The sequence below is a fragment of the Streptomyces sp. NPDC001634 genome (assembly GCF_040298185.1).
Taxonomy (GTDB): domain Bacteria; phylum Actinomycetota; class Actinomycetes; order Streptomycetales; family Streptomycetaceae; genus Streptomyces.
Map to the genome: position 1 here is coordinate 1 of NZ_JBEOZU010000066.1, position 56366 is coordinate 56366.

Annotated in this window: 48 protein-coding genes, 3 tRNA genes and 3 pseudogenes (1 of these 54 running past the window's edge); 27 read left to right on the forward strand and 27 right to left on the reverse strand. The window is 69.2% G+C overall.

Translation table 11 applies throughout. The features are described 5' to 3' along the window. The first annotated feature begins 207 nt into the window (after window positions 1-207). From ABT186_RS33595 to ABT186_RS33610, 4 genes are all read left to right on the forward strand, one after another. On the forward strand, window positions 208-1530 hold the full coding sequence (locus tag ABT186_RS33595; protein ID WP_351928335.1) for an NsdA family TPR-like regulatory protein: 1323 nt from the start codon (window positions 208-210) through the stop codon (window positions 1528-1530). Between the two features lie 71 nt (window positions 1531-1601). Continuing rightward, the gene (locus tag ABT186_RS33600; protein ID WP_351928303.1) at window positions 1602-2774 is read left to right on the forward strand and encodes a serine hydrolase domain-containing protein; all 1173 of its coding nucleotides are present in this window, start codon (window positions 1602-1604) and stop codon (window positions 2772-2774) included. 331 nt (window positions 2775-3105) lie between these two features. Beyond that, complete coding sequence (locus ABT186_RS33605) at window positions 3106-4317, forward strand: GmrSD restriction endonuclease domain-containing protein (RefSeq protein WP_351226959.1); 1212 nt, start codon at window positions 3106-3108, stop codon at window positions 4315-4317. A gap of 9 nt (window positions 4318-4326) precedes the next feature. Further along, window positions 4327-4944 carry a HEPN domain-containing protein gene (locus ABT186_RS33610; protein ID WP_351928305.1) on the forward strand — a complete coding sequence of 206 codons (618 nt, stop codon included), beginning with the start codon at window positions 4327-4329 and terminating at the stop codon, window positions 4942-4944. A gap of 124 nt (window positions 4945-5068) precedes the next feature. Here the strand turns inward: ABT186_RS33610 and ABT186_RS33615 are convergent, their stop codons facing one another. Together ABT186_RS33615 and ABT186_RS33620 are read right to left on the reverse strand one after the other, a co-directional pair. After that, on the reverse strand, window positions 5069-5275 hold the full coding sequence (locus tag ABT186_RS33615; protein ID WP_351226963.1) for a DUF397 domain-containing protein: 207 nt from the start codon (window positions 5273-5275) through the stop codon (window positions 5069-5071). Next, window positions 5272-6120, reverse strand: a complete 849-nt coding sequence (locus tag ABT186_RS33620; protein WP_351226965.1) for a helix-turn-helix domain-containing protein — start codon at window positions 6118-6120, stop codon at window positions 5272-5274. Before ABT186_RS33620 ends, ABT186_RS33615 begins: the two co-directional genes overlap by 4 nt. A gap of 200 nt (window positions 6121-6320) precedes the next feature. On the opposite strand from ABT186_RS33620, the gene ABT186_RS33625 reads away from it, so the two are divergent. Beyond that, entirely contained in the window at window positions 6321-6983 is a 663-nt protein-coding gene (locus ABT186_RS33625; protein ID WP_351226967.1) for an ATP-binding protein, read from the forward strand. A 4-nt stretch (window positions 6984-6987) separates the two neighbouring features. On the opposite strand, the gene ABT186_RS33630 is transcribed toward ABT186_RS33625, so the two are convergent. After that, complete coding sequence (locus tag ABT186_RS33630; RefSeq protein ID WP_351928307.1) at window positions 6988-10173, reverse strand: DEAD/DEAH box helicase; 3186 nt, start codon at window positions 10171-10173, stop codon at window positions 6988-6990. Window positions 10174-10304: 131 nt separating this feature from the next. Between ABT186_RS33630 and ABT186_RS33635 the strand changes: the two genes are divergently transcribed. Then, a complete protein-coding gene (locus ABT186_RS33635; protein ID WP_351226971.1) occupies window positions 10305-10820 on the forward strand; it encodes a YDG/SRA domain-containing protein in 516 nt (171 codons plus the stop codon). 80 nt (window positions 10821-10900) lie between these two features. Here ABT186_RS33635 and ABT186_RS33640 read toward each other — a convergent pair whose 3' ends face one another. After that, window positions 10901-11914 carry a tetratricopeptide repeat protein gene (locus tag ABT186_RS33640; RefSeq protein ID WP_351928309.1) on the reverse strand — a complete coding sequence of 338 codons (1014 nt, stop codon included), beginning with the start codon at window positions 11912-11914 and terminating at the stop codon, window positions 10901-10903. Between the two features lie 85 nt (window positions 11915-11999). Further along, entirely contained in the window at window positions 12000-13472 is a 1473-nt protein-coding gene (locus ABT186_RS33645; protein ID WP_351226975.1) for a glycoside hydrolase, read from the reverse strand. A 247-nt stretch (window positions 13473-13719) separates the two neighbouring features. Between ABT186_RS33645 and ABT186_RS33650 the strand changes: the two genes are divergently transcribed. Further along, a complete protein-coding gene (locus ABT186_RS33650) occupies window positions 13720-14547 on the forward strand; it encodes a class E sortase (RefSeq protein WP_351226977.1) in 828 nt (275 codons plus the stop codon). A 33-nt stretch (window positions 14548-14580) separates the two neighbouring features. On the opposite strand, the gene ABT186_RS33655 is transcribed toward ABT186_RS33650, so the two are convergent. After that, window positions 14581-15978, reverse strand: coding sequence for an MFS transporter (locus ABT186_RS33655; protein WP_351226979.1), 1398 nt, complete (start codon window positions 15976-15978; stop codon window positions 14581-14583). A 206-nt stretch (window positions 15979-16184) separates the two neighbouring features. Here ABT186_RS33655 and ABT186_RS33660 point away from each other — a divergent pair, with 206 nt between their 5' ends. From ABT186_RS33660 to ABT186_RS33675, 4 genes are all read left to right on the forward strand, one after another. Then, window positions 16185-16727 (forward strand): winged helix-turn-helix transcriptional regulator, encoded by a 543-nt coding sequence (locus ABT186_RS33660; RefSeq protein ID WP_351928311.1) that lies wholly within the window; start codon window positions 16185-16187, stop codon window positions 16725-16727. Window positions 16728-16788: 61 nt separating this feature from the next. Further along, window positions 16789-17100, forward strand: coding sequence for a DUF6412 domain-containing protein (locus ABT186_RS33665; RefSeq protein WP_351928313.1), 312 nt, complete (start codon window positions 16789-16791; stop codon window positions 17098-17100). A gap of 161 nt (window positions 17101-17261) precedes the next feature. After that, window positions 17262-17972, forward strand: coding sequence for a YidC/Oxa1 family membrane protein insertase (locus tag ABT186_RS33670; RefSeq protein ID WP_351227029.1), 711 nt, complete (start codon window positions 17262-17264; stop codon window positions 17970-17972). A gap of 171 nt (window positions 17973-18143) precedes the next feature. Then, window positions 18144-19001, forward strand: coding sequence for a fumarylacetoacetate hydrolase family protein (locus ABT186_RS33675; RefSeq protein WP_351928315.1), 858 nt, complete (start codon window positions 18144-18146; stop codon window positions 18999-19001). 125 nt (window positions 19002-19126) lie between these two features. Here the strand turns inward: ABT186_RS33675 and ABT186_RS33680 are convergent. The 3 genes and pseudogenes from ABT186_RS33680 to ABT186_RS33690 all read right to left on the reverse strand — a co-directional run. Beyond that, a pseudogene (locus ABT186_RS33680) lies at window positions 19127-19354 on the reverse strand (SH3 domain-containing protein); the annotation flags it as partial. A 75-nt stretch (window positions 19355-19429) separates the two neighbouring features. Next, the gene (locus ABT186_RS33685) at window positions 19430-19903 is read right to left on the reverse strand and encodes a heme-degrading domain-containing protein (protein WP_351226987.1); all 474 of its coding nucleotides are present in this window, start codon (window positions 19901-19903) and stop codon (window positions 19430-19432) included. Continuing rightward, window positions 19900-20985, reverse strand: coding sequence for a Gfo/Idh/MocA family protein (locus ABT186_RS33690; RefSeq protein WP_351226989.1), 1086 nt, complete (start codon window positions 20983-20985; stop codon window positions 19900-19902). Before ABT186_RS33690 ends, ABT186_RS33685 begins: the two co-directional genes overlap by 4 nt. Window positions 20986-21160: 175 nt before the next feature. On the opposite strand from ABT186_RS33690, the gene ABT186_RS33695 reads away from it, so the two are divergent. The 6 genes from ABT186_RS33695 (at window position 21161) to ABT186_RS33720 (ending at window position 26863) form a co-directional block, all read left to right on the forward strand. Continuing rightward, complete coding sequence (locus ABT186_RS33695) at window positions 21161-22429, forward strand: ROK family transcriptional regulator (protein ID WP_351928317.1); 1269 nt, start codon at window positions 21161-21163, stop codon at window positions 22427-22429. Between the two features lie 218 nt (window positions 22430-22647). Next, the gene (locus ABT186_RS33700) at window positions 22648-23355 is read left to right on the forward strand and encodes a hypothetical protein (RefSeq protein ID WP_351226993.1); all 708 of its coding nucleotides are present in this window, start codon (window positions 22648-22650) and stop codon (window positions 23353-23355) included. Between the two features lie 124 nt (window positions 23356-23479). Continuing rightward, window positions 23480-24259, forward strand: coding sequence for an HAD-IIA family hydrolase (locus tag ABT186_RS33705; RefSeq protein WP_351226995.1), 780 nt, complete (start codon window positions 23480-23482; stop codon window positions 24257-24259). Window positions 24260-24406: 147 nt separating this feature from the next. Beyond that, window positions 24407-25021 carry a hypothetical protein gene (locus ABT186_RS33710; protein ID WP_351226997.1) on the forward strand — a complete coding sequence of 205 codons (615 nt, stop codon included), beginning with the start codon at window positions 24407-24409 and terminating at the stop codon, window positions 25019-25021. Window positions 25022-25060: 39 nt separating this feature from the next. After that, entirely contained in the window at window positions 25061-25690 is a 630-nt protein-coding gene (locus ABT186_RS33715) for a class F sortase (protein ID WP_502973401.1), read from the forward strand. A gap of 153 nt (window positions 25691-25843) precedes the next feature. Beyond that, window positions 25844-26863 (forward strand): glycoside hydrolase family 6 protein, encoded by a 1020-nt coding sequence (locus ABT186_RS33720; protein WP_351227001.1) that lies wholly within the window; start codon window positions 25844-25846, stop codon window positions 26861-26863. Between the two features lie 61 nt (window positions 26864-26924). Here ABT186_RS33720 and glxA read toward each other — a convergent pair whose 3' ends face one another. From glxA to ABT186_RS33735, 3 genes are all read right to left on the reverse strand, one after another. Beyond that, complete coding sequence (gene glxA / locus ABT186_RS33725) at window positions 26925-28859, reverse strand: radical copper oxidase GlxA (RefSeq protein WP_351928321.1); 1935 nt, start codon at window positions 28857-28859, stop codon at window positions 26925-26927. After that, a complete protein-coding gene (locus ABT186_RS33730) occupies window positions 28856-30799 on the reverse strand; it encodes a glycosyltransferase family 2 protein (RefSeq protein WP_351227005.1) in 1944 nt (647 codons plus the stop codon). The genes glxA and ABT186_RS33730 overlap by 4 nt, the downstream gene beginning before the upstream one ends. A gap of 547 nt (window positions 30800-31346) precedes the next feature. Further along, window positions 31347-31420: transfer RNA gene (locus ABT186_RS33735), tRNA-Lys, on the reverse strand. A 221-nt stretch (window positions 31421-31641) separates the two neighbouring features. Here ABT186_RS33735 and ABT186_RS33740 point away from each other — a divergent pair. The 5 genes and pseudogenes from ABT186_RS33740 (at window position 31642) to ABT186_RS33760 (ending at window position 37007) form a co-directional block, all read left to right on the forward strand. Continuing rightward, window positions 31642-33012 (forward strand): peptidoglycan-binding protein, encoded by a 1371-nt coding sequence (locus ABT186_RS33740; protein ID WP_351227007.1) that lies wholly within the window; start codon window positions 31642-31644, stop codon window positions 33010-33012. A 25-nt stretch (window positions 33013-33037) separates the two neighbouring features. Beyond that, window positions 33038-34177, forward strand: coding sequence for an SPFH domain-containing protein (locus ABT186_RS33745; RefSeq protein WP_351227009.1), 1140 nt, complete (start codon window positions 33038-33040; stop codon window positions 34175-34177). Between the two features lie 117 nt (window positions 34178-34294). Then, window positions 34295-34954 carry a lytic polysaccharide monooxygenase auxiliary activity family 9 protein gene (locus ABT186_RS33750; RefSeq protein WP_351928323.1) on the forward strand — a complete coding sequence of 220 codons (660 nt, stop codon included), beginning with the start codon at window positions 34295-34297 and terminating at the stop codon, window positions 34952-34954. Window positions 34955-35117: 163 nt separating this feature from the next. Beyond that, on the forward strand, window positions 35118-35582 hold the full coding sequence (locus tag ABT186_RS33755) for a DUF3592 domain-containing protein (protein WP_351928325.1): 465 nt from the start codon (window positions 35118-35120) through the stop codon (window positions 35580-35582). A gap of 77 nt (window positions 35583-35659) precedes the next feature. Beyond that, window positions 35660-37007, forward strand: a pseudogene (locus tag ABT186_RS33760) (AMP-binding protein). On the opposite strand, the gene ABT186_RS33765 reads toward ABT186_RS33760, so the two are convergent. The 7 genes from ABT186_RS33765 to ABT186_RS33795 all read right to left on the reverse strand — a co-directional run bounded on the left by ABT186_RS33765 (window position 36973) and on the right by ABT186_RS33795 (window position 42556). Beyond that, window positions 36973-37046: transfer RNA gene (locus tag ABT186_RS33765), tRNA-Lys, on the reverse strand. The pseudogene ABT186_RS33760 and the gene ABT186_RS33765 sit on opposite strands and share 35 nt — an antisense overlap. A gap of 78 nt (window positions 37047-37124) precedes the next feature. Further along, the gene (locus ABT186_RS33770; protein WP_351928327.1) at window positions 37125-37883 is read right to left on the reverse strand and encodes an IclR family transcriptional regulator; all 759 of its coding nucleotides are present in this window, start codon (window positions 37881-37883) and stop codon (window positions 37125-37127) included. 205 nt (window positions 37884-38088) lie between these two features. Beyond that, complete coding sequence (gene ehuA / locus ABT186_RS33775) at window positions 38089-38865, reverse strand: ectoine/hydroxyectoine ABC transporter ATP-binding protein EhuA (RefSeq protein ID WP_351227031.1); 777 nt, start codon at window positions 38863-38865, stop codon at window positions 38089-38091. A gap of 10 nt (window positions 38866-38875) precedes the next feature. Next, window positions 38876-39526, reverse strand: coding sequence for an ectoine/hydroxyectoine ABC transporter permease subunit EhuD (gene ehuD, locus ABT186_RS33780; protein ID WP_351227017.1), 651 nt, complete (start codon window positions 39524-39526; stop codon window positions 38876-38878). Beyond that, window positions 39523-40221: an ectoine/hydroxyectoine ABC transporter permease subunit EhuC gene (ehuC, locus tag ABT186_RS33785; protein WP_351227019.1), complete on the reverse strand. Its 699-nt coding sequence runs from the start codon at window positions 40219-40221 to the stop codon at window positions 39523-39525. Before ehuC ends, ehuD begins: the two co-directional genes overlap by 4 nt. Continuing rightward, a complete protein-coding gene (ehuB, locus tag ABT186_RS33790; protein ID WP_351227021.1) occupies window positions 40218-41102 on the reverse strand; it encodes an ectoine/hydroxyectoine ABC transporter substrate-binding protein EhuB in 885 nt (294 codons plus the stop codon). The genes ehuC and ehuB overlap by 4 nt, the downstream gene beginning before the upstream one ends. Before the next feature lie 491 nt (window positions 41103-41593). After that, the gene (locus tag ABT186_RS33795) at window positions 41594-42556 is read right to left on the reverse strand and encodes a D-2-hydroxyacid dehydrogenase (protein WP_351227023.1); all 963 of its coding nucleotides are present in this window, start codon (window positions 42554-42556) and stop codon (window positions 41594-41596) included. Between the two features lie 182 nt (window positions 42557-42738). On the opposite strand from ABT186_RS33795, the pseudogene ABT186_RS33800 reads away from it, so the two are divergent. The 3 genes and pseudogenes from ABT186_RS33800 to ABT186_RS33810 form a co-directional block, all read left to right on the forward strand. Beyond that, a pseudogene (locus ABT186_RS33800) lies at window positions 42739-42909 on the forward strand (maleate cis-trans isomerase family protein); the annotation flags it as partial. Beyond that, the gene (locus ABT186_RS33805; RefSeq protein ID WP_351227025.1) at window positions 42906-43637 is read left to right on the forward strand and encodes a maleate cis-trans isomerase family protein; all 732 of its coding nucleotides are present in this window, start codon (window positions 42906-42908) and stop codon (window positions 43635-43637) included. The pseudogene ABT186_RS33800 and the gene ABT186_RS33805, both read left to right, overlap by 4 nt. Before the next feature lie 81 nt (window positions 43638-43718). Further along, window positions 43719-44807 (forward strand): LLM class flavin-dependent oxidoreductase, encoded by a 1089-nt coding sequence (locus ABT186_RS33810; RefSeq protein ID WP_351227033.1) that lies wholly within the window; start codon window positions 43719-43721, stop codon window positions 44805-44807. Between the two features lie 42 nt (window positions 44808-44849). Here the strand turns inward: ABT186_RS33810 and ABT186_RS33815 are convergent, their stop codons facing one another. Continuing rightward, on the reverse strand, window positions 44850-46748 hold the full coding sequence (locus ABT186_RS33815; protein ID WP_351227027.1) for a putative bifunctional diguanylate cyclase/phosphodiesterase: 1899 nt from the start codon (window positions 46746-46748) through the stop codon (window positions 44850-44852). Window positions 46749-47253: 505 nt separating this feature from the next. On the opposite strand from ABT186_RS33815, the gene ABT186_RS33820 reads away from it, so the two are divergent. Beyond that, a complete protein-coding gene (locus tag ABT186_RS33820) occupies window positions 47254-48576 on the forward strand; it encodes a M6 family metalloprotease domain-containing protein (RefSeq protein ID WP_351227035.1) in 1323 nt (440 codons plus the stop codon). Between the two features lie 474 nt (window positions 48577-49050). Here ABT186_RS33820 and ABT186_RS33825 read toward each other — a convergent pair. From ABT186_RS33825 to ABT186_RS33855, 7 genes are all read right to left on the reverse strand, one after another. Beyond that, window positions 49051-49124, reverse strand: a tRNA-Lys gene (locus ABT186_RS33825). Next, window positions 49115-49735, reverse strand: coding sequence for a bifunctional DNA primase/polymerase (locus tag ABT186_RS33830; protein WP_351234382.1), 621 nt, complete (start codon window positions 49733-49735; stop codon window positions 49115-49117). The genes ABT186_RS33825 and ABT186_RS33830 overlap by 10 nt, the downstream gene beginning before the upstream one ends. Before the next feature lie 168 nt (window positions 49736-49903). After that, window positions 49904-50269, reverse strand: a complete 366-nt coding sequence (locus tag ABT186_RS33835; RefSeq protein ID WP_351234379.1) for a DUF8844 domain-containing protein — start codon at window positions 50267-50269, stop codon at window positions 49904-49906. Between the two features lie 203 nt (window positions 50270-50472). Next, window positions 50473-51825 (reverse strand): AAA domain-containing protein, encoded by a 1353-nt coding sequence (locus ABT186_RS33840; RefSeq protein WP_351928329.1) that lies wholly within the window; start codon window positions 51823-51825, stop codon window positions 50473-50475. Continuing rightward, entirely contained in the window at window positions 51822-53480 is a 1659-nt protein-coding gene (locus ABT186_RS33845) for an amino acid adenylation domain-containing protein (RefSeq protein ID WP_351928331.1), read from the reverse strand. The genes ABT186_RS33840 and ABT186_RS33845 overlap by 4 nt, the downstream gene beginning before the upstream one ends. After that, the gene (locus ABT186_RS33850) at window positions 53471-54682 is read right to left on the reverse strand and encodes a hypothetical protein (protein WP_351234381.1); all 1212 of its coding nucleotides are present in this window, start codon (window positions 54680-54682) and stop codon (window positions 53471-53473) included. The genes ABT186_RS33845 and ABT186_RS33850 overlap by 10 nt, the downstream gene beginning before the upstream one ends. Then, window positions 54633-55586 (reverse strand): phosphatase PAP2 family protein, encoded by a 954-nt coding sequence (locus tag ABT186_RS33855; RefSeq protein ID WP_351928333.1) that lies wholly within the window; start codon window positions 55584-55586, stop codon window positions 54633-54635. Before ABT186_RS33855 ends, ABT186_RS33850 begins: the two co-directional genes overlap by 50 nt. A 200-nt stretch (window positions 55587-55786) precedes the next feature. Between ABT186_RS33855 and ABT186_RS33860 the strand changes: the two genes are divergently transcribed. Further along, a protein-coding gene (locus ABT186_RS33860) for a histidine phosphatase family protein (protein ID WP_351234371.1) crosses the window boundary here: on the forward strand, window positions 55787-56366 show its 5' portion. 17 nt of this gene lie beyond the right edge of the window; 580 of the gene's 597 nt are visible here — the first part of the coding sequence; its start codon is at window positions 55787-55789; its stop codon lies beyond the right edge, outside the window.

The following is a 56366-nucleotide window of genomic DNA, read 5'->3' on the forward strand; positions in this document are numbered from 1 at the left end:
ACGCCAACGTCGCCCGGATCCGGTTCACTTCATGTGCATCCACACACCCAACATGCTCCTGAACAGGCCCGACAGGAAGACCTAACGGAGTCCTACTAGGGGGTTTCTCTCGGCGCTGAGGGCTCTCATGTGCACGTCAGCATGGGTAATCTCCCCATCACCCGGAGGGCTGACGGGAGGCATGACGTGATTGGTGAGTCGTTAGCAATGCACCCACTGACCTTCGTCCGCCAGTCGAGCGGATGGGGGAAGGCCGAGCTGGCCCGGCACATGCAGAGGCGGGGGAAGGAACTGGGCATTCCCCTGGCAACCAATCGCACGACCGTATGGAAGTGGGAGCAGGGGCAGGAGCCGGACGCCGACGCTCAGCGTGTCCTCGCTGACCTGCTACGTGTTCCGTACGATCAGGTTCAGGCGGAAGGATGGCCGCGGTGGCTCCCCGTATGGGAAGTCACTGGGCTCACAGCTCCCTGGACGGAGGCCGGTACTGTTGCGGCTCTGGCTGATCTGGTTGGGAGTGGCCGCATGGACCGTCGGGGGTTCCTCACCATCACCGGCGCCGCCCTGACGGGGCTTGCGGCGAACTGGGCCGAGGCGCCCTCTGCCTTCGCCTTAGCGCTCAACGGAGACCGAGTCACGGACACGATGGTCTCGACGATCGAGCAGCGCATCAACACTCTCCGCACACTCGATGACCAACTCGGTGGCGCCCGGCTTCTGGAGCAGGCGCGCGGCGATCTCGCCCTGATCACCAGTCTCCTGAGCGCCGGCCGCTACACGGACAAGATCCGCATCCGTCTGTACGCCCTGGCGGCCCAAGTATCGCATCTGACTGGCTGGATGGCCTACGACGCAGGGCTGCGGTCCGCAGGACAGCGGTACTACGTCGGAGCCCTGCGTAGCGCCCGTACTGCTGGGGACGACGCCTTCGGAGCCTTCGTCCTGGCGGAGATGGGACTGCACGTCTCCGAGGCCGGGCGGACTGCCGAGCGGGTCGAGCTCATCTCGACCGCCATCGACAACGCTCCTCGAACGTTGTCGCCCTACACCCAGACCTTCCTCTACCTGCACAAGGCCGAAGCGCTGTCCCGCGACGGAGACCACCAGAGGGCCGGTACGGCGCTGAACCGTGCCGCTTCCCTCTGGGAGTGCCACACGTTGGACGAAACCCCGGACTGGCTGGACTGGTTCGGTGAGGCGCAACTGAAGTCGACCGAGGGCAAGGTCCTGCTGCGCTCGGGCCAGGTGGAGCCTGCGACGAGTTCGCTGGAAACCTCCATCAAGAAGGCCGCTCCCCGAGACAAGGCTGTACGGTCCAGCCGTCTGGCCGAAGCCCGCCTTGCCGGTAATGACCTGGACGGAGCGCTCGACGCCGCGAACTACGGCGCCGAGCTCCTCGAAGGCGAGGTCAGCTCTGTGCGGGCTCTGGACCGCCTCAAGGAGTTCTCCGAGCAGCTCCAACCGCACAAGTCCGTTCCGGCTGTCCGTGAGTTCCGCGAGCGTCTTCATGCGCTGGCCATCGCGGCGTGATCAGTACCGACTTGTGCTCCGAGTAAGACTGTCCTCTTGGAGCAGGCGGACAGAATGCCAGGATGGGCGGCATGACGACGATCGACGGTGAGGTTGCGGCCGGGTTCGAACCTGTCGGGGAGGCGTTCGCGGCGAATTTCGCCCGGCGCGGGGACATCGGCGCGGCGGTGTGCGTGTACCAGGACGGTCGGCCGGTGGTCGACCTGTGGGGTGGGATCGCCGATCCTGGCACCGGTCGTCCGTGGTCCCGGGACACGCTGCAACTGGTCTACTCGGCGACCAAGGGGGCAACCGCGACCGCGGCGCATCTGCTGGCCCAGCGCGGCGCCCTGGACCTGGACGCGCCGGTGGCCAAGTACTGGCCGGAGTTCGCCGCGAACGGCAAGGCGGAGATCCCGGTGGCCTGGCTGTTGTCCCACCAGGCCGGCTTGGTCGCGCTGGACCAACCGGTGCCGCTGGCTGAGGCGCTGGCCTGGGAGCCGATGGTGGCCGCGCTCGCCGCTCAGCGCCCACTTTGGGCTCCAGGCACCGCGCACGGGTATCACGGCCGGACCTGGGGTTGGTTGGTCGGCGAGGTGATCCGCCGGGTGTCCGGCCGCACGCCGGGCCGCTTCTTCGCCGACGAGATCGCCATCCCACTGGGACTGGACTTCTTCATCGGGTTGCCGGCGAGTGAACGCGATCGGGTCAGCCGGATGGTGTACCAGCAGCCCGAGGTCGACCTCACCACCGCACCACCGGAGTCGATCCCCGAGGAGCTCCGCGAACTGGTCGCGGCCTGGCGCGACCCGAACTCGTTCAATAACAGGGCGTTCTCAGTCACCGACCCAGCTGAGATCGACTTCAACTCGCCACGGGTGCAGGCTGTGGAACTCCCGGCCTCCAACGGCATCGGCACCGCGCACGGACTGGCACGCATGTACGCCGCGCTCATCGGCGAGGTGGACGGCGTGCGCCTGTTCACCCCAGAAGCCCTCGCGTCGGCGATCAAGGAACAGGCCAGCGGGGCGGATCAGGTGATGGTGGCGCCGAGCCGGTTCAGCTCCGGATACATGCTGCCCACCGAGACCAACCCCATGACTGGGCCGAACTCCTTCGGCCACACCGGTCGAGGCGGCTCACTCGGCTTCGCCGACCCCGAGCACGGCATCGCCTTCGGCTATGTGATGAACCACATCATCGGGGGTCCCAACGATATGCGTGCGATGTCGCTGGTCGACGCAGTGCGAAGGTCGCTGGCGTAACTGATCTGGTTGGCGCCGGATGACCGGTTCCGCACGGCACTCGGGGGCCAGGGTGCCGCGCTCCCCCCTGGAGAACGCCGCTCACCGCGTCGGTGATGTCGCACTGACGTCGACGACCACTTCGCTGAGCATGCGGGCAGGGTAGCGGTGAGTACGGGTGCTGGTGCTGTCGGGACCGTGGAGAGTCGCGAGCCTAACAAGCCTGTCCTGGGCCACTGACATGAAGTCAAGTGATGCGTATCAATTCCGCCAGGCGAACTAGTCTGCGAAACTAGACCAGTTGAGAGTCCTGAGGTGCCCTCGGGTTGGGATCTAAGAGGTGAGGAGCAACGTGACCTACGATGGCGGACCCGATTGGGACGACGCAGACGGCGAAGAAGAGGACACTGCTGCGTCGGTAACCTCTGAGGAAGTCACTCGAGCGGTGGTCACGGACACAGACTGGACGGCCGAAACAATTCTGAGCCAACTGCGTCGCGGGAATATTCAGCTCAACCCGCGATTCCAGCGTCGGGATGCTTGGAACAAGCCGAGAAAGAGTCGTTTTATCGAGTCCCTGATTCTTGGCCTCCCGATTCCTCAAATTGTCCTCGCAGAGGACAAGAATCGGCGGGGCAAGTTCATTGTCTTGGATGGTAAGCAGCGTCTTCTGGCCCTTAGGCAGTTCGCAGCTGGTTCATCTTTTGCGGCATCCGAAGAAGAGGAAGATTTTAAGGGGTTCTCACTCACGGGGCTTGAAGTTCGTGAGGACCTGCGACTTGTCACGCTTCGAAAGATGGAGAACGATGACAGCTATGTGGATGATCTGAACTCGCTCCTCAACGAGACTATTCGAACTGTCGTTGTACGTCGTTGGCCCAATGAAGACTTCTTGAATCTGGTTTTTCTTCGTCTGAATACCGGCAGTGTGAAGCTGTCCCCTCAGGAACTTCGTCAAGCCCTTCATCCGGGCCCATTTACCGACTTTTTGGATGACTGTGCGTCTGACAGTAAGTGGCTGCGAGCGGCCCTCCGCATCGACAAACCTGACTTTCGCATGCGAGATGTCGAGGTGCTGCTTCGGTTTTTCGGCTTCCAGTTCACCCTTGATGAATACACAGGTAACCTGAAGAAGTTCCTCGACGACACAGTCAACGTTCTGAATGCGCAGTGGTTGAAAGAAGAGGAACGGATCAAGCAGGTCGGCGAGAACTGTAATCGAGCCATTGAGGCAACGTTTGAGATCTTCGGTGATAATTCTTTCTACCGTTGGGCTGGTGGTAAGTACGAAGGTCGCTTCAATCGGGCTGTTTTCGACGTCATGACCTACTACTTCTCCGATGAGGCTGTCCGAGCTGCGGCGATCGCCCGCGCATCGGTGGTTGAGTGGGCCTTTCGTAACCTGTGTGAGACGAATCAACGCTTCGTTGAATCCATCCAGACTACGACTAAGACGCCGCTCGCGACTCATCGACGCCTATCCCTGTGGGGCGATGCCCTAAGTGAGGCCATCGGGACCAAGCTGCGCGTCCCGGAGCTGCGTGACAACCGACTCATTCCATAGGGGGTGAGGATGGTGTCTTCGCGATTCGAAGAGCTGGAGAAGCGGATCGTAGAGCTTCGGCAGTGCTTCCTACCGAAGGAGTTTGATCCGACCGGCCTATATGAGGAGACGGTCTACGAGCATACGCGAGCATTTAGGGTGCTCGCGCACGCCGAATTTGAGTCTTTTATAGAGGATCGCGTCATCGAAGTTGTCGATGAGGCGGTTTCGAATTGGAAGACCGACGGGTCAATCTCCACGAGCCTGCTCGCGATTATGGCGTACAGGGAATCCGTTCCGCCCATGCCAGGGTCCTTAAGCGAAGCGGCGGCGAAGCCGGATAAGTATCCTAAATTGGAAGCGCGGATAGACGCTGCTCGAACTGACCTCCATCGCTATGTGCGAAATCAGAACCATGGGATAAAGGAGAAGAATCTTCTTCGGTTGCTCCTGCCAGTCGGTATTCAAGAGGCGGAAATTGATTCCGCTTGGCTAAGTGCCACAGAGACTTGGGCTACGGCTCGAGGTGACGCCGCCCATAAAGGGGCGAAGATGCAAGTCAGGCCTGATCCGCAAAATGAACTCAAGACGGTCAACCTGGTGCTGGATGGTTTTCGCGATCTCGATGAGCAGATGCAGAGCAAGTGACGGTGGAAGCGAGGCTGAGTGGCATGGAGAGGCCTACGGCAGCCGAGGCTGTTGATCCAGCGTAGATATTGGCTGGCGGACTGGAGAGGTGGTCAGGTCGTTCAGCGGGTGTACTCTCATGGATTCACTTCAGCCCTCCAGCTCTTCCCTCCCGCAATGCCACTGTGAACGCGCGCCAGGCCGGGCCTCGGACGATGACCACAGGCCCGCAGCTGTTCTTCGAGTCGCGTACGAGGATGCCGTCTGCTGTACGTGCGCATTCGACGCATTCCGTCCCGCTCCCTCCGCTGTAGGTCGACGTGAACCAGAAGGGTGCAGACGGTGCGGTCATCGGGACTCCTTGCTTATGCGGGTGATGAGCTCTGCCGACGATTCCAGGTCGAGCGCTTGTGCGCTCAGGTACTCGAACGCCAACCTATAGCGCACCAGTTCCTGCGGCTTCTCCATGAAGAGCCCGCCGCCGAGGAGATCCACGTACACCACATCCAGTTCGGGGCTCTGGCCGCGTAGAATCGCGAAGCTTCCAACTGACGCTGCATGGGCACCGGTTGAGAAGGGCAGTACTTGTACGGTCACATGCGGCCGCTCCACCGCCCCGAGAAGGTGACGTAGCTGCTCCCGCATGACCTCGCGGCCGCCCACCCGGCGGCGGATCGCCGCCTCATCGATCACGCACCAGAGGTGAGGCGGCTCGTCTCGCTCCAAGAGCTCCTGCCGTTTCATGCGGATGTCGACCATGTGCTGCACTTCCCGTTCACCACATTGCACTTCAGAGGCGCGGTGTACGGCCTCGGCGTACTTGCGGGTTTGGAGAAGCCCGGGGATGTACATGCAGGCGTAGTGGTCCTCGCGCACCACCTCGTCCTCGAGCGTGAGCATGAGGTTCATGGACTCAGGGATGGGATCTGCCAGCGAGCGCCACCATCCCTGGATCTTCGCTCCCTTCGCCAACTCGACGAGAGCAAAGCGCTCCTCATCGGATGCGCCGTACTCACGGCAAAGGGCGTCGACAGCCGGCCACTTCACCGCTCCCTCTTTGGTCTCGTAGCGGCTGAGCGTGGCCTTCGAGATACCGACGCGGGCGCCTGCCTCCTCCAGCGTCAAGCCTTTGAGCTCACGGAGACGGCGCAGGTCGGCGCCCAGCTGACGCCTGCGAGTGGTGGGTCCAACTGGCATGCTTGCGGCCCTTCATGTCGATCCAACAGATCGTCCTGGGTGTCCGAGCACGACGGCAAGGTGGCGCGCGCCGGGGGCGTGCGAAGAGCCGATGTGCTCCGAGTAGGCACTCGATGAGAGTTCCATTTTGAGAGTTTCAATGCAACTCTCAGTGTGTGGTCGAGTGCAGTGCGCACTCGCATGAACGGAGGGGCCGAGTCATGGACGGTGCGGCATGCATGCCAAGGAAGCCCTGGGAACTTCCCTTTCTGGCGGAACCGGAAGAGGTTGCTGCTCTCCGCCGCCTCCTGCGGACGCACCTGGGGCTTTGGGGCTTGCCTGACGTCGTAGACGCTGCTCAGCTTTGTGTCAGTGAGCTCGTTGCCAACGTGATCAACCACGTCGGTCAGGGCACTCCGACCACTTTGGCCGTCTCCATGCGCGGCACCCGCCTGCGAATCGAGGTACACGACCCCGACACCCGCGCTCTACCGACCCTTCTCGACAAAGGAGTTGAAGCTGAGGGGGGACGAGGCATGGCATTGGTAGATGCGATTGCTGACCGCTGGGGCGTCGAGCTCCTTGCCGACCAGAAGGTGACCTGGTGTGAGCTGGCAACTGGGCTCTCAGCGCCAAGCGGGCACAGAGTGGATCCATACGTCATCAGAGCCGAAGCGGTGCTCGGCTTCTACGGCGACGTGCACCTGTTGTCCACCATCGGCCCCAGCAGGTTACGCATGGTGACAGCGGAGGAGGCCGCAATCGACGTCATCGCAGACCTCCTCCACTGGTTCCGAGCCCACGGCCGAGACGCGGATGAGGCGCTCGATCGAGCCCAGATGCACTTCGAGGCTGAAGCCGGAGTTTCGGGAGGCGGTGGGTAGGCCGTCAGCCGGTCGCGATGGCCGAGTACGCCCACACGTCAGCCGGGATCTCGTGCTTCAGCCGCCAAGTGATGGCCATCGGCTTACTCCCCTTGTGTTCGACGTACTGGGCGGGACCGAGCAGCATCCACGGCTGGGCGCCCCCGATGTCGGTGCTCTTGTAGCGGCGGACGAAGAGCAGGACGTGGCTTCCCTCAGCAGCGTGCCGCTGGTAGCGGAGGCCCGTGGGGGACGTCTCCGACGTTTGGTTCTGGGACTCCCAGTGGAAGAGGGTCTCGTTCAGTGCGTAGTCGTGATAGCGGGTCTGTGGTGAGAAGTCCTTCTCGTCCTTTTCTAGGGTGATGAGTAGCGCGTCGGTCTTAATGGACTCGCACCACTTCACGCCCTCCCGGAAGTCACCTGGCATGAATCCGCCGATGTAGGACTGACCGAGTGCGGGGAGGATCTCTTCACGACTGTACGAGGCGTGGACGGTCAGGGGGACGCCGCTGGGACCGCCGATGCCGAGAAGCGGGATGGGTACGTGTTCGGTGTGGGCGAGGTTGTACTCCAGCACTTGCCTTAGCTCACTGCGCACGGCGCGCTGGTCGCGGAGTGTTGCGAAGCCGGCATCGTAATCCGCGAAGCTTTTGCGGGTGATGCCGCCCAGGGGCCACAACTGGAAGAAGAGCATGCGGGCGTAGGCCTGCTGCTGGCCGTCGAGATCGCTGTAGGCTGGGGCGTCGTCCTCCAGCATGCGCGTGTACGCGGCAACGCGAAGCGGGTCGTCTACGTGGAGGAAGGCGGAAACGCGCTTGAGGAGCGCGGCTTCACCTTCCGGCGCCTCGCTCATCAAGAGGCCGGAGCGCCGCAGTAGGCCGGTCCAGGAGTTGCCGTTGCCTCGGTAGAGCTCTTTGAGTTCGCGGCCGCTCTCGTAGAGGTAGCGACTCAGCCTCGGCTCGGCGTAGTCGGCTACCTCGCGGGCCAGCGCCGTGACATTGACGCCGATCTGCTCCTTGATGTTGGCGATGATCGTCTTCTTTGCCTTCTCTTCCAGGATGATCTGACAACCGGAAGGAAGCTGTGGGAAGTCGTGTTCGATGCTGTCCAGAAGCCGCTTTCGTGTCTGGTTCGTGAGGGCTCTGAACTGGTTCTCGAAGCGGAATTCCTTGCGGTGCTGGCCGATGAAGTCCAGGACGGTCAGGACGGCCTTGTTCTCGCTGCGGCGCAGACCGCGGCCGAGCTGCTGGAGGAACAGGGTCGCGCTGGAGGTGGGGCGCAGCAGGAGCAGTGTGTCCACGTCGGGGACGTCGAGCCCTTCGTTGAAGAGGTCGACTGAGAAGATGACCTGTAGTGCCCCTGATGCGAGGTCGGAAAGAGCCTGTTTGCGCTCCTCGGCCGGAGTCTCGCCGGACAGGGCCACGGCATCGAGGCCGGCGGTCCTGAAGTACTTCGCCATGAAGTGCGCGTGCGCGACCGAGACGCAGAAACCCAGTGCCCGCATGGCGCCAGGCTCGGCGATCTTCTCCTCGACTGCCTTCACGACCAGGCGGGCTCGAGCGTCGTTGCCGGTCAGCACGTTGCTCAGAGCGGTCGCGTCGTATGCGCCGCGCTTCCACTCGATGGCACTTAGGTCGGTGTTGTCACTGATGCCGAAGTAGTGGAAAGGGCTGAGGAGGTCATTCTCCAACGCTTCCCACAGGCGCATCTCGGCGGCGATCCGACCGTCGAAGAACTCGTCCTGGATGTTCTTGCCGTCCATGCGTTCGGGGGTGGCGGTCAGGCCCAGCAGCTCGATCGGCTCGAAGTGGTCGAGGATCTTCCGGTATGTCGGTGACGTGCCGTGGTGGAACTCGTCGATCACAATCACATCGAAGTGATCAGAAGCGAGCCGGTCCAGGGCGCGCGCATTCAGTGACTGCACGCTTGCGAAGACGTGTGTCCAGCGCTCGGGGATTTCGCCGCTGTGGAAGGCCTCACCGAAGTTCGCGTCGACCAAGACGTCTTGGTACGTGCGGAGCGACTGCTGCAGGATTTCCTTGCGGTGGGCGACGAACAGCAGTCGTAGGTCGCGACCGTGCTTCTTGCGTAGTTGCTTGTAGTCGAGCGCTGCCATCACGGTTTTGCCGGTGCCGGTCGCTGCTACGAGCAGATTCCGGTGCCGGTCATGTACCGCGCGTTCGACCTCTAGCCGCTCCAGCATGTCGCGTTGGTGTGGGTAGGGCCGTACCTCAAGGCCGGACAGCGTGATCCCGCGGTCTGTTGCTGTCTTCGAAGAGGTGCCTCCCGCAATCTCCAGTGCTTCCTGGAGTCGGTCTCCGTCCGCCTCGGGGTCATAGGTCTCGAAGGAGGGGTCGCTCCAGTACGCCTCGAAGGTCGCGTCGAACTTTCGCAGGACGTCAGGTGTGGCGATTGATGACAGTCGAACGTTCCACTCAAGGCCATCCAGCAGCGCGGACTTGGAGAGGTTGGAGCTGCCGACGTATGCCGTGTCGTAACCGCTTTTGCGGCGGAACAGCCACGCCTTGGCGTGGAGCCGCGTGGAGCGCGTCTCGTAGTTGACCTTCACCTGGGCGTTGAACTCGTGCACCAGCCTGTCCAGTGCCCGCCGCTCGGTTGCTCCGATGTACGTGGTCGTGATGACGCGTATGGGCACGCCTCGCTCATGGGCCGCTTTAAGGGACTGTTCGATGATGCGTAGACCGTGCCACTTTACGAAGGCGCAGAGCAGGTCGACTCGGTCGGCGGTGGCAAGCTCGGCCCGCAACTCGAAGCCGAGGCTTGGGTCTTCCGGGGAGTTCGTGAGTAGGGCTGTGTCGGAGAGCGGAGTGGCGGGGCGAATGGCGAAGACGCCCGGTGCCTCCTCCCTGGTCAGGGCTAGGAGCTGGCGGGGGCCAGCAGCTACCAGATCCACCCACTCCTGCGCCCCCTGAAGTGTCCTGATCGATTCCAGGATGTGGTTCGCGGCGTGTACACGTTCCTCTGGTGGGAGGCCCTGCAGAACGTGTCGTACGGTCCGGGCCACGTGGCGTGCCAGGACGTGTGGCACGGACTCGGGCCCCACCGCGTCGCTCACGGGGCGCCACCCAAGGTCGGCGAGCTCCTTCAACTTCTGCTCGAACCGCAGCGTGATGAGCTCCTCGTACACCCCTGCGACTGGGTGCGACAGATCTCCCGGCTCAGTCACACTGCCCCCTCGGCTCTCAGACATGGGCTTATGTCTAACAGAGGCTGCTGACAGCGACGCGGGTGAGTGGTGCCTCAGCAGCCTCATGCTTCATAACTAGCCAACTCTAATTACTAACTTGACAAATATGATCAACTTCGGCCAAGTATGGGGCTGTGGAAATCGAACGAGTCATCGGTCACATTGAGGGCGTCCCTGTGGGTGCGGTCTTCCATAGGCGCCTAGACGTGATGCGAGCCAAGCTGCATCGCACCAACCAGAAGGGCATCTCCTGGCTGGTGGATGAAGACGGCAGCGAGGTTGGCGATGCCATCGTGCTGCACGGGGGGTACGTGGACGATGAGGACCACTGGACCTGGGTGCGGTATACCGGTGCTTCCCCGGACAAAGATAAAGAGAAAAACACCGGGAGGCTTCTGCGGAGCCAGTCGTGGTTCTACCGGGACAATGCCGCCATGAAGCGCAGCTATGAGCGGAAGCATCCCATCCGCGTCATCCGCGGCTATGAGGGGGATCCCCGTTACTCGTTGCCCGATGATTACAGGTACGACGGACTGTATGAGATCACGGCCATCCGTACGGCAACCTCTCAGCAGGCTGCACCGGATGGCTCGGAAATCAAGATCTGCCAGTTTGACCTTGAGCGTCTACCTGATCACCGCCAGGCATAGGTCCCTGTGCAGTGAGGGTTGAAGCTGCCGACCCCAGCCCTGCGCAATAGGGCTGGGGATCATAGTGAGCTTGCGGCGGGTTACTGCGCCCCGTGACACTCCTCATAAACCCGCCCCACTCCACACCAACAAGCACCGCCCCGCTCCGGCGGCCAAGCCACAGCCCGCCCCCGCGCAGCCAAAGTCGTCGCATACTGCGGCAACAGCGCCCCGTCCCCCGGCGACGTCCCCTCCGAAGCCGCGAAGGCCTCGTACGACGGGACCGTGCCCGTTACGATGCCCAGGTTTGGGGTCCCGGAGGCCGCGAGCTCCCTCAGGGACTCCTCTATCGTCGCCAGGTGCTCCTCGTGGGAGGGGTACTCCACCGCCAGCGTCGGGTACGCCGACACCAGCTCGCCCAGTTCCGTGGCCGGCCAGTGCAGGACCGCCACCGGGAACGGGCGGGACAGGGCCTCCCGGTACGCGCCCAGTTCCGCCCGCAGCCGAGCGATCTCCGCCTCCAGTTCCGCCGGGTTGTCCGAGCCCAGGGACCAGATCCGCTTCGGGTCGTGGAGTTCGTCCAGGGACACCGAGGAGGAGTGGAGGGTGTCCGCCAGCATGTCCCACTCGTCGTGTGCCGCGCCCAGCATGCGGCGGACCCGGTGGCGGCCGTAGAGGAGCGGGTACGTGGACTGTGGGGGCTCGTCCGCGTCGCCTACCAGGAGACGCAGGCCCTCCGTGAACGTCTCCTCCGCCGCCTCCAGCTCGTCGTGCGACTCCAGGGACTCCGCGACGATCAGCCAGGGCGCCGGGTGCCGGGGGGAGGCCTCGCGGACTCCGGCGATGATTGCCCGGGCCTCCGCCTCGTGGTCGTACTCCCACAGGTTCGACGCCTTCAGGGCCCGTACGAGGTGGGGGTTCTCCAGGCCGGCGGGGGATTGCAGCAGGCTGTCGTACAGCGCGGTCGCGCCTGGGCGGTCGCCGGCCAGTTCCCGGTGGGCCGCGGCCTGCAGCAGCAGGCTCTCCGTGTCCTCGGGATACAGGCCGGCACTCCGCTCCAGGCGTGCTGCTTCGGCGTTGTGGTCGACGTTTTCGGCAGGCGTGTCGGGGCGCATGGGGGACACCGTACTGCCGCGGACCGACAAAGGAGAGAGATTCGCAGGCCAGGGGGCCCCGAGGGGCCTCCCGTTTACTGGGCCCTTACTGCACCACCCCATCCACCTGCAGCGTCTGCACCGCCCCCGCCGCGAACGGCACGCTCACCGTCTTGCCGCTCAGGAACGTGTCCGAGTGGGATGTGTACAGGTCGCCGCCGCCCGTCACCGTGTTCCAGCGCGGGACGACACCGTTCGTACCGCCCGTCACCGTCGTGAAGCGGGAGAGGTCGAAGGTCAGGGTCTGGGCCGAGGAGGATTTGTTCGCGGCCACGATCACCAGGCGCTTCGCCGTCTTGTCCAGGGCCGCGACCGCGTAGTCCACGCCCGTGTCGATGATCGTCATCCCGGGGCGGATGTGGCGGCTGAACTGTGCCATCACGTAGTACTTCGTCTGCACCGCGCCCGGCTGGAGCGTGTTCTCGTCGTACGCGATCATCGCCCACGCCGCGGTCGGGTCCATCACCTGCCAGTAGACCCAGGCCGTGGGGTGCAGCCAGCGGAAGTCCATGAGCAGGTTGCTCGCCAGGGTCAGGCCGGTGCCGTCGCCGTCGCCCGTCTCCGAGTTCCACAGGGCCTTGCCCGAGGTCTTCACCACGTCCGTGTAGAGGAGGTCGCGTCGGCCGCCCGAGCCCTGGTAGCCGTGGACGTTGACCCGGTTGACGTAGGACTTCGTCGTCGAGCTGAAGGAGCCCCACGTCGTGCGCGCCAGGTCGTACGTGTTCTCGTCCGATGCCGAGATCTTCGTGCCGGTCAGGCCGCGCTTGTCCAACTCGCTGCGGAGGTAGGGGAGTACGGCCGACTGGACGGTCGCGTCCATGTGGCAGCCCTCCTGGGTGCCCGTCGACTTCCACCAGCCTGACGACGGCTCGTTGAAGGCTTCCACCGTCGCGAAGTTCACGCCCCAGTTGTTCTTGGCGTAGAGGGCCACCGAGGCGAGGTGCGAGGCGTGCTGGCGGTAGTTCCAGGACTGGAGGTTGTTGCCGCCGTCGGCGGCGCCCGACGGGTTGTGGTTCAGACACATCCACCACATCGGGGAGTTGGCGAACAGCTCGCTGGTCGCGCCCCGTTGGGTCGCCTTGACCAGCATCGCGCGCTGGGTCGCGTCGGCCGTCCACTTCCAGGCCGAGGAGGTCGGGTCCTCGTTGTTCCAGTCCTGCCAGTAGCCCTCGATCTGCTTGAAGGCGGGGATGTTGGGGGAGGCGACCATGCTCTCGCCGTTGACGCTGTTCGAGCTGCACGCGCCGAGGTTGTAGCGGGCGATGTTCAGGCCGAGTCCGGGGAGCGTCCTGCCGCTGTACGCCACCGACTTGGTGGTGAAGAAGATGTCGGCGAAGTCGTCCCGGCCGCCGAACACATTGGCCCACCAGGCCAGGGACGTGCCCCAGCCCTCCCAGCTCCCGAAGGTCGAGGCCGGGTTGACGGCGATGGTCGCGTCGGCGCGCGCGGTGCCGGTCGCCAGGGCGCTGCCCAGGAAAGTGCCGCCCGCGGCGGCCAGCAGGGTTCTGCGTCGGATCATGGCTTCTCCGCCTCTTCGTACCGCTCGGGCGCAGGGTCGTCCTCCCTGCGCCGGCCGGTCTCGCTGATGCCATCACGAAGAATCGGGTGTGACGCGTGGGTTGTCGAGGGTTACGACGCCCCTTTCTAAAACCTCTGTACGAAGTGACAGGAAGGGGGTAGCGCTGCGTATGGGCCTGGTGACTTTGAGGGGCACCCCCTATCGTGCGGGCGGCCCCGGTGGAGGACCCGGTCAAGGAGGCGTACGCATGCGGGCTCGCGTCGTCGTACACACCACCCGGCGGCGCCGTGCCCGACGCCGTCGCGCCCTCTGGACCGGCGGCGAACTCCTCGTCACCGTCGGCGTCGTGCTCATGCTGCTCGTCGTGCAGCAACTGTGGTGGACCAACCGGGAGGCCCGGCAGGGGGCCGAGCGGAGGGTTCAGGCGTTGGAGCGGGAGTGGGGTGAACCCGGGGACTCCCGGGACTCCGGGGATTCCGGGGCTTCCGGGGACTCGTCCGTCGGCGGCTCCTCCGGTGCGCCCAGTGGGCCGAGCACGCTCAGTACGCCCGACGCCGGCGGCACCACCACCCAGGCCACCCGGCGGGATCAGCAGCAGACCGTCGCCACCGCCCGCCCCGCCCCCTCCCAGGCCTACGCCATCCTCACCATCCCCCGCCTCTCCCTCCGCGTCCCCATCGCCGAAGGCATCAGCAAGGCCGACGTGCTCAACAAGGGGTACGTCGGCCACTATCCGGGCACCGCCCAGCCCGGCCAGTCGGGCAACTTCGCGCTCGCCGGGCATCGCAACACCCACGGCGAACCCTTCCGGCATCTCGACCGGCTCCGCCGTGGGGACACCGTCACCGTCGAGACCAGGACGGCCACGTACACGTACGTCGTCGACCAGGTGCTCCCGCAGACCTCGGCGCTGGACGGGGGCGTCATCGCGCCCGTACCGCGCAGCACCGTCAAACCGTCGTACGGGTACGACCGTCCCGGGTACTACCTCACCCTCACCACCTGCACCCCCGAGTTCACCTCCCGGTACCGGCTGGTGGTGTGGGGGACGCTCGGCTCCGAGCGTCCCCGGTGATTCCTACGCGCGACTACGCCCGACTACGCCCGACTACGCCCGCTCCCGCAGCGCCAGCACCCCGAGCGCCCCTGCCAGTGCCAGTCCCGCCGAGACGAGCGCCGCGATGTCAGCCCCGTGGGCGAGTGATCCGCCGCCGGTCGTGACCAGCGCGATCGTGAGGGCCACTCCGGCGCACGAGCCGATGTAGCGGAATGTCTGCTGGGCGCCCGAGCCCATTGCCGCCCGTTCGGCGGGGACCGACTCCACGGCGACCAGCGGGAGTGCGGCGTTCAGCAGGCCGCTGCCCACGCCGCCGATCACCAGGCCCGGCAGCAGCCGCACCCAGGAGCCCGAGCCGATCGCGCCCAGCATGGTCAGGACGCCCGCGGCGTGGAGCGCGAAGCCGAGGGCCAGTTGGTGGCGTGGCGAGACCCGGCCCGCGAGGCGCTTCGTCTGGAGAGCGACCGTGAAGGACAGGCCGGACCAGAGCAGGAACAGCCATGCCGTGTTCATCGGCGTGAGGCCCAGCGACCGCTGGAGCAGCGCCGGCAGGAAGCTGAACAGGCCGATCACCGCCAGGCCCGTGAACAGGCCGCCGACGGCCGAGCCGAGGAAGCGCGGGCGGCGCAGCAGGGCGAGGTCGATCATCGGGGTGCGGGAGCGGTGTTCGATCAGGGCGAAGACGCCCATCAGGAGCACGGCCGCCGCGAACAGCAGCGTCACCGGCGTCCGCAGCCAGCCGTCGCGGCCCAGCGTCAGGGCGGCCACCAGGGATACGAGGGCGAGGCTGAAGACGGATGCTCCCGCGAGGTCCGGGCGGCCGCCCCGCGGTGCGCGGGACTCCGTCAGCGTGCGCGCGGACAGGGCTGCCACGACGAGCGTCACGGCGCCCAGTGCCCCGTACGCCACCCGCCAACTGGGCATCGCCCCGGCGACCAGCGGGCCCACCGCGATGCCTCCGCTGACGAACGCGCCCCACACCCCGGTCGCGTGCAGTCGGCCCCGCGGGGTCGGGAAGGCGTGCACCAGCAGACCGAGGCTGCTGGCGAGGATCGCCGCGCTGGCCGCGCCCTGAGCGATACGGGCCAGGGTGAAGAGCCAGGTCGAGGTCGCGAAGGCGCCGAGTGCGGTGGTGAGGCCGAGGGCGAGGGTGCCGGCCAGGAAGATCCGGCGGCGCCCGTAGTCGTCGGCGAGGCTGCCGGCCACCAGGAGCAGTGCGGCCAGGCCCAGCGGGGTGCCGTTGAGCAGCCAGGCCTGTGCGGAGACGGGGGTGTGCAGGGCGGCGACGGTGTCGGGGAGCGTGACCATCGGCGCGGTGTACGTCATCAGCGCCACGGCGGTGGCCGCGCTGGTCAGGGCAAGGGTGGGGGCCGCCCGGGGGGTCTCGGGGGCGGCGGGTGCGGTGACGGTGACAGTGACGGTTTCTGCGGTGCGTGCCGGCTGTGGCATGGCCTGCCCTCCCGGGGCGGATGGCGGGGTGACTACGACTACGGGGATCTGATCGCGTGATGGTCGGGATCCAGGGGATGGGTTCGTTCATTGAACCCTCTTAGGCGTACGAACCTAACAGGGTCAGTTCGGTCACTGAACCAAGTTTTTGGAAAGTCGGTTCGGTGACCGAACCTGCGTGTCGGAAAGTGGCTACAGTGGGGGCCATGGCTCTCGGTAAGGACTACGCGACGCAGGAGTGCTCCATCGCCCGAGCGCTGGAGGTCGTCGGCGAGCGCTGGACGCTGCTCGTCGTGCGCGACGCGCTCTATGGCGTACGGCGGTACAACGACTTCCTCGTCCACCTCGGCATCCCGCGCGCCGTCCTCGCGGCCCGCCTCCAGACCCTCATCGCCGAGGGGATCCTGGAGAAGCGCCGCTACCAGGAGTCGCCGCCGCGGGACGAGTACGTCCTCACCGATCGCGGCATCGCCCTGTGGCCCACGCTGCGCTCGCTCGGCCTGTGGGGGCGCGAGCACTTCTCCGGGACGCAGCTGCGCGCCTTCCGGCATGCGACGTGCGGGACGGAGGAGGAACTCGGGCCGTACGGCGAATGTCCCGCCTGTGGAACCGTCGTGCCCGTTCCGGACGTCGAAATGGTGCCGGGGCCGGGACTCGATCCGGACCCGGCGGATCCGGTCAGCCGGGCGCTGCTGAGGCCGAAGAGGCTCTTGCAGCCGATCGTGACCGATCCTGCCTATCCTGTATAACGGGTGGCGGACGGTAGTAACCGACAAGGTCTGTAAGGCCGTTGCTGGAGGGGGGCAGTCGATGACCCGGACGTTGGCGACTCTGCGTCCCGCCGCCCTGCTGCTGCTCCTGCTCCTCCAGGTCGCCGCCCTCGACGTCGGCGGCCTCACCGCGGCCGTCGCCCTCGCCGCGACCGCCGCGGTCGGTTCCGCCCTCGCCGTCTGCGCGCTGATCGCGGCGCGCAGCGTGCCCGTCGTGCCGCCGAACCGGGTGCGCACGGCGATCCGCGACCGCGAGCACCGTACGGCGTTCCTGCCGCAACGTGACCCCGACGCCCCGGGCCGCTCGCGGCCACGGGCACCTGGGTTCGCCCTTCCGGCGACCGCCGCGTAGGGCACGTCTCCGGCGTACGTCCATGGGCCTCGTACGGCCGTCCATGGACCTCGTACGTCCGTGGGCCTCCTAGGTCCGTGACCCCGCGCGGGTCGTCATGCCGACATCTTTCTCCACCCCGGCACGACGAGACCCCGGAGGGCTCACCCATGTCCGCTTTCATGTCCGCGTTCGCCGGCCTGGTCGAACGGCTGGCCGACCTGCTCCAGCCGCTCTTCCACGCCTCCGCGGCGGCCGCCGCGATCGTCCTGTTCACCGCGCTCGTACGACTCCTCGTCCACCCCCTGTCCCGAGCCGCGGCGCGCGGACAGCAGGCGCGCGCCAAGCTTCAGCCGAGGATTGCCGAACTGCGCAAGAAGCATGCGAAGAACCCCGAGAAGCTGCGCAAGGCGGTCCTCGAACTGCACACGGAGGAACAGGTCTCCCCGCTGTCCGGCCTGCTGCCCGGCTTCCTCCAACTGCCCGCCTTCTTCCTGCTCTACCACCTGTTCTCGAGCACGACGCTCGGCGGCGAGAGCAACAGCCTGCTCACCCATACGCTGTGGGGTGCGCCGCTCGGCGACCGATGGGCCGACGCGCTCGGCCACGGCGGGCTGTTCGGCGCGGCCGGGCTCGTCTACCTTGGGCTGTTCGCGCTCGTCGCGGCCGTCGCCACCTACAACTACCGGCGTGCCAAGCGGATGACGGACGCGAGCCCGGTTCCGGCCGGTGGCGGCGAGGACGTGCCGGGGCTCGGCGCGGTCACCAAGGCGCTGCCGTTCCTGTCCTTCTTCACTCTCGTCACCGTGGCGGTGGTGCCGCTGGCCGCCGCGCTCTACATGGTGACGAGTACGACGTGGAGCGCGGTGGAGCGGACGGTGCTGTACCGCTGAGCGCGGGGCGACGGTGTGCCGATGGTCCGCTCCGGCTGTCCAGTCCGTGAACGGGTATTGCGGAGGGGACCACCGACCTTGGAGGATCGACCAGTCCTCCGATGTGTGTACCCAGGCCGCACCCAGACCGCACCCATCGGCCGGGCTCCGCGATCGAGGGAGATTGTGATCATGAAGCTGCTGCGAGTCGGTACGGCGGGGGCGGAGCGGCCCGCGCTGCTCGATGCCGAGGGAGTCCTGCGGGACCTGTCCGGTCTCGTACCGGACATCGACGGACCGCTCCTCGCCGACGACGCGGCGCTCGGCCGGATCCGCGCCGCCGCCGAGTCGGGCGGGCTGCCGGAGCTGGACGCCACCGGGCTGCGCATCGGCCCTCCGCTCGCCCGGATCGGCAAGATCGTCTGCATCGGCCTGAACTACCACGACCACGCCCGCGAGACCGGCGCCGAGCCGCCCGCGGAGCCGGTGATCTTCTTCAAGGCGGCCGACACGGTGGTCGGGCCCCATGACACCGTGCTCGTGCCGCGGGGGTCCACCAGGACCGACTGGGAGGTCGAACTGGCGGTCGTCATCGGCCGCACGGCCCGCTATCTGGAGTCGCACGAGGAGGCGCTCGAGCACGTCGCCGGGTACGCGGTGGCGCACGACGTCTCCGAGCGCGAGTTCCAGATGGACCGTGGCGGGACGTGGGACAAGGGGAAGAACTGCGAGACGTTCAATCCGCTGGGACCGTGGCTGGTGACTGCGGACGAGGTGGCCGATCCGCAGGACCTGAGCCTGAAGCTCTGGGTCAACGGGGAACTGAAGCAGGACGGGACCACCGCCGAGCAGATCTTCCCCGTTGCCGAAGTCGTGCGGTATGTCAGCCAGTTCATGACGCTTTACCCCGGTGACGTCATCAACACGGGGACGCCGGCGGGGGTTGCCTTCGGACAGCCGGAGCCCAAGCCTTATTTGCGGGCCGGGGATGTGGTGGAGCTGGAGATCGAGGGGCTCGGACGGCAGCGGCAGGAGCTCAAAGACGCCTGACCGGCTTCCCCCGGCTGCTCAGGGTATGGGTTGTCCCGGAAACGGCCCGGCCGGGGCGGCTCTTGGAGCCGGCCCCGGCCGGGAGTCGCCGGCCCCGGCCGGGAGTCACTGAGTCGAAGACCGGCTCAGCCGTTGTGGCACGCCTCGTCTTCCGGGATGCACGTGTGGACGTCGTCCGCGGAGGTGTGGAGCAGGTCTTCCCTGATCCAGCCGGTCTTGCCCTTGGCGTTGCCGGAGGTCATCCTGACCTTGTACCAGCCGTGGCCGCTCTTGTAGGTGTAGTCCTTCTCCGAGCACTTGTTGCCCTTGTAGGCGGTGCCGAGTGCGGTCGAGCTGGTCGATGCCTTGGACCGGAGCGTGGCTGCCTTCGCCGTGACGTAGCACCCCTTCGCCGCGGCCTCGGCCGTACCGGCGACAGCCTCGCGGGCCTAAAGAGATTTGCTGAACTTCTCCAACGCCTCAACCACCAACCGGTGGTCCTCCAGCTGCGGCAGGCCCGAGACCACCACCGTGCCGATCACGCCCGCGCCCTCGACCGTGACCGGGAACGCGCCGCCGTGCGCCGCGTACACATCGGGGTCGAGGCGGGAGGACTCCTCGAAGGTCGTGCCCTTGGCGCGGAAGCGGGAGCCGACCAGCAGGGACGAGCAGCCGTAGCGCTCGACGACGCGGCGCTTGCGGTCGATCCAGGCGTCGTTGTCCGGGGTCGAGCCGGGCAGCGCCGCGTGGAAGAGCTGCTGGCCGCCGCGGCGGATGTCGATCGCGACCGGGGCCTTGCGCGCCCGCGCCAGCTCGACCAGCAGCGAGCCCAGGGCCCACGCGTCGTCGTAGGTGAAGTGAGGGAGCGTCAGTCGGCGCTCCTGCGCCTCGAGTTCGGCGATCTCCGGTGCGTTCGTCGTCACAGTCGCACCGCCACACCCTCGCGGGCCGAGCGCCGGGCCGCTTCGAGGACGTCCAGGGCCGCGGCCGCCTCGTGCGCGGTGACCGGGTTGGGGCCGCCCTCGCGCAGGGCCTTCGCGATCGCCGCGTAGTAGGCCGGGTAGTCGCCGGGGACGGTCGGTACGGGGTCTCCACCGCCGGTCAGCGGGGACTCGCCGGCGCCGATACGGCCCCACAGGGACTCGGGCTCCCGGCCCCAACCCGGGCCGGGGCGCAGGCCCTCGCGCAGTGCCGCCTCCTGCGGGTCAAGGCCGTACTTCACAAAGCCCGCCTGCGAGCCCAGGACGCGGAAGCGCGGGCCGAGTTGGGCGGCCGTCGCCGAGACGTACAGGTGGGAGCGGACGCCGCTGGTGTGTGTGAGCGCGATGAACGTGTCGTCGTCCGTCTCCGCGCCCGGGCGGCGGATGTCCGCCTCGGCGTACACCGAGGCGGCGGGGCCGAAGAGGACGAGCGCCTGGTCGACGACGTGGCTGCCGAGGTCGAACAAGAGACCTCCGATCTCTGCGGGATCGCCGGATTCGCGCCAGCCGCCCTTGGGCTGTGGGCGCCAACGTTCGAAGCGGGACTCGAAGCGCCGGATGTCGCCGAGTCCGCCTTCGGCGAGGAGCCCCCGGAGGGTCAGGAAGTCGTTGTCCCAGCGGCGGTTCTGGAAGACGGAGAGCAGCAGACCACGCTCCTCTGCCAGTGCCGCCAGTTCCCGTGCCTCGGCGGCCGTCCCCGCGATCGGCTTGTCGACCACGACCGGCAGGCCCGCCTCGATGGCGGCCGTCGCGATCGGGACGTGCGTCTTGTTCGGGGAGGCGATGACGATCAGGTCCAGCTCGCCGGTGCGGGACCACAGTTCGTCGGGGGTCGCGGCGAGGCGCGCGTCCGGGAACTCGGCGCGGGCCTGCTCCTGCCGCTCCGGGTTCGAGGTGACGACCGTGTCGAGGACCAGGCCCTCGGCGGCGGCGATCAGCGGGGCGTGGAAGACGGAGCCCGCGAGGCCGTAGCCGACCAGGCCCACGCGGAGGGGGGTGTCAGTACCAGGGGCTGTGCCAGTCATGGCCCTACTTTCGCAACGCTGTTGCCAAAGTGCAAGCGCGGGGGAGAATGGGGGTGTGAACAGGACGTATGCGGGATCGGAATCGGGACTGGGACTGGGGCCGCGATCGGGATCGGGATCGGGAGCAGGATCGGGATCGGGTTCCGGTGGAGGTCGGCGTGGGGTCGGGGGGACCGTGGCGAGTGGAGTGAACCTGCTGGCGCTGCGCAGCCACAACGCGGCGCTCGTGCTGGATCTGCTGCGTACGGCGGGGGAGTCCGGGATCAGCCGCCTGGAACTGGCGGAGCGGACCGGGCTGACCCCGCAGGCCGTCAGCAAGATCACGGCCCGGCTGCGCGCGGACGGCCTCGCGGAGGAAGCGGGCCACCGCGCCTCCACCGGCGGCAAACCGCGGACGGTGCTGCGGCTGGTGCCCGGCGCCGGGTATGCGGTCGGGCTGCATCTGGACCGGGACGAGCTGCGGGCCGTGCTGTGCGACCTCACGGGCACGGTGGTCATGGAACGGCGAGCCCCGCTGGACCTGGGCGCAGGCTCGGAGGCCGTGGTGGAGGGGGCGGCCCGGGAGGTGGAGCGACTGCTGCGCGCCGGGGTGGAGGCCGGGACGGCGGCCACCGGTGCTCCCGCGGTGTCCGGTGACCCTGAGGTGTCCGGTGACCGTGCCGCGACCGGCGACCTTGCGGCCTCCGCCTCCGCGGCAGATTCCGTACTCGCATCCGTGCCCGTACCCGTGCCCGTGCCCGTGCCCGTGCCCGTGCCCGTGCCCGTGCCCGTGCCCGTGCTCGGCGTCGGAGTCGCCCTCCCCGGTCCCCTCGATCATCTGCACGGTGTGCTGCACCGCGTCACCGGGTTCCCCGAGTGGGACGGGTTTCCGTTGCGGGACGCGCTGGCCCGGCGGCTCGGGGTGCCCGTGGTGGTCGACAAGGACACGAACGCCGCCGCGCTCGGGCTCGCCCTGGGCGGGGCGGTCGAGGACGGCTACGGGTCCTTCGCCTATCTGCACCTCGGGACCGGGCTCGGCGCCGGGCTGGTGATCGGAGGGAACGTGCACCGGGGGGCGCGGACCGGGGCCGGGGAGTTCGGGCACCAGGTGATCCAGCTCGACGGGCCGCCGTGCGGGTGCGGCAACCGGGGGTGTGTCGAGGCGCTGTGCCTGGCCGCCGTGGCGCGCGACGACGTGGCCGAGGCGGCGCGCGTCCTCGGCACGGGCGCCGCGAACCTGGCCGGGCTCCTCGACATCGACCTGGTGCTGCTGGGCGGCCGTACCGTCGCTGCGCACCCGGAGTCCTTCCTACGAGGAGTGGGCGCCGTCCTCGACGCACGGGCCCGGCGCGAGGGCTCGACCGCGGGCATTCCGGTGCGGATCGCCTCCGGTGGGGCGCGCGGGGTCGCGGAGGGCGCGGCGCAGCTACTGCTCGCGCCGTTGTTCGGGCGGGCCGAAGGATGACTCTGCCCGTACGGCCACTGCGCTGATCGAGGGAATTGGACCGCCGACTGCGGCTCCCAAGGCGTGGCGAGGCCGGGGAGCCACCCCCCATGGCCGGTCATATTTTCATGCGACTGTCTCGACCCTCTCGACCCTCTCGACCCTCTCGACCTTCTGGATCTTCTGGATCTTCTGGACCTTCTCGACCTTCTCGACCGTCCCGCCTGTCTCGACTGTCCGTGCCCCTGCTGGCGCTCCTGTCCCGAGTGGCCCTGGCCCTGCCCTTCGCCCTCGCCGCCAACGTCTTCCTCCCGCAGATCCCTGCCGCCGCGCTCCCCGCCGACCGGCAGCCCGCCTGCGCCTCCCAGGGCCACGACTTCCCCCTCACCACCCGCATCCATGGCGGCCCCGACCGGTACGAGGCCGGCGGCGCCCACTACACCTGGTTCATCGACCTCAAGAACACGACCGCCCACCCCTGCGGCAACATCCACCCGGTGGTCGTCCTGGTCGATGCCAAACGAGTGCTGACGGACACTCAGCCCAAGCTGCAGTTCCTCGACGGCGGCCGACTGCACCCGGTCACCTTTGCGCGCACCGACGAGAAGGAACTGGTCGGCGCCTTCGACGACGGCTTCCCCGGCTTCACGGTGCCTCCGGGGCAGACGGTCACCGTGAAGGTGCGGCTCGGGCTCACCGCCGACGCCCGGCCGAACGACGTCGTGGCGAACGCCGCGATCGTGCAGCGGCACGGGGGCGACGGGGACTGGGTCGGACAGTCGAACGACTACCGATTCCGCATCGAGGAGCCGGCGGGCGAGGAACTGGCCAACACCGGGGAACAGACGTCGTGGGGCCTCGACGCGGCGATCGGCGTACTGCTCCTGGCTGTGGGCGGCCTCCTCGTCGCGGGATCGCCCCTCGTGCTGCGCCGCAGACGCCGCTGAGGGGTGCGCGCCAAACCCCGATCCCGGCGGGATCAAGGCCGACTGCTCCTGATTACGCTGGGGCCTGGGCGTACCGTCGTCGCGGCGTCCCCGGTTCCCCCTTGCGTACGGCAGGAGATCGCACATGGCAGAGCGCAAGCCCATCGAGTCATGGCTCACCGACATGGACGGTGTGCTCATTCACGAGGGCGTCCCGATCCCCGGTGCCGACGCGTTCCTCAAGAAGCTGCGCGAGTCCGGCAAGCCCTTCCTGGTGCTGACCAACAACTCGATCTACACCCCGCGCGATCTGCACGCCCGGCTGCGCCGCATGGGTCTCGACGTGCCGGTGGAGAGCATCTGGACCTCGGCGCTGGCCACCGCCCAGTTCCTGGACGACCAGCGCCCCGGCGGCACGGCGTACGTCATCGGCGAGGCCGGCCTGACCACCGCGCTCCACGACATCGGCTACATCCTGACCGACCACGAGCCGGACTACGTCGTCCTCGGCGAGACCCGCACCTACTCCTTCGAGGCCATGACCAAGGCGGTCCGGCTGATCAAGGGCGGGGCTCGCTTCATCTGCACCAACCCCGACGAGACGGGCCCGTCCCTCGAGGGCCCGCTGCCCGCCACCGGTGCCGTCGCCGCCCTGATCACCAAGGCGACCGGCAAGAAGCCGTACTTCGCGGGCAAGCCGAACCCGCTGATGATGCGGACCGGGCTGAACACCATCGGGGCGCACTCCGAGACCAGCGCGATGATCGGCGACCGGATGGACACCGACGTCCTCGCCGGCATGGAGGCCGGGATGCAGACCTTCCTGGTGCTCACCGGTCTCACCGTGCCCGACGACATCGAGAGGTACCCGTACCGCCCCTCCCACGTCGTGAACTCGATCGCGGACGTCATCGACCTCGTCTGACCCCCGGGCCCGGCGGCGGGGTACGAACACGGTCGGATCCGGGGCCGTACGGCGCAGGATCCGACCCTCGTACGGAGTAGTCGAGGGTCCCGTCCGGATGCGCCGGAGTGCCCGGAGGGAGAGTCTCCTGGTATCGGGAGGTTCACGATGGGTTCACTACGGCTCACTCTCTGTGCGGGGGCCGTCGTCGCCGCCCTCGCGCCCACGGCGTACGCGGCGGACGCTCAGGGCGTCTTCCTGACCCCGGCGTCCCCCGCGCCGGGCAGCGACGTCCGGCTGTCCGTGCGGGGCTGCCCCGGCACGACCGGCACCGCGGTCTCGGACGCCTTCGTCGCGGACGCGCGGCTCGTCGGCAAGGACGGCATGCTCACCGGCGACACCCGGGTCCGCACCGCGCTGCAGCCGGGCAGGTACTCCGTCACGGTCGGCTGCGACGGACGCGAGGTCAAGGATGTGCTCACCGTCGCCGGGCCGACGGCGTCCGCGTCCTCCGCGTCCTCCGCGCCCTCCGCAAAGTCCGCCCCGACCGGCACGACCGGCCCGGCGTCCCCCGGTGTCACACACTCGCCGTCCGTCCCCTCCTCGCCGGTCGCGCCGGTGCCCGCGGGCGGCGGCGGTACCGCGCACGTCTCGTCCGCCGATGTCCGCAACGCCGGGCCCGGCACCCGGCAGGCGGTCATCGGGCTCGTTCTCGCGGGCGTCGCCGCCGTCGCGGTGCTCGCCCTCGCCCGGGGCGCCCGCCGGGGCGGCCAGTCGGAGTGAACTGTGTACGAACATGAACGTTCCTCCGCCACCGGGCGGATGCTGATGGGTGTCGCCTGGGTGGTGCTGCTCCTCGGGCTGTGGCTGTGGGGCCGCGCGGTGACCGACGTACGGCAGGGCATCTCCGCGCCGACGACCGGGGACATGGCCGCCGTCGGCCGGCCCCCGGACACCGAACTGCCGCCCGCGGCCCAGCCGTTGAGGCAGGCCGTGCCGCTGCGCATCGACATCCCCGACCTGGGGGTGCAGGCGCCCGTCGTGCCGCGCGGACTGGACCGGCAGGGCGCGATCGACCCGCCGCCCTTCGACCAGCCGGGCGTGGTCGGCTGGTACGCGGCCGGGGTGAAGCCCGGTGCGGTGGGGGCGGCCCTGTTCGTCGGGCATGTCGACACCGAGACCAAGCCCGCCGTCTTCTACCGGCTCGCCGGCTTGCGGCCGGGCGCCGCGGTGCGGGTGGTCCGCGGTGACGGCCGGGTCGCCGAGTTCGCCGTCGAGGACGTCAAGATCCTCGACCGCGACCACTTCGACGCCCAGGAGGCGTACGGGCCACGGCAGCCGGGCCGGGCCGAGCTGCGGCTGGTCACCTGCGGCGGCACGTTCGACCGGGCGAGCCGCACCTACTCGGCGAACGTGGTCGTGTCCGCGTACCTGACGGGCAGCGGACACTGACCACCGGGTGGCCGGGGTGTTCGCCACGGGACGCATTTGGGCTGTAACAGCTCTCCGACAAGGTTCGGGTGATCTCGTGGGGACCACGACAGGTATGTCACGATCGGTGCGTAAGGCGCTACACCCAAGGCGGTACACCCAAAGGGGAGTTGGATGTACAGGACGAGGGGTGCGGGGGCAACACGCGCCACCATGGCTGCGGTGGGGGCCGCCCTGCTGCTGGCCGGGTGTTCCTCCTCCGGGGGCGGGGACGAGAAGGACGGCTCGGGCGGGCGGATCACCCAGCAGCCCAAGGCCTCGGACCCGTTCTGGGTCAACCCGGACGGGAACGCGGCGCGGCAGGTCACCGCGTACGAGAAGGCCGGGAGGGCGGACCGGGCGGACCGGATCAGAAAGATCGCCGAGCAGCCGACGGGGGAGTGGATCGGGCCGGAGAACCCCGAGCCGGAGGCGCAGGGGTTCACCGAGGCCGCGGACAAGGCGGACCGGACGGCGATCCTGGTCCTCTACAACATCCCGCACCGCGACTGCGGGCAGTTCTCGCAGGGCGGCGCGGCGGACGGCAACGCGTACCGTGCATGGATCGACGGCGTGGCCCGGGGAATCGGGGACCGGCACGCGACGGTGATCCTGGAGCCGGACGCCGTACTGCACATGGTGGACGGATGCACTCCGAACCAGTTCCACGAGGAGCGGTACGACCTGCTCAGGGGTGCGATCGCCAAGCTCAAGGCGTTGAAGAACACGAAGGTGTACCTGGACGCGGGCAACCCGGGCTGGCAGCACCCCGACCAGATCTACCAGCCGCTCCAGCAGGCCGGCATCGACGGGGCGGACGGCTTCGCGGTGAACGTCTCCAACTTCTACTCGACCCAGGACTCGATCGCGTACGGCAAACAGCTGTCGGCGAAGATCGGCGGCAAGCACTTCGTGATCGACACCAGCCGCAACGGCAACGGGCCCTACACGAGCGGCGACCCGCAGCAGCGCTGGTGCAATCCGCCGGGCCGGGCACTGGGCGAGGCCCCGACGACGAACACGGCGGACCCGCTGGTGGACGCGTATCTGTGGGTGAAGCGCCCGGGGGAGTCGGACGGCACATGCAAGGGCGGGCCGAAGGCGGGGGACTGGTGGCCGGACTATGCCCTCAAGCTCGCCGAGGCCGGCACATAGCCTTCCGTACATGGCCCGGGGTCGCCCTCCGCCGTGGAGGGCGACCCCAGGTGCCTTGAAGCTACGGAACCTTGATCCACTGGGCTTGGCTCGGCGTCCCCTGGTCGTCGTCGACGAACAGCATGTACCAGCCCGACTGCACAAGATTCCGGTTCTTCGGGACCGTCACCGTGATCCTGTCCCCCGATGTCCTGAAGTCCAGCGCGATCGACCGCTGGTCCACGTCCGTCACGTGCGTGGACGCGCTCGGCCGGATCAGCCGTACCTTCTTGATCGCCGACGCGTGCTGCGATGTGAACGTGCCCGACGCACCTCGCCCGATGGTCCCCGGTCCGCCCGACAAGGCGGGCCGCGAGTCCCGGTACAGATACGGCGGTGTGTAGATCTCGATGCGCTGTTCGAAGACACCGGGCTTGGTGTTGGCCTTGTCCGCGAAGAGCGGGTTGGAGCCGAAGAACATCACGCGGCCGTCGGGCAGCAGAAGCGACCCGGAGTGGTAGTCACGCCCCACCAGCGGGTCGGCGACCTGCTGGAAGGTGTTGGTGTCCGGGTGGTAGATGCGCGCCTGCCTGATGTCGGACTCACCGCGACCGCGGTAGTCCTCCGAGCCGCCCGAGACCAGCACCGTGTCGTCGGGGAGGATCGAGGACTGCGGGTAGCGCGTGCCCTTCTCCAGCGTCGGCCCGTCCGTGAAGCGCGGGTGGTCCGCCTTCAGGTCGACCAGCCGCGTCCTGTTGGTGGCCAGCTTGGACTCACCGACACCGCCGCCGCCGATGACGAGGTACTTCTCGTCCTGGGCCGGGGGCAGCAGCACGGTTCCGGACGTCTCCATCATGTTCGGGTCGCTGAGCCCGGGCACCTTGGTGAACGTGTCGGTGTCCACGTCCCAGACGCCGGGGTCACGGCCCACGTTGTCCGGTCCGTACCCCGCGTTCGAACCCGAGTAGAAGATCTTGCCGTTCTGCATCAGAAACAGCGCCGGATAGGTCGGGAACTGGCGGATCTTCTTTGTATACGTCCAGGTCCTGGACTGCGGGTCGAAGATCTCGTTCTTGCCCGGGACCAGCTGCCCGATGTCGTCGAGCCCGGAGACACTGAGGATCCTGCCGTCGCTCAGGGTGGTGAGCGTCGGGTACCAGCGGGCCTCGTTCATCGGGTCGACCTTGATGTACTTCTCGGCGACCGGATCGAACTCGTAGGAGTCCCGGATTCCCTGGAAGTCCCGCTTGTCGAGGCCGAGTTTGTTGGCGATGCCGTACGTGTTGCGTGCGTCGGCACCCGTGAGGCCCTGCACCCGGTAGTTGTCCTCGGTGCCGGTCTCGTACTTCTGGCCGCTCTGCTGTGCCTCCACGTAGATCCGGCCGATACCGGGGTCGTTGCGCAGCCACTTGCCGGTCTTGTCGAAGACCTTCTTCGCGCGCGGGACCAGGACGGGGTCCTTGGACACGAAGCTCTTCTCGTTCGCCCTGCCGGTGAACTTCGTGCCGGCGGGCAGTGTGATCGGCTTGTCCGGGTTCTCGTTGTGGACGATCATCAGGCCGCCGGCCTTGGTGACGTCCCCCTTCAGCTTCTCGTACCGCTTGGTGCCGCCCGCGATCAGGATGTTGCCGTTGGCGAGCTGGGTGTGGCCCGTGCAGAACAGGTCGTTCGGCGTGGGCACCTTCTTGATGGTGCCCTTGACCGGATCCCAGATCCGGCTGTCGAACTGCTTCTTGTCGAAGTTGTCCTGATTGTTGCCCGAGCCCGCGATGAGCAGCACTTTCCCGGTGTGCAGCAGCACCGCGTGGATGGTGTCCTGTCGGTACTCCTTGGGGAACTCGACGATCTGCCAGTGCCCGTTCTTCGCTTTGTACTCGGGCTTGTTGATCGTGTAGTCGTGGTACCTCTCCGTCCCGAAGCGGTAGAGCCACGGGCCGTTCATTCCGGCCAGCGCGATGACCACCGCCGTGCCGATCGCGAACCGACGAGCGCGACGGAGGCCGGCCTGGTCTTTCATTTCTTGTGTCCCCCAAGGGCGATCTGCATCGTCTGGTCATTGCTCTCGTCGCCGTTCCAGGTGGGCGGCTGCCCCGGCGTGTGCGCACCGGCGGCCTGGTGCGGTACCACCGGCGCGTCCTGTGGCTCGTCCGCAGCGGCAGGCTGCTTCTTTTCCCTGCGCAGGGTCCAGCGCCACACGAAGAGGGGCGAGGCCGTGATCAGCAGGGCGAGAGAGGCCCAGGTGATCATCGCGGGATGGTGGTGGCCGAGGAGGAAGCCGGCGACGATCGAGCCGCCGAAGACCAGGATGAAGAACAGATGGATCCGGAAGGTCCCGAAGAACGTGTCGGGACTCGTCGAATCGCCCTTGGGAGTCACCACGAACGTGCTCTTGCGGCGCAGCAAGGCGTCCATGAGCGAGCGGGCGTAGACCGGCGCGGACAGCGCCGACATCACCATGCCGGCCACACCGCCGGAGCCCTCCGGCTCGTGCGGCGAGACGTTGTGCCGGCGGTTCCAGATGTACAGGCCGATCTGCAGCGCCGACGCGTTGCCGTACAGCATCAGCCAGACCGTCGGGTCGATGTTCACACCCGAGGCGCCCAGACCCAGGAACAGCGCGCAACTCAGCGCCGCCAGGATCCAGTTGAGGGCAGACATCGGGTAGAAGATGATCATCATCGTGTAGTTGAAGAGCCTGCCCGGCGGCAGTGAGAAGAAGCCCTTCCAGTACTGCTTGAGGATCGTCTCGTACGTGCCGCGCGACCAGCGCAGTTGCTGGGTGAAGAAGTCCGTCCAGGCGCCGGGTCCCTCGCCGACCGCGAGTACGTCCGGGGTGTAGACCGACTTCCACTTCTTCCCGGTGGCCGGGTTCTTGTGGCGGTGCATCTCGAAGCCGGTCGCCATGTCCTCGGTGATCGAGTCGTACAGACCGCCGATCTGCTTGAGCGCCTTGATGCGTACGGCGTTGGAGGTGCCGACGAACATGGGGGCGCCGTAGCGGTTGCCGGCCCGCTGGATCAGCGCGTGGAAGAGGAACTGCTGCGACTCGGCGGCCTTGGTGACGAAGGTGTCGTAGTTGCCGTAGACCTGCGGGCCGATGACGAAGCCGACGTCCGGGTCGCGGAAGAAGCCCAGCATCCGCTCCAGGTAGTTGGGCAATGGCACATGGTCGGTGTCGACCGAGGCGAAGTAGTCGTAGTCGTCGCCGTGCGCCTCCAGCCAGGCGTTGTAGTTGCCGTGCTTGGTCCTGGCGCGGTGCGGGCCCTTGGGCCGGTTCCACTTGGCGACGCCCTTGCGGGTGAAGTGGTGCACGCCCAGGCGTTCGCAGACCGCCTTCACCTCCGGGTCGTCGCCCTCGTCGAGGAGCCAGACGTGCAGGAGACCCCGGTGGCGCAGCCGTACGGCCGCCTCCAGGGTCTTCGTCACCATCGACAGCGGTTCCTTGCCGGGGACGTATGTGGTGATGAAGGCGACTCTCGTGCCGGTCTCGGGCACGACCGGGATCGGGTCGCGGGCGACCAGCGTCGCGTGCGCGTTCGACAGCACGTTCATGCAGCGGAAGAACTCGATCAGACCGATCGAGACGAGCATCACGACGTCGAGCGCCGGCAGGAAGTCGTAGGCGGGATAGTCGCGTTCGGTCCAGTGCTCGGGCTGCAGCAGCCAGCCGAGCAGGATCAGCGAGAGCAACGGCGCCGCGCCCAGCATGAGGGCGGCGCGGATGCGGTGCGGTTCCTGGGAGAGCAGTGAGCGGTAGCGCACCTTGTACGGCTTGGTCGGATCCGGCTGGGTGAGGGGTCCCGCCAGCCGGCTGTAGTGCTCGTAGTCGTATCTGGGCAGCGTCTTCTTGATCCGGCGGATGGTGCCGGTGTGGCCGGTCCGGTGTGACGGCACCCTGAGCTGGGTCGTCTGTGACGGATCGAAGTCCTGCCGGGCGCCGGTCGGCGTCGACGTCATGAGTCATCCCCCCGCACGCATGCATGCGTGTGTTCGTCGGTCCTCTCGCCGCGCTTGGTCCCCCTCGACCATCACGGACGAATCGGTGTCAGGTCGGCTCTGCCACGTCACTCGCACCAAATCGACACAGAACACGACCTTCCGGTTGCATGAATGCCCCCCTCGGCATCCGTTCAGACAGGGCCCCCGTCCCCGCGTGGTGCAAACCGGTCCTAGCCCCCAACTGCCGTGTATCGGCAGTCCCTTGAAGCCCAGGGTTATATGGCGTCCGGCATGATCGCAAGATGCGAAACGCGGTGTTTACCGGTCATACCCGCTCATTGATACGCTTGTTGGAGCCTTCTGGGGCGGTTGGGGCCACTCGTGCGCGGATGTTGAGGAAGCGCTCCCGCCCGGCCTGTTCCGCTCGTACGGAATCCCGGACCGCGCCGCGTCGAGAGTCTCCGGGTGCTGCCGGTGGCCGGCAGAGGATGGCGTGAAAGTACGGAGGGCGGCTGCGGACGGATACAGAAAGGCCCCTCGCCATGGCGAGGGGCCTTTCCGGTCGTGCGCCGCCAGGGACTCGAACCCCGGACCCGCTGATTAAGAGTCAGCTGCTCTAACCAACTGAGCTAGCGGCGCCTGCTGACCTCGAGAACTCTACCCGACGCCGAGGGGTGCTCATGACCGCAGGCCCCGACGACGGCCTCCGCCCGGACGCTCCCGTACCCCCGAGGGGGCCTCCCGTGTACATCATTCGGGCCTTATTTATGTAATTCCGATGGGCAGGTGGGAAACTGACGGGCGTGCAGAAACTAGGGCAAATCATTACAGATGTGGACAGGGAGTATGAGGGGCGCCGCATGAAGACTCCGGTATTCGAGGAATTCGATCCCATGAGCGACTGCGACTGCCCCGGCTGCGTCCAAGGGCGCCGCGTCATCCCCTCCGGCTCCCGCTCCGGCGTGGTCGGCCGCGCGGCGGTCCGCAGGGCCTTGGTGCTGGCCGCCGCCGTGAGCACGGTGCTCGGGGTGGGCCAGACGGTGCCCGCCGTCGCGGCCGTCCATGCACAGCCCCGGCCGGGCGACCCCACAGGTGACGAGATCCCTCAGACCCCGCAGGGCCACACGGCGCCGCTGCACGGCCCCGGCGCGAGGCGGGCCCCGGCGGCCGCGCCGAAGACGACCCGCGCGGAGATCATCAGCCGGGCCAAGAAATGGGTCGCGGCCGAGGTTCCGTACAGCATGGACGACTACTGGTCGGACGGTTACCGACAGGACTGCTCCGGCTTCGTCTCGATGGCCTGGAACCTCGGCACCAACGAATGGACGGGCAGCCTCGACCAGTTCGGCGTCCGTATTTCCAAGGAGGATCTGCAGCCCGGCGACATCCTTCTCTTCCACAACCCCGACAACCCGGAGAAGGGATCGCACGTCGTCATCTTCGGCGGCTGGACGGACTACACGCACACCTCCTACATCGCCTACGAGGAGACCCCGCCGGCCGCCCGGCGGCAGGCCACCCCTTACGCGTACTGGAGCTATTCCGACCGCTATGTGCCGTACCGCTACAAGAGAGTGATCGAGAGCAAGAGCAAGGACAAGGTGGCCGAGAACAAGGGCAAGGTGGCCGAGAGCAAGGGCAAGGCCGTGCCGGTCCCGGCGAGCGGCGCGCCCGCCTCGCCGGCCGGCTATCCCGGCACCACCACATTCGGCCTGGGCGCCGACAACGCGTATGTCGCCCAGCTCGGCAAGCTCCTCGTCACACGCGGCGCGGCCCGCTTCTACGCCGCCGGCCCCGGGTCGCGCTGGTCCGGATCGGACCGGGAGGCGACCCGGGCGTTCCAGCGGGCGCAGGGCTGGGCCGGACCGGGGGCGGACGGACTGCCGGGCCCGACGACCTGGTCGTATCTGCTGCGCAAGCACGGCAAGGACATCCCCGGGGCCGAAGCCCGCGCCGGGACCGCGGGACCGCGGCGTGCCGCCGCGCCCGGGGTGCCCGGCTATCCGGGGCCAGGGGTGTTCCGGCCGGGGGCCGACGACCCGTACATCACTCTGCTGGGCCGACAGCTGATCAAGAAGGGGTTCGGCACGCACTACGCCAAGGGGCCCGGTCCGCGATGGAGCGAGGAGGACCGGCGGAACGTCGAGGCGTTCCAGCGCGCCCTGGGATGGCGCGGCCGGGCGGCCGACGGCCACCCGGGACCCGAGACGTGGCGACGGCTGTTCTCCTGAGCGGCGCCGAGGCAAGGAGGAACACATGAGTACGACGACATCGCCGACCCCGGAGTCCGAAGGGACCCCGGACGACACCCGGAACGGGCGGCTCATCCACAGTGAGTCGACCACTGATATCCCCGTCCACCTGCTGTTCCGTGAGGGCCCCGACGCGGCCGCCGTGCCGCCGGTACCGGCCGTCGTGGGGCGGCGGCTGGGCACCGGCGAGATTCCGCGGGTGGCCCGGCCCGACCCGTCGGCCCGGCAGGTGCCGGTCGTCGACCCCGAGCTGGTCGAACGGCCGGCCCGGGCGTTGCCCGGGGCGGTGGGCGTGCTGGCGGGTCTGTGCGGACTGGCCGGCCTGATGGCCGTTTCGTGGTGGGCCGGCGTCCTGCCGCCCCTCGCGATGCGCGTGTTGAAGCTTCCGGCGGGTGTGCGTGCGGGGCTCGGGGTCGCGCAGTGGGCCGCGTACGCCGGGGCGGGCGCGCTCGTCCTGTTCGGCTTCGGTGGGCTCACGCGCGGGCGCACGGGACGTGCCTGGGTGATGGGCCTGTTCGGCCGCTATCGCGGCACGGTCCGTCGCACCGGCCTGATGTGGGTCAACCCGCTGCTCGTGTGCCGCCGGGTCGATGTGCGGCTGCGGCACTGGCGCAGTGGGCCGTTGCCCGCCACCGACGCCAACGGGGTTGCGCTGCGCGTGGTCGTCCTGGTGACCTGGCGGGTCAAGGACACCGCGCGGGCCGTGTTCGGCGTCGACGACCACGAGGCATATCTGCGGGAGTGCGTCGAGTGTGCGCTCGTGCGGGTGCTGCCGCAGACGTCGGCCGAACTGCCGGCGGCCAAGGACGGGGTGAACCTGTCCGACCTCGAGGCGGTCGCCGAGACGCTGACCCGGTTGGTGGTGGCGGACACGGCGTCGGTCGGCCTGGAGGTGTTCTCGGTGCAGCCGTCGCAGATCGAGTACCACCCCGAGATCGCCGCACGGATGCAGCGCCGCCGGCTGGCCGCGCTCGACGCGGAGCACCGCGACACCGTGCTCACCTCGGTGGTCGACTCGGTCGAGGACACGGTGGCCCGGCTGACTCGGCGGGGCCTGGTCGAACTCGACGACTACGAGCGCAAGGCGCTGGTGCGGGATCTGACGGTGGCGTTCTGCGCGGGGCGTGCGGCCGACGGGGCGTGAAAGCGGCCTGATTGGTATGGACATGTTCAAGTCCCGGTCATAATCTGAGACTTGGTCTAGACCTGAACGCTGCGCGCACGGCTCAAGGAACTCCCCACATCCTCCAGGAGCGGCAGCATGCGCATCCGTACGACCAGGAAAGAGACCAGGAAAGCGACCGGGACGGCGACCAGGAAGGCGAAGTGGTACGCGGCCGTGGTCGGTCTCGCCACGGCCGGCACATTCGTGCTCTCCACGGGTACCGCCGACGCCCATGGCTACACCGACCAGCCCCTCAGCCGGCAGAAGATGTGCGCCGCGAACGGGGGCATCGTCACCGGCTGCGGTGACATCCAGTGGGAGCCGCAGAGTGTCGAGGGCCCGAAGGGCTTCCCGGCGGCCGGTCCAGGCGACGGCCGGATATGTTCCGCGAACCACACCAACTTCGGTGCCCTCGACCAGCCGAGGACCCCGTCGGGCACGGCCTGGCCGACGACCCGGGTGACCGGAGGGCAGAGCTACACCTTCCGCTGGCAGTTCACCGCCTCGCACGCCACGACCGACTTCAGGTACTACGTCACGAAGCCGGGGTGGAACCAGAACCACCCGCTGACCCGGGCGGACCTGAACACCACCCCGTTCCTGACGATTCCGTACAACGGTCAGCGCCCGCCGTCCACGCTCACCCACACCGGCACCCTGCCGACCGGGCTGAGCGGCCATCACCTCGTCCTCGGGGTGTGGACGATCGCGGACACGGGCAACGCGTTCTACTCGTGCGCGGACGTCACGTTCTGAGCCACGCACTGTCCCGGGTCCGTCCCGGGTCCGTCCTGGGTCCGTCCGAGGGCCGCTTTCTGAGCCTCCCTTGAGGAGCGCCGGCCTCCCGGGCGGGTACGTTCCACGCACGTCGGCATGACCATGACGGCGTGCGTGGAGTCGTACCGATCCCGGGGGAACCATGGACTTCTTCTTCTACGCGGTGCCGAGCCTGATGATCGCCGGCGTACTGGCCGGGGCGACCGCGGTGGTGCGCCGCTCGCTCCGGCTGCGCGGCAACTGGAACAGCGGTCTGACCGCGGAGGCGCGCTGCCTGCGCACGTACGCGACCACGAGTGCCGGAGACGAGAACTCCGTGCGGACGCGGCTGCACCACGTGTACGAGTTCACGACCCGTGAGGGCCGCACGGTCCGCTTCGAGGAGCCGAACGGCCCGGGGACGACGATCGAGGGCGACATCGTCACCGTCCACTACACGGCGGACCACCCCGAACGCGCCACCGCCCATGCCCCCGCTCCGGGGAGGGTTCTGGCGGAGGCGGTCGGCATCCTGGCGTTCCTCTCGGTGATCGCCGCCTTCTGCGTCTTCTTCATGGTGACGTACACGGAAGTCTTCGCGGACGGTTCGTTCGCGAGCCTGCCGTGACCGGGGGCGCCCGGCCCGTGGTCCGCTCCGAGACCTGCAGATCTGACGGTATGTCAATTAACGTGCGCGGCGGCTCCATGGAGTCCATGACGCGTACCGTCGCTCAGCTGGTGCGGGAGCGATGGGGTGACCACCGGCCGGGGCTGTGGTTCGAGGGACGGGTGCTCAGCGGGCACGAGATGGCCGCGGGGCCGCGGCCCGGGCGGCGCTGCTCGCCGATCTGCTGCCGGCGGGCGCCGAACCGCACCTCGGCGTGCTGCTCGACAACACCCCCGAGTATCCGCTGTGGCTGAGCGCGGCGGCCCTCGCGCGCGCGGCCGTCGCCGGGATCAACCCCACCCGGCGCGGACCGGAGCTGGTCCGCGACATCCTGCACACCGAGTGCCGGGTCCTGGCCACCGAGCGCGCCCACCTGCCCCTGCTCGACGGGCTCGACCAGCCGTGGGGGTCCCCCGCGGTGGGGGTCCCTCCCGCGCGAGCGAAGCCGAGCGTGGGGGAGCAGTCGAGCATCGAGGAGTGCGCCTGCTGGTGACCGACACCGACGCCTACGACGACCTCGTCGCCGCGTACGCGGGTGCCGAGCCGGACGCCCCGAAGGCCACCCCCGCCGACTGCCTCCTGCTCTACTTCACCTCCGGCTCCACCGGCGCCCCAAGGCCGCGATCTGCACCCAGGGGCGGCTCGCGGCGGCCGGCCGGTCGCTGGTCCGCCCCTTCGGGCTCGACGCCGACGACGTGCACTACATCTGCATGCCGATGTTCCACGCCAACGCGGTCATCGCCGACCGGGGCCCCGCGCTCACCTCGGACGCCGCGATCGCGCTCAGGCGGCGCTTTTCGGCCTCGGGGTTCCTGGACGACGTCCGGGCGTACGGGGCACGACCGGGACACCGACGGCTACTTCTACTTCGCGGGCCGCACCGACGACCGGCTCCGCGTCGACAGCGAGAACCCGGCCGCCGCGATGATCGAGAACATCCTCGCCCGGTACGGGGACGCCGGTGCCATAGCGGTGTACGCGGTACCGGATCCGGTGGCGGGGGACCAGGTGATGGCGGCGGTGACACTGAGGGACGGTGCCGGCTTCGATCCCGTGGCCTTCGGGGCCTTCCTCGCCGCTCAGTCGGACCTCGGGACGAAAATGGCACCCCGGTTCGTACGGATCATGGAGTACATGCCGGTCACCGCCACCAACAAGATCCACCGGGTGCGGCTGCGGCGGGAGGCCTTCCGGCGCCCGGATCCGGTGTGGTGGCGGCCACCGGGGGAGTACGACTACCGCCTGCTCTGTGTGGGTGGCGAAGCCCCCACAACGCGCGGCGAAGCTGCGCAGACACGACAATGGCGAGCTGGTTCGCGCTTTCTGCGAACACGGCTCGCCATTGTCATCGTGCGCCGCCAGGGACTCGAACCCCGGACCCGCTGATTAAGAGTCAGCTGCTCTAACCAACTGAGCTAGCGGCGCAGACTCTGTCGCGTTTCGCTCTCGCGTCCGGCGACATAAGAAATACTACCTGGTCCGGAGGGGTGCTTGTGACCACCCTCAGATCGCCAGGGACAGGAGCACCGGGGCCGCCCCCTTGTTCAGCCGGTCCGCCGCCTGGCGCAGTCGGTACGCGTGTTCCACGGGCAGGGACAGTGCCAGGCAGCCCACCGAGGAGCCCGCGGTGATCGGGACGGCCGCGCAGACCGTGCCCACCGCGTACTCCTGCAGGTCGAGCACCGGGACCGTGGGCGGATGGGCGGCGAGGCGGGAGAGCAGGACCTTCTCGCTGGTGATCGTCCGCGAGGTGAGCCGGGCCATCCTGTGGCGGGCGAGGTGGTCCCGGCGGCCGTTGAGGTCCAGCTGGCCGAGCAGGCTCTTGCCGACCGCGCTGGCGTGGGCCGAGGAGCGGAAGTCCACCCACTCGTGCACCGCAGGCGCCGCCAGGCTCTCGGCGCACTGGGTGACGTGCACCTCCCCGTCGATATAGCGGCTGATGTAGATCGCGGCGCCCACCGAGTCGCGCAGCTGGTCGAGGGTGTTCTGGAGCTTCTCGTGCAGCGCCTGCTCATGGCCGGCTGCGGCACCGAGCCGGCTGAGGGCGGCACCGGTGACGTAGGAGCCGTCGGTGGTCTGCTCGACGTACCCCTCCCTGCGCAGCATCCGCAGCAGCGAGGTCAGCCGCTGGGTGCCGAGGCCGGTCTGACGGGCGATTTCGGCGTCGGTGACGCCGGTGGCGCGGCGCGCCACCGTCTCGAGGACGCGCAGTGCGTCCTGGGCCGAGTGGTACGGGGCGGTCGGCTCATGGGTCAGCGCCACGGTCTCCCCCTGCGCTTTTTGGGCCATTCTCGGGACAGCTTGGCTTCCACCACGATAAGGCTCAAGAGCTCTCCGGGGAGCGGGTGTTGACGAACTTTGTGGTGCGTTCCGCCCCTCTCAGCAGGAACGCGCCACTCTGGCATATGCCCTGGTCATGAACCGGCCGCCACGGGCCCGGCAAAGCCGCCGCGTTCACTTCTCGTAGTCACAGCACTGCGCTGAGGAACTCCCGGGTGCGCGTCTGCTCGGGTTCGCTGAAGATCTTCTCCGGGGAACCCGCCTCGATGACATGGCCGGAATCAAACATCAGGACCCGGTCGGAGATGTCCCGGGCGAAGTTCATCTCGTGGGTGACGCAGAGCATGGTGATGTCCGTGGTGCGGGCGATGTCACGGAGGACGTCGAGGACCCCGGCGACCAGCTCCGGGTCGAGCGCGGACGTGACCTCGTCGAGCAGCAGCACCTGCGGGCGCATCGCCAGCGCGCGGGCGATCGCGACGCGTTGCTGCTGGCCGCCGGAGAGCTGGCTCGGGTATTTGTCGAGGTGGTCACTGAGCCCCACCAGGTCGAGCAGCTCCCGGGCCCGCTGTTCGGCCTCGTCCTTCGACAGGCCGAGGACGGTGACCGGCGCCTCGGTGATGTTCCGCAGGACCTTCATGTTCGGGAACAGGTTGAACTGCTGGAAGACCATCCCGATGTTCTTGCGGATCTCCCGGACCTGCTTCTCGTCGGCCGGGAAGAGCCGCTGCCCGGCGACCGTGATCGTGCCCTCGTCGGGCTTGGTGAGGGTCATCAGCAGCCGCAGGATCGTGGTCTTCCCCGAGCCCGAGGGGCCGATCAGGGTGACGTGCCGGCCCGCGTCGACCGAGAAGTCGAGCCGGTCGAGGACCGTGTGGTCGCCGAAGCGCTTGGTGACCTTGTCGAAGCGGATCAGTTCGCCGTTGGCCGAGGGCGGGGTGGCGTGGGCGTCGGGTTCCTTCATCAGGGGGGTGTCAGCGGACAAGACGTCGCTCCAGGGCTCGCAGGAGGAGGGAGGCGGGATAGGAGATGAGGACGAAGGCCACACCGATGACGGTGAGCGGCTCGGTGAACTGGAAGTGCTGCTGTGAGAAGAGCCGCGCCTCGCCGAGCATGTCGAGGACGGTGATCGCCATCAGCATCGGCGTGTCCTTGAGCATCGAGATCACGTAGTTCCCGAGCGCCGGTACGACCCGGCGGATCGCCTGCGGCAGGATCACCGCGGTCCAGGTGCGGCGCGCGGGCAGGCTCAGCGCGGTGGCCGCCTCCCACTGGCCGGCGGGTACGGCCTCGATGCCGGCCCGGTAGACCTGCATCGTGTACGTCGAGTAGTGCAGGCCGATCGCGACGACACCGGTGGTCAGCGCGGAGAAGGTCAGACCCCACTCGGGCAGCACGTAGAAGAGGAAGAACAGCTGCACCAGCAGCGGGGTGTCGCGGATGAACTCGGTCACGATCCCCACCGGCCAGCGCACCCAGCGGGTCGGCGTGCGCATCAGCAGCGCCCACACCAGTCCGAGGGCGAACGAGATCAGCGAGCCGAGGGCCAGCGCCTGGAGGGTGACGAGCAGGCCGTCCCAGAAGTGCGGCATGAAGTCGCGGACGGCACCCCAGTCCCAGTTCACGAGACAGCACCTCCGACGGGCTGCGGGATGGAGACACGGGACTCCGGAGCCCTTCCGACCCGGGCCTTGAGCCGGTGTTCGAGCCTGCGCATCAGCCGGGTGAGCAGGAAGGCGATCACGAAGTAGATGAGCAGGACGTACGTGTAGATATGTGCGCTCTCCTGGAGCGCGAGCCGCACCAGGTTGCCGCTGAACGCCAGGTCGCCCATGCCCATGATGGAGACCAGCGCGGTGCCCTTGAGCAGCTCGACCAGCAGGTTGCAGAACGAGGGGATCATCTCCGGCACCGCCTGCGGCAGCAGGATCTTCTGCATCCGCTGCCACGGAGTGAAGCTCAGCGCGATACCGCCCTCGCGCTGCGCCGGGTCGACGGAGTTCAGGGCGCCGCGCACGATCTCGGCGCCGTACGCCCCGTACGTCAGTCCCAGCGCGAGCGTGCCCGCCCACATCGGGACCAGCTGCCAGCCGAAGGCGAGCGGCAGCACGAAGAACACCCAGAAGATCATGATCAGGGCGGAGGTGCCGCGGAACACCTCGGTGTAGAAGCCGGCGAGGAAGCGGACGATCCACCGCCGATGGATGCGCGCCATGCCGACGGCGAAGGAGACGGCCGTCGCGAGCAGCGCGCTGAGCACGAGGAGCTGGATGGTCGTCCAGATCCCTTTCAGTACGAGTTCCCAGAGTCCCGAGGTCATCCGCGGCACAGCTCCTTCGCGGTCATGCCGGTCATCTCGGCCTTGGTGAAACCGAACGGGCGCAGGATGCGGAAGAGTTCGCCGCTTTCCTTCATCTTCTTCAGTTCGGCGTTGAAGGCGTCCCGCAGCCGTGTCTCGGTGGACCGGAAGGCGAAGCCGCCGCCGTCCACGTGCGGTTTGCCCTTCACCAGGGGCGCGAAGGGCGTGGTCGCCTCCGCCGTGGGGGACTTCTTGACGACCTCGCGGGCGGTGAGCGCGGTCCCGGCGAACACGTCGGCGCGCCCGGCCTCGACCGCGTTCAGCCCGGCGACCTGGTCGGGGACGATCAGGATGTCGCTCTCCTTGTAGCCGGCCTCGACGGCGTACTGGATCTCGGCGTATCCGGTCCCGGTGGCGAACTTCGCCTTCTTCGCTACGACGTCCTTGTAGTCGTGCAGGCCCTTCGGGTTGCCCTTCCGCACGATGAACGAGTCGAGCATCTGGTAGTCGGGATCGGCGAAAATGACCTGCTGGCAGCGTTCCGGATTGATGTACATGCCGGCGGAGACCACGTCGAACTGCTGTGAGTTCAGCCCCGGGATGAGCGAGCCGAACTCGGTCGGCACGGGCTGGACGCGGTCGACGCCGAGGCGTCTGAAGACGACCTTCGCCAGTTCCGGGGCCTCGCCGGTCAGTTTGCCGTCCTTGTCGATGTAGCCGAAGGGGATCTCGCCGGCGATGCCGAGCCGGACGACGCCCTGGGCCTTGAGCCGGCCGAGCAGATCGCCGCCGTTTGTGCTCGCGGCCGTGGCCACGCGGCTGCAGCCGGCGGCGCCGAGTGCGCCGAACGCGGCGACACCGGCGAGCAGCGACCGTCTGGTGGTTGTCCGTGGGGGAGCCATGGCCGCGCGGCTACCCGGGACCATGCGATGTATTCGGGCCGATTCCTGCGCGGTCCGCGGCGGGGCGCTCTCGAACGGGGCCGGACCTGGGGCGCACGGCCGATCGCCGCGGCACTCTCTCCTTGGTCAGCGCCGAACCCGGGCGCCGGGGTACGCCCCCGCCGCCGGATGCGCTCACGGGCACCGCCGCCACAGCCTGAGGATTTTCGCCCCCGCCGCCCCCACCCTTCCCATCCCCAGGGGCTCCGCCCCTTCGCCCCCGCCAAGGGGACTGCGCCCCCTGGACCCCCGGGGGCTGCGCCCGTGGACTCCGCGGGGGGTTGCGCCCCTGGAATCCGCCCGGGGCTGCGCCCCTGCAACCCGCCCCCCCCAACGCCGGATGGGCTGACTTTCGGCGCCGGTCCGTATGACTCAGCCCGGTCGGCGTTCGAGGACGAGGCCGTTCAGCCCGACAGTGGGGGCGGCAGCCTCCAGGGGCGGTTCGCGCGAGTTCAGTGGCCGGGGACGTACCCCCGCTTCTTGTCGACCACGTTCAGCAGCGGTTTCCCGGTCTCCCACCGCTCGTACAACGTCACGAACTGCGCCCCCAGCTCGTCCCGCCAGCCCACCGTGTCGCCGCTCATGTGCGGGGACACGAGCAGGCCCGGCACCCGCCACAACGGGCTGTCCGGGGTGAGCGGTTCGTGCTGGAAGACGTCCAGTGCCGCGCCCGCGATCCATCGCTTCGACAGCGCCTGAGCGAGCGCCTCCTCGACCACGAGCTGCCCGCGCCCGACGTTGATGAACCGGGCCGAGGGCTGCATGACGTCGAACCGCCGCGCGTCGAACATGCCGTAGGTCTGCTCGGTCAGCGGGGCCGCGGCGATCACCCAGTCGGCGCGGGCCATCAGCCGGTCCAGATCGGCCGGGCCGTAAATGCCGGTGCGCGGAACGCGGCCCACGATCGCCGCCGTCACGCCGAGCGCCTTGAGCGTACGGGCGATCGTCCGCCCGATCGGCCCGGACCCGACCACGCACGCGCGCGTGCCCGTCACCCGCATGGTGTCGCGGTGCCGCCACTCCCGCTCCCGCTGCAGATCCCACGTCCGCGGCAGGTCCTTGGCCATCGCGAGGACGAGCGCGGCCACGTACTCGGCGACGGGCTGTTCGAAGATGCCGCGTGCGTTCGTCACCACCGTGTCGGACGCGGCGAGTTCGGGGCACATCAGATGGTCCACACCCGCGCTCGCCGTGTGCACCCAGCGTGGCCGCGGGCCCTCGCCGGGCCAGGCCTCGCGCACCGCGTCCGAGGTGAAGTCCCAGACGAGCAGGACATCGGCGTACGGCAGCCGTTCGGCGAGCGTCGAGGCGTCCGCGTGCTCGATCCGCACCCGGCCCGTGAGCCGGCCGAGCCGGGGCAGCGGCTCGGCGTCCAGGACGAGCAGGGTGGGGCGGCCGGGCGGGGGAGCGGTCATGCGGGAACCGTTTCTCCGTTCGGCGGCGGCCGACGGCAGCCGACCGGGCGTCTGATATGCGCGGATTGAACACAGTCGCACCCGAAGCCACCGTCGTCAACAGGGCTGCGATGCACCCGCCGTTGCCCTTTTCGCGCCCCGCCCCGGCCCGTCGGGAGGGCGCCTGCCGCACCCTGGACGAGGTCCTCTCGGCCAACCAGGTGACGATGGGGGCGGCTCTGCGTCGTCTGGGTACCCGGGCGGTGGGTCCCCATCAGGCTCTGCTGGGGGCACCTCCCACGCCCTTCAGGCAGTGGGGGAAGGACGGCACGCCAGGACCCGTACCGCCGGAAGAACAGGAAGGTTGGGCATGACCGCACTCGGATTCCTCTACCCGGGCCACTTCGCCGAGGACGACTATCCACGTATCGAGCAGTTGCTGGGCAGCGACATCCGGGTGGACCTCGTGCACACCGGCATCGGCGAGGACGCCTGCCGGGTCGACGCGCTGCGGGAGACCGGCTCACCGGAGCGGCTCGCGGCGGGCGTCGAGGAGTTGCGGCTCGCGGGCGCCGAGACGGTGGTGTGGGCGTGCACCGCCGGGAGCTTCGTATACGGCTGGGAGGGCGCCCAGGAGCAGGTGCGCACCCTCGCCCGCATGGCCGGGATGCCGGCCTCCTCCACCTCGTTCGGCTTCGCGCACGCCGTGCGGGAGGTCGGGGTGCGGCGGGTGGCGGTTGCGGCGACCTACCCGGACGACATGGCGGACCTGTTCGCCGGTTTCCTGCGGGCGGCGGGCGTGGAGGTGGTGTCGGTGCTCGGCGCGGGGGCCGGCACCGCGGCGGAGGTGGCCGCCTGGGGTGCGAAGGAGGTGCTGGCGCTGGCCCGTGAGGGCGACCACGCGGACGCCGAGGCGGTGCTGCTGCCCGGCACGGCGCTGCACACGGCCGCGCACCTGACGGCGTTGGAGCAGGTGCTGGCCAAGCCGGTCCTCACGGCGAACCAGGTCACGGTGTGGGAGGCCCTGCGTCTGGTGGACCGCCGGGTGAACGCGCCGAACCTGGGCACGCTGTTCACCAGGGAACCGATCGTCCAGGTGTGACGGCCGTCTCCGGCGAGCGGGAATAACCGGAGACTGCCTCCTGTTAGGGGTGCGAGGAGACGCGACGCGCACACAGGAGGCATCCAGGTGGACGAGATCCGAGGCACGGCACAGGGCACCGCCCCGGTCCCCCTTTCCGTACTGGACCTGGTCACGGTCGGCGCGGGCCGTACCGCGACCGACGCCCTGCGCACCAGCGTCGAGCTCTCCCGGCTCGCGGAGTCCCGCGGCTTCCACCGCTTCTGGGTCGCCGAGCACCACTCCATGCCCGGTGTGGCCTCCTCCTCGCCTGCTGTGATCCTCGCCCATCTGGCCGCCCACACGGACCGCATCCGGCTCGGTTCGGGCGGTGTGATGCTGCCGAACCACGCGCCGCTCGTCATCGCGGAGCAGTTCGGCACTCTGGAGGCCATGGCCCCGGGCCGTATCGACCTGGGCCTGGGCCGCGCCCCCGGTACCGACGGCGCCACCGCCGCCGCCCTGCGCCGCACCGACCGGCTCAACGAGGGCGCCGACGACTTCCCCGAGCAGCTCGCCGAGCTGACCCGCTTCCTCGACGACGACTTCCCGGACGGCCACCCGTACTCCCGCATCCACGCGGTCCCGGGCCCGGTCCAGGCCACCTCTCCGGGCGGCGTGCAGTCCCCGCACCGCCCGCCGGTCTGGCTGCTCGGCTCCTCCGGCTTCAGCGCCCGGCTGTCCGGCATGCTCGGGCTGCCCTTTGCCTTCGCCCATCACTTCTCGGCGCAGAACACCATCCCGGCGCTCGACCTGTACCGCGAGTCCTTCCGCCCGTCCGCGGTTCTCGACGCCCCGTACGCCCTCATCGGCGTCGCCGCGCTCGCCACCGACGAGGAGAAGGAGGCGCGCCGTCAGGTGCGGGCCGCCGCCCTGAACATGCTCCGCCTGCGCATGGGCCGCCCCGGCCTCGTCCCCACCCCTGAGGAGGCGGAGGCGTACGAATTCAGCCCGCTGGAGGAGGAGTTCTTCGAGACCTGGACCTCCAACGTCGTCCACGGCACACCGGACGAGGTGCGCTCCGGCCTCGACGACCTCCAGAAGCGCACCGGCGCCGACGAGTTGATGCTCACGTCCAACGCGCACAGCGGCGACGTACGCCTGCGCTCGTACGAACTGATCGCGGACGCCTACGGGTTGCCGACCGCGTGAGCGCGGGTGGGTGCCGTCGCACGGGGGACGGCACCCACCCGTTCAGGGCCGTTGGCAGGGCTCCGACTCCACCAGCTCGGAGATACGATCCGGCGGCACCGGCCGTGAGTACAGCCATCCCTGGCCGGTGTCGCAGCCGATCCGGCGCAGCCGGGTGGCCTGCGCGGAGGTCTCCACGCACTCGGCGGTGACCGTCAGCCCCAATCGGTGAGCGAGCTGGATCATCGCCTCGACGATGACCTCGTCGGCAGGGTTGGGGTGGGCGTCCGTGCCCTCGTACTGGAAGCCGCGGACGAACGAGCCGTCCAGCTTCAGCACGGAGACCGGCAGCCGGCTGAGGTACGCGAGGTTCGAGTAGCCCGTGCCGAAGTCGTCGATGGCGATCCGCACCCCCATGTCGCTGAGCGCCTGGAGAGCCTGCAACGGGCGGCCGGCCGAGCCCATGACCGCGGACTCGGTCAGCTCCAACTGCAGCAGATGCGGGGCGAGTCCGGTCTCCGCGAGGGTCCCCGCCACGTCCGCCACCAGGTCGGAGTCCCAGACCTGACGCACCGCCACATTCACGCTGACGAAGATCGGCGGCTCGTCCGGGCGTTCCAGCTGCCAGCGGCGCGCCTGGCGGCAGGCGGTCTTCAGCGCCCAGCGCCCGAGCTGCACGATCGAGCCGTCCTCCTCTGCCAATCCGATGAACCGATTCGGCGTCAGTGTGCCGAACTGAGGGTGGTGCCAGCGCACCAACGCCTCGACACCGCGCACCCGTCCGTCCTCCATGCCCACCAACGGCTGGTATTCCAGGGCGAATTCACCCCGCTCGATGGCCGGGCGCAGTCCGGAGGCGAGCACTTGGCGGGTCATCCGGTGGGCGTTGCGCTCCGGGTCGAAGAGGGTCCAGCGGGCCTTGCCGTCGGCCTTCGCCCAGTACAGCGTCGTATCGGCCGCCTGCATCAGACCGGTCGCCGTCGTACCGGCCGCGTGCCGCTCCACGACCCCGATGGACGCCGAGACGGACAGCCGCTGCCCGGACAGGTCGAACGGCGCCTGGAGCGCCTTGAGCACCGACTCGGCCAGTTCGGCGAGTTGGTCGGTGCCCGTGGAATCCTCGACCAGCAGCGCGAACTCGTCGCCACCCAGCCGGGCCACCAGGGGAGTGGCGGCCCGCGCGTAGCCGGCCTCGTCCGCGCAGCGCGTCAGGCGCTCCGCGACGGCCGCGAGCAGCCGGTCGCCGACACGGTGGCCGAGGGTGTCGTTGACCGCCTTGAAGCCGTCGAGGTCGAGGTAGCACAGCCCGATCCGGCCGGTGCCGCTCTCCTCGTACGACTCCGCCTCCAGCGCGCCCGACAGGCGTTCGAAGAACAGCGTGCGGTTGGGCAGCCGGGTCACCGGGTCATGCATCTGCAAGTGGCGCAGCCTGGCCTGGAGTTCACGCCGGGCGCTGATGTCGGCGACCGAGAGCAGGACGGCCTTCTCCGCCTCGGGCAGCGGGGTGACCGTCACCTGGACCCAGAGGGAGTGCCCGTCGGGATGCTTGAGGCGGCGTGTGCAGCGCAGCCGGGCCTGGCGGCCGCGCAGCACCTCGCGGTACGCGTGCCAGGTGCGGGCATCCGAGGACAGGTCCACCAGGTCGGCGGCGACCTTCCCGGCCAGCCCGGCCGTGCCGGTGCCGAGGAGCGAGCCCATCGTCTCGTTGGCGGTGACGACGAGGCCCTTCCGGTCGACCACCGCCATGGCGAGTGGCGCGACGCCGAACGCGGCGCCGAAGGAGGTGGGTTGAGGCCCGTCGGCCGGGTGCGGCGGCGGGGTGTCGGTGGGTGGCACGAGCGCCTGCGCCCCGGGGAGGGGCCCCGACTCGGACGTACCGGATGACGTGGGATCGTAACTCTCTGTGACGACCGGGCTGACGAGGTCTGCCGCGGGCGCCGGCCCTTCGGACGTTCCGCTCACCGCTCGCTCCCGCAGTGCACTCGTTCTTCGTACGGATCTCGTGGGTCTCGTCGGGGTCGACGGCCGCGTGATGAGCGGCCGTACAAGCCGTGTTCGTGCAGGAAAGTGTGCCGATCATAGAGGCTGACCCAGGGGCCTACCAGCCGCCGTCCAGTGTCCCGGAACGAGCACATGTTCTGACAGATCGTTTCTGCCCGCGTTGGACCCCGGTCTATCAGGCCGCCCTTGGTTGTGACGTTCCGTGAGTATTCGGGGCGTCGGCCCACGTCGGCCGCCCCCTCGACGCTCGTGCGCCGTCCTGCGCTCCCGCCCCGCACTGCCCCTCCACCGGCCGTCGCGGCTCCCTTCTGGCCTTTCCCCCGACTGACGGCGTCTCACCCTTCTGGGGCAGACAAACAGGGCGTAGTAATACAAGTACGACAAGGCTGGGTGTGAGTTCCGAGAACCGCACCCGGAGGTCGCCGTGCCGCGTCCGCTCCCCCGCAAGGGGCTCACCCGCGAGGCCATGCGGCGGCTCGTCCGGAGTGGAGCACCCGTACTGCGCAGCACCGCGGCCGTGGCCACCTCGATGACGGCGCTCGTCGCGACCTCCCTCGTCACGGGACCCGCGCTCGCCGGATCCCTGGTCGCGCCCTGTGAGCTCACGCGCAGCGAGGCGCACCACTCGGAGGGCGTCGACACCTGGAACGCCGGCTACACACGCCCCACCCACCCGCTCGATGCGGTCCTGGTCTTCCTGTCCTTCCCGGACGCGGCGCCGACGACCACGCCTGCCGAACTGACCGCGGACTACTTCCCGGCCACCAGCCGCTACTTCGAACGTGCCTCCTACGGCCGGTTCACGGTGCATCCGCATCCGGTGACGCACTGGATCCGGATGCCCCACCCGTCCACCGCCTACGCCATACAGCGCGACTGGAACACCGAGCGCCGGTCCGCGTATCTGCGGGACGCGCTCGCCGCCGCGGACAACGACGTCGACTTCTCGCGGTACGACATCGTCTACTTCGTGGCCGACCCGAACGCGCCCGGCGTCGACTCGGACGCCACGAAGGTGGTCAACCTCGACACCCCGCTGCGGGCGGACGGCAAGGACATCCGTCGGGTGGTCACCGTCTTCGAGAAGCACCCGCCGGACCGGCTCGTCCTCGCGCACGAGACGGGCCATGTCTTCGACCTGCCCGACCTCTACCACCGTCCCGTGGACGGCAAGGGCGACTGGGACACATACGTCGGTGACTGGGACCTCATGGGCAGCCAGTTCGGGCTGGCGCCGGATCTGTTCGCCTGGCACAAGTGGAAGCTGGGGTGGCTGGACGACAGCCAGGTGCTGTGCGTACGGGGCACGGCGCGGCTGACGCTGGAGTCGCTGGGGGGCGGGCCGACCGGGGTGCCGCAGGTGCCGGTGAACGCGAGCACGGGTTCGGGGACGGGCGCGGCGGGCACCGCCGGGCCGCAGGTCCTGGGCCCCGGGGTGCAGGCGTTCGGCTCGGGGAGGGGCACAAAGCTGGCGGTCGTGCGGACGGGGCCCGACAGCGCGCTGGCCATCGAGGCGCGCGGGGCGGTGGGGAACGACGCCGCGGTCTGCAGCCAGGGCGTCCTCGTCTACCGCGTCCGTAGCGAGACGGAGTCCGGAGGCGGCCCGATCGAGGTGGTCGACGCCCACCCGCACACCTCGGCCTGCCCCGACAACTCGGTCTACCCGGCCCTCGCGGACGCCCCCGTGAGCGTGGGGGAGAGCTTCACGGTGCCGGGAACGGGGGTGAGGGTGGAGGTGGAGGACCGGACGCCCACGGGGGCGTGGACGGTGCGGATCACAAGGGTGTGAGTGTGACGGGTGTGGCGAGGGTGGGGGCTGTGGTTCGGGGTGCCGGTGCTGCGGGCTGCTTGCGCTGAGAGCGGCTCTCTGGGGTGGTTTGGTTGCGGTGGTGTGCTGTGGGGGTGTGGTTTTGGGGTGGGCGGGCGCGGTGGTGTGCTGTGGGGGTGTGGTTTTGGGGTGGGCGGGCGTGGTGGCGTGGCGTGGGGGTGTGGTTTTGGGGTGGGTGGTCGTGGTGGCGTGCCGTGGGGGTGCGGTTCTGGGGCGGGCGGGCGCGGAGGCGTCACGTGGGGGCGCGGTTCTGGGGCGGCCGGTCACGGTGGCGTCCCCTGAGGGGGCGCGGCTCCAGGCCATACGATTCACGGCAGCGGGCCCGAACGGGGGTGTGGGTGGCGAAGCCCCCACAACGCGCGGCGAAGCCGCGCAAAAACAACGATGGCGAGCCAGGTTCGCGCTTTCCGCGAACACGACTCGCCATCGCCATCGTGCGCCGCCAGGGACTCGAACCCCGGACCCGCTGATTAAGAGTCAGCTGCTCTAACCAACTGAGCTAGCGGCGCCTGCTGACGTCGTAGACCTTAGCACCCTGGTCGGCGGGAGGAAAAATCGATATGCGTACGGTGGCGGAGGCGGCGGCACGGGCTGCCCGGACGGCCGCCCACAGGACTACTTCCGGCCCTGGGAGCCAGGGGTGACGGGTGTCGGGCGCGACGAGCCAGCGGGACTCCGGGCGGGTTGCGGTGCCGGCGGCGGAAGGGGGCGTGGCCCGCACCGCGGGGACGGTCACGGCGTCCCCGGGGCCGTGGCACAGCAGCGGCGGAATCGTGCGGGTGCGGCCGCCCCACTCCTCCCAGTGGAGCAGCGCCGGCAGCCGGCGGGCCGTGCCGGGCGCCGCGAACAGCAGCATGCGGCCCCGGTGCGCGGCGACGGGCCCGGAGCCCGGCCCCTCGTCCCAGAGCCGGTCGAGCATGCGCCGCCCGAAGATCACGGGGGCGTTGACGACGTCGAACGCGGTGCCGCAGGGCAGGACGACCGGGGCGGTGGGACGCTCGGCCCAGAGCGCGAGCGTGCTGCGCGGATACGTTCCTGCCGAGGCGAGCCAGGCGGCACCCTCCGTGGTGACGCCCGAGACGTCGCACCGGTCGGGGAGGGGCGCGGGGTCGGAATCCATGAACGGCGTTCGACTGCTCATGGCAGCCAGATGTACCGGGCGTGAGGGGACGGTCCCCGAGGGTTGCGGAAAATCGGGACAGGCGCGGCCGAAGGGAGTATCGTGCCGCCCGGCATATGCCAAAAGATCATTCCCGCCCCCATGGGCCCGTGGGGGCGGGGACCTTGCTCAGCCCAGGCTTTCCGGCCCGCTCGCGTCGGCGCCGCGCAGCAGGTCCCGCCCGAACTCCACCATCTTCTTCGCGTAGTCCTCGGTCCACTCCGCTTGCTCGGCGATCGCCGCCGGCGTCAGCCGGTCGAAGCGGCGCGGATCGGCGAGCTGGGCCGCCGCGATCGCCTGGTATTCCACGGCCCGGTCCGCCGCGGCGCGGAACGCCTGCGTCAGCTCCGTGGCCCGCGCCAGCAGCGCGCGCGGGTCGTCGATCGACTCCAGGTCGAAGAAGTGCTCCGGGTCGGAGGCCGCTTCCGCGGGCTCGAAGAGCAGGGGCGCGGGGCGTAGCCGCGGCTCGTTCCGACGCGGCGTGGGCTCCGCCATGTCTTCTCCTCCTCGTACGGTTCGGGTGGCGCCGCCTTCCGGGTGGGCCACCGTCCATTGTCGCGCGACTGTGCAAGTGGGCAGGGCGAGCGGCATGCGCCGGTCCCGCGCTCCCCGATGCCACACGGCTCCGGCAGTCTCAAGGCTGCCGCGCAACGCGATGTTCCCTGTGGGGCAGGTGTTGCCGGGCGTACCGGTGTCGGTCACGGCCGCCAGACCACCCGGTGTTCGGACCACTGCGCCCACGTGGACATCATCGCCTCCCAGCCGTCCGGGAACTTCACCGTCACTCCCAGCTGCACCGGCTCCGTCGCCGGATGGTCGTCCAGCAGTTCCATCACGCCGGCCCGGCACACCACGATGCAGGCGTGACGGTGGCGGGACGCGAGCACGCACAGGCGGCCGGTCTCCAGATGGAACGCCGTCGCGTCGGGGCGTCCCGACAGGGGATGCAGCACCACCGTCACGTCGAACTCCCGGCCCTGGAGCCGGTTGGCCGTGTCCACGGTCACGTCCGGTACCCCGAGGTCCGCCAGCGCGGAGCGCACCGCCGCCGCCTGGTCCCGGTGGGCCGTGCCGACGGCGATCCGGTCCGCGGTCAGCGGCACCGGCTCCTCGGCCCGCTCCGAGACCGCCGCCCCGCCCCGGTCCAGCAGCCGCCGTACGACCCGGGCGACCGCCCGCACCGCCTCGGGATCCGTACGGGGTGTGAGCCGTGCCGGCAGTTCCAGCAGACCCCAGCCGGTCTCCGCCGCCTCGTCGATCACCCGGTCGGGACCCGAGCCGTCCGAGGCCACCCCGAAGGTGAGCAGCCGGTCCCCGTGCCCCGTACCGCTGCGGAACGGCGTGTATGGATAGAACGCATTCGACACCAGCGGCGCCGCGGAGGCGGGCAGCCGCCATGACACCGGCAGCCGGTGCTGCGGAAGCTCGGGGTTGTGTGCCAGGAGTGTCGTCACCGCGGATGCCGACGGGTCGTACGACAGGCCCGCCCACTGCTCCGCGCCCACGATCGCGAACGGATCCAGCTGCCCGGGGTCACCGACGAACAACGCCCGCTCGAACAGGCCCGCCACCGCAAGCAGCGCGTCCGAGCGCATCTGGTACGCCTCGTCGACGATCGCATGCCGCCACGGCTCGACGTCCTTGACGTGGGCCCACTTGGCCGCGGTCGAGATGACGACGTCCAGGCCCGCCAGATCGCCGGCCTTCGTGGACTTGCGGACGTTCGGCAGGTCGTCGAGCGCCTTGTCGTACGGGTCCGCGTCGCTGCTGTGCAGCCGGCCGACCGGAAGGTCCGGGTCCTTCTCCGCCAGCCGCAGGACCAGGTCGTCCACCTGTGCGTTGGTCTGCGCGATCACCATCAACGGCCGCCCGGCGTCCGCGAGTTCGAGCGCGGCGCGGACGACGAGTGTCGACTTGCCGGCGCCGGGCGGAGAGTCGACGACAACCCCGCGGTGCGTGCCGTGCAGCGTGTCGCGCAGGATCGACTCGGTGGCCCGGGCGGCCGCGGCCCCCGGATCGAAGTCCCTGCCCGGCGGGGCGAACACGGTCACAGTACGTCCTCCTCGGTCACCGGATCCGGCTGCGGTACGGGGTCGGCCTCGCCCGGCGGTCCGCCGTGCGTCCACGGTGTCTCCTCCGGCTCGGGCAGCTTCGCCCCGCCGCGCTGTTCGTGCTCGAAGAGCGTGAAGCAGATCCGGTCGCCCTTCTCGGGGACCGACCCGGCCTCCGGCTCCTTGCCGCGCCCCATCTTGTCGACGATGCGCAGCACCACGAGGCCGCCCCCAGCGCCGTGTTCTCCGGCTCCTTCGGATCCTTCGGATCCTTCGTGTTCTTCGTATCCTTCGTGTTCTTCGTATCCGACGAACTCGGCCGCCTGCGGCTTCCCACCCAGCGACCGGAACACCTTCGTGCGCTCCCCGAGATGCGGCCGGTCCTCGGTCCGTACGGTCACCAGCGGGCGCGGGCTCACCCGCTTGCCCTCGCTGTACGCCATCACGACGTCCGTGACCTCACCCGCGAACGCCTCCCCGGCCAGCCGCCGACCGGCCATGACCAGCGGGTCGTCGAGGGCCTCCTGGGCGTCCAGACGGGCCTGTTCGCGCTCGCGGGTTGCGAGCTTGTTGGCCGCGGTGACCGCGTCGTCACGGCGCGGCTGCGGCGGCTCCCCGGCGGCGACGCGGTCCCGGTGTCCGGTGAACGACCAGCGGTCGCGGGTCCACCGGTCCGCCACATGCGCGCCCTCCGGCAGCGCGCGCAACAGATCGAGCCCGTGCCACACCGCGTCCCAGGTCGGCCGTGTGCGGCTTTCCACGAGGGCGCGGATCTCCTGTTCGGCGGCGGTGAGTTCACCGAACCGGTCGTCCGCCTCCACTCCGTCCTCGGCGGCGGCGAGCCGGATCCGGGCGCGGTCGTAGCGCTCGATCGCGGGGGCGAGCAGTTTGTTGTCGAAGGCCGGGTCGGTGGCGGGACCGGCCGGCGGGCACAGCAGCTGGCCGTCCGCGTCCCGCGCCAGCTCGGCCCGCAGCGCCGCGTCCGCGCCCGAGGTGCCCTCCGGCGGGTCGATCCAGGCGAGCAGCGCGCCCAGGTGCTGGTCCTCCAGGGTGGACTGCCCGGTCGCCCAGTGCCGGGTCAGGACATCGGTGAGGGCGAGCAGCAGCGAGGAGCCGGGAACCCGCGCGCGCTCCCCGAAGTGGGTGAGCCAGCGGCCGAGGAGCGGCACGCGCGGGGGAGCCGGATGCGGGGTCTCGGGGTCCTGCTCGGCGGTGCGGCGGAAGCGCATGGAACGCCCGAGCAGCCGTACGAAATCGATGCCGGCCCGGCTCGGCACGATCAGCTGCGGGGCGTCCGCGCACAGGTCGACCTCGACCTTGACCCGCTTGCCGGTCTCCGGGTCGGTCTCGGTGCGCTCGGCGGGCTCGACCGCTTCGGCGTATGCGTCGAGGTACGGCAGGACGACGTCCGCGAGGTCGGCGAGGAACGCGAACCTGAGGTCACGGTCGCGTGGCTGCGGCACCACGAGCAGCCGGGGCGCGTCCCGGTCGGTGCCGACGAGCGCGCCGAGCGGTGCCCCGGCCTCGCCGGCGGTGGTGAGGGGTACGAAGACGAGGGGCCGCTCGGAGATGTGCCGGTGCCGGACGGTGGCGGTGGGCCGGGCGCGCCCGGACTGCACGGCCTCCAGCCGGGCGAGCGTGGCGATCAGCGACATACGGCACCGTCCCGGCCCACGACATCCTCCTGGTGGGCGAGCGCCTCCGCCCGCAGCTGTGCCGCCCTGCGCAGCGCCACCACGGCCGGGTCGTCCGGGTCCCCGGCCGTCCCGTGGGCGGCGGCCAGGACGTCGTCCACCGTCGTCAGTCCGCCCAGTTCGGCGCGGAGCGACCGGCCGTAGGAGGTCACCGCGCCCTGCGCGCGGGAGCGGTCGCGGCAGTGGAAGGCCAGTTCGCAGGCGGCCAGGCACTCGGGCGCGTACGTCGCCGGGATCGACTCCACGGCGGCCGTCAGCTCTTCCCGGGGGAGGTCGGGTGCGAAGCATGTGCCCTGGGGGAGGCCGTCCGCGATCTCCTCGATGCGGGTGAGGCGGTCCAGCTGGCGCCGGGTGACCGCGCGCTGCTTGCGGATGTCGACGGGGGAGGCGGTCGGCAGATTGGAGAAGTCCTTCGGGCAGACCAGCAGGATCCGGTGGCGGACCACGGGCGCGGTGGCGCTGTCCTGGGCGCTCCGCGCGCTCGTCCCCTCGGCACCGGCACGCCCCTCCGGCTCCGCGCCGATCCGGGCGGCGACCTCCTCCAGCGCCAGCACGTAGACCGCGGCCTGCCGTGCGGCCGCTCCGACCTTCGCCGGGTCGGCCGAGCCGTCCAGCATCGGGAAGGACTTGATCTCCACCACGGTCCAGCTGCCGTCCGGGTGCACCACCACCGCGTCCGGCTCCAGGAACGCCGGGGAGCCCGCCACGTCGAGGGCGAGCATCGGGTGGTCGAGCAGCGCCCAGCCGCGCGCCTCGGTGGCCTCGCGCAACGCCAGCGCCGTACGGGCCGCGCGGCCCTCCGGGCCGGCGGCGGCGAGGTCTGGAGTGAGGGCTTCTTCCGGCGCCTCGGCGGCGGGGTCCAGTTTCTCGTGCACCAGACGCAGCAGCTGCGCGCCGCCGTCAGCCTTGACCCGGGCCTCGAACGCATTGCCCCGCATGAAGGCGAACTGCGACTGTCCGAACGCCGACGGCGCGCCCAGGGCGCCCGCCAGCGCCGCCTTGTTCACCCCCGCGCCGTCCAGGAGCGCGCGTCGTCGGCAGCCGGGGTTCGCGGCGAGTGCGGCGAGGGCGCGCGCGTCGAGCGCCTTGGGCGGTACGGACGGGCCGCGCAGCTCAGCGAGCTGCTGCCGGAGCGCCGTCCCCCGCGTCCGCGGGAGAGGCACCCGGCTCTGCTCCCAGCCCGGCGTGGGAGCTGCGCTGTCGGGGGATTCGCTCACCCGTCGAAGTCTGGCATCCGCCACTGACAATTGAGGAACCTGCGGCCCGCGAGGTGTCCGGGGCGGAGGCGAACCGCGCCCGCAGCCGGGCCCTTACGGCCTCCACCGCCCGCATCACCGGCCGGGCCAGCAGGAGGCCGACGCCCATCACGGCAGCGCCCGCGACCCCGTCGAGGAAGTAGTGGTTCGCGGTGCCCATCACGACGATCGCGGTCAGCAGCGGATACGCGACGCCCGCCGCCTTGGCCCAGCGTGTGCCGCCGTAGCGCCACAGCATCACCCCGCACCACAGCGCCCAGCCGACGTGCAGGCTCGGCATCGCCGCGTACTGGTTCGTCATGCCGCCCAGGCCCCGCGGTGCGCTCGCCTGCCCGCCCCACCAGCCGTAGGAGCTGTATTCGGCCATCGTGTCGACGAAGCCGTAGCCCGGGGAGAGCAGGCGCGGCGGGCAGGTCGGCAGCAGCGTGAAGCCGATCAGACCGAGGAACGTGGACGTCATCAGCCAGGTGCGGGCCGCACGGTAGTACTCGGCGCGGCGCCTGAAGAGCCACACCAGGACCACCGGAGTCACCAGGTAGTGCAGCGACGCGTACCAGAAGTCGGCCGGTACGCCGAGCCATGCCTCGCGGGTGAAGAGACGGTTCATCGGGTGCTCGGCGTTGATGTGGAGCAGCTTCTCCAGACGCAGGACCGCCAGGCCGTGGTCGACGGCGTCGGAGACATCGCCCCGGGCGAGCAGCCGCCCGGCGGAGTACGACGCGTACACCAGCAGGATCAGGGGCAGTTCGGTCCACCAGCGCAGCCGGGTCGGCGGGTTCACCTCGGTGCCTGGTGTCTCGGCCTGCGGCATCCGATTCGCCCTCCCCCTTCTGCTCTGCTGCTCCGGTTGCCCGGTCGTGCCACTTTACGGTGTATGCGGCCGCCCTCGTGGGGCGCCCCCGGCCCTCATAGACGCAGGGATCGCCCACCGGGTTGCCCGGATACGTGGTGCGCGATGATGGTGCGACGTCCTAGTTGATTTCTCCTTGTTTCATCCCGGAAAGGTCCCTCATGGCACCGCGCATCCTGCTGGCCCGGCACGGACAGACGCAATGGTCGCTGTCCGGCAAGCACACCGGCAGGACCGACGTACCGCTCCTGGAGGAGGGGCGTCGGGGCGCCAAGCTCCTGGGGGAGCGGCTGCACCGGGCGCCGTTGGACGGGCTGCCCGGTGCCGAGGTGCGCACGAGCCCGCTGGCACGCGCGCGTGAGACGTGCGAACTCTCCGGGTTCGGCGAGCGGGCGAGCGCCTGGGACGCGCTGCTGGAATGGGACTACGGGGCGTACGAGGGCATGACGCCGGCCGAGATCCAGGCGATCCGGCCGGGCTGGCTCATCTGGCGCGACGGCGTTCCCGAGGGGGAGACCCTGGCGGAGGTCTCCGCGCGCGCGGACGAGGTCGTCGCCTGGGCGCGCGCGGCGGACCGTGACGTTCTGGTCTTCGCGCACGGGCACATCCTGCGGTCCATCGGGGCGCGCTGGCTGGGGCTTCCGCTGGAGTTCGCGGCCCGTATACGTCTCAACCCGACCTCTCTTTCGGTGCTCGGGTGGGCGTATGGAGAGCCGGCGATCGAATCCTGGAACGACATGG

Bases quoted from the DNA above. Each gene is read 5' to 3' on its own strand.
- ABT186_RS33610 (WP_351928305.1), top strand. From the start codon at position 4,327: ATGGTGTCTTCGCGATTCGAAGAGCTGGAGAAGCGGATCGTAGAGCTT.
- ABT186_RS33855 (WP_351928333.1), bottom strand. From the start codon at position 55,586: ATGCCGCAGGCCGAGACACCAGGCACCGAGGTGAACCCGCCGACCCGG.
- ABT186_RS33675 (WP_351928315.1), top strand. From the start codon at position 18,144: ATGAAGCTGCTGCGAGTCGGTACGGCGGGGGCGGAGCGGCCCGCGCTG.
- ABT186_RS33730 (WP_351227005.1), bottom strand. From the start codon at position 30,799: ATGACGTCGACGCCGACCGGCGCCCGGCAGGACTTCGATCCGTCACAG.
- ehuA (WP_351227031.1), bottom strand. From the start codon at position 38,865: ATGAAGGAACCCGACGCCCACGCCACCCCGCCCTCGGCCAACGGCGAA.
- ABT186_RS33665 (WP_351928313.1), top strand. From the start codon at position 16,789: ATGACCCGGACGTTGGCGACTCTGCGTCCCGCCGCCCTGCTGCTGCTC.
- ABT186_RS33660 (WP_351928311.1), top strand. From the start codon at position 16,185: ATGGCTCTCGGTAAGGACTACGCGACGCAGGAGTGCTCCATCGCCCGA.
- ABT186_RS33625 (WP_351226967.1), top strand. From the start codon at position 6,321: ATGGACGGTGCGGCATGCATGCCAAGGAAGCCCTGGGAACTTCCCTTT.
- ABT186_RS33715 (WP_502973401.1), top strand. From the start codon at position 25,061: ATGCTGATGGGTGTCGCCTGGGTGGTGCTGCTCCTCGGGCTGTGGCTG.
- ABT186_RS33830 (WP_351234382.1), bottom strand. From the start codon at position 49,735: ATGGATTCCGACCCCGCGCCCCTCCCCGACCGGTGCGACGTCTCGGGC.
- ABT186_RS33750 (WP_351928323.1), top strand. From the start codon at position 34,295: ATGCGCATCCGTACGACCAGGAAAGAGACCAGGAAAGCGACCGGGACG.
- ABT186_RS33690 (WP_351226989.1), bottom strand. From the start codon at position 20,985: ATGACTGGCACAGCCCCTGGTACTGACACCCCCCTCCGCGTGGGCCTG.
- ABT186_RS33650 (WP_351226977.1), top strand. From the start codon at position 13,720: ATGCGGGCTCGCGTCGTCGTACACACCACCCGGCGGCGCCGTGCCCGA.
- ABT186_RS33655 (WP_351226979.1), bottom strand. From the start codon at position 15,978: ATGCCACAGCCGGCACGCACCGCAGAAACCGTCACTGTCACCGTCACC.
- ABT186_RS33755 (WP_351928325.1), top strand. From the start codon at position 35,118: ATGGACTTCTTCTTCTACGCGGTGCCGAGCCTGATGATCGCCGGCGTA.
- ABT186_RS33835 (WP_351234379.1), bottom strand. From the start codon at position 50,269: ATGGCGGAGCCCACGCCGCGTCGGAACGAGCCGCGGCTACGCCCCGCG.
- ABT186_RS33670 (WP_351227029.1), top strand. From the start codon at position 17,262: ATGTCCGCGTTCGCCGGCCTGGTCGAACGGCTGGCCGACCTGCTCCAG.
- ABT186_RS33595 (WP_351928335.1), top strand. From the start codon at position 208: ATGCACCCACTGACCTTCGTCCGCCAGTCGAGCGGATGGGGGAAGGCC.
- ABT186_RS33745 (WP_351227009.1), top strand. From the start codon at position 33,038: ATGAGTACGACGACATCGCCGACCCCGGAGTCCGAAGGGACCCCGGAC.
- ABT186_RS33615 (WP_351226963.1), bottom strand. From the start codon at position 5,275: ATGACCGCACCGTCTGCACCCTTCTGGTTCACGTCGACCTACAGCGGA.
- ABT186_RS33600 (WP_351928303.1), top strand. From the start codon at position 1,602: ATGACGACGATCGACGGTGAGGTTGCGGCCGGGTTCGAACCTGTCGGG.
- ABT186_RS33740 (WP_351227007.1), top strand. From the start codon at position 31,642: ATGAAGACTCCGGTATTCGAGGAATTCGATCCCATGAGCGACTGCGAC.
- ehuC (WP_351227019.1), bottom strand. From the start codon at position 40,221: ATGACCTCGGGACTCTGGGAACTCGTACTGAAAGGGATCTGGACGACC.
- ABT186_RS33845 (WP_351928331.1), bottom strand. From the start codon at position 53,480: ATGTCGCTGATCGCCACGCTCGCCCGGCTGGAGGCCGTGCAGTCCGGG.
- ABT186_RS33630 (WP_351928307.1), bottom strand. From the start codon at position 10,173: ATGTCTGAGAGCCGAGGGGGCAGTGTGACTGAGCCGGGAGATCTGTCG.
- ABT186_RS33705 (WP_351226995.1), top strand. From the start codon at position 23,480: ATGGCAGAGCGCAAGCCCATCGAGTCATGGCTCACCGACATGGACGGT.
- ABT186_RS33645 (WP_351226975.1), bottom strand. From the start codon at position 13,472: ATGATCCGACGCAGAACCCTGCTGGCCGCCGCGGGCGGCACTTTCCTG.
- ABT186_RS33620 (WP_351226965.1), bottom strand. From the start codon at position 6,120: ATGCCAGTTGGACCCACCACTCGCAGGCGTCAGCTGGGCGCCGACCTG.
- ABT186_RS33640 (WP_351928309.1), bottom strand. From the start codon at position 11,914: ATGCGCCCCGACACGCCTGCCGAAAACGTCGACCACAACGCCGAAGCA.
- ABT186_RS33795 (WP_351227023.1), bottom strand. From the start codon at position 42,556: ATGACCGCTCCCCCGCCCGGCCGCCCCACCCTGCTCGTCCTGGACGCC.
- ehuB (WP_351227021.1), bottom strand. From the start codon at position 41,102: ATGGCTCCCCCACGGACAACCACCAGACGGTCGCTGCTCGCCGGTGTC.
- ABT186_RS33710 (WP_351226997.1), top strand. From the start codon at position 24,407: ATGGGTTCACTACGGCTCACTCTCTGTGCGGGGGCCGTCGTCGCCGCC.
- glxA (WP_351928321.1), bottom strand. From the start codon at position 28,859: ATGAAAGACCAGGCCGGCCTCCGTCGCGCTCGTCGGTTCGCGATCGGC.
- ABT186_RS33720 (WP_351227001.1), top strand. From the start codon at position 25,844: ATGTACAGGACGAGGGGTGCGGGGGCAACACGCGCCACCATGGCTGCG.
- ABT186_RS33820 (WP_351227035.1), top strand. From the start codon at position 47,254: ATGCGGCGGCTCGTCCGGAGTGGAGCACCCGTACTGCGCAGCACCGCG.
- ABT186_RS33805 (WP_351227025.1), top strand. From the start codon at position 42,906: ATGACCGCACTCGGATTCCTCTACCCGGGCCACTTCGCCGAGGACGAC.